Origin of the sequence: Pseudanabaena minima str. Chao 2107 (assembly GCF_051131155.1) — a bacterium.
GTDB classification, from domain to species: Bacteria; Cyanobacteriota; Cyanobacteriia; order Pseudanabaenales; family Pseudanabaenaceae; genus Pseudanabaena; species Pseudanabaena minima.
The window spans coordinates 4,151,751-4,209,421 of the sequence record NZ_CP159508.1; the positions used below are offsets into that span (position 1 = coordinate 4,151,751).

The window sequence follows — 57,671 nt, forward strand, 5'->3', positions numbered from 1 at the left end:
TAAGGCGATCGCTATATATATTTGTGACAAGAATGGTGTAATCGGATGATTGGTCAATTACTTGATGGACGCTACCGCATCGCTAGCAAGTTGGGTGAGGGTGGATTTGGTCATACTTATTTAGCCCATGATACGCGCATACCAAATGAGCCACTTTGTGTGGTCAAACATCTCAAACCTGCTAGTAGAGATCTCGAATATTTAAAGGTGGCGAGTCGATTATTTACTAGTGAAGCACAAACCCTTGCTCAGTTAGGCAGTCACGATCGCATTCCCCGTTTGCTGGCTTATTTTGAGCAGGCTGGGGAATTTTATTTAGTAGAAGAGTTTATTGAGGGGAGATCGCTAGAAATAGAGTTAGTACGCGGCCATCGGCTCAGTGAAACCCTAGTTATGCAGATCCTTGATGACTTATTAAGCATTTTGGAATATACCCATAGTCATGGCGTAATTCATCGTGATATTAAGCCAGATAACATTATTCGCCGTAAATCCGATGGCAAATTAGTATTGATTGATTTTGGGGCGATCAAACAGGTTCAAAATCAGCTAAATCAAGAGGGAGCAACGATCGCCACCGTAGCGATCGGGACTTTGGGATATATGCCTAGTGAGCAAGCTCAGGGTAAACCCCGCCATAACAGTGATTTGTATGCACTTGGAATGATCGGCATTCAAGCCCTGACAGGTTTGCCACCGCGTGAATTGCAAGAAGATTACCAAACAGGAGAATTAATCTGGCAACATCTTGTGCCAAATAAGTCGGGCTTAGTCGATGTATTAGCCAAGATGACCCGCTATCACTACAAAGATCGCTATGAATCAGCTTCAGAAATTCGTAAGGTTTTGGCAAACTTAGACGATCGCCACTTGCCAACGCAACCAGTAAGTAACTCCGCTAATGGGCTTCAGTCCACGATTGTGGGTCTCAATAACAATCAAAACAACAATCAAAACAGCAATCATAATTTGCATACGGAAGTCTTACCCCAAGTAACTCCCACAGTCCCACCGACAGAAGCATATACGCCAGCGATCGCGCCGCCACTGATTCCACAACCACCAATCCAACCATTACCACCAGCTACTCAAACACCTACACCCATAAATCGCGCTCCATCTCATGAACCATTGCCTCAGCAGACTGTACAGGTTTACGCCCCAATTCAAGCTGATCATAATGGTGGTAACGGTAATAATAAAGGTTTATGGATTGCTGTATGGGGCGGAGCCTTTGCCATTGCGATCGCGATCGGCGCTTTGATGGCGACACGTTCATCCAATATCACCACAAATACCGCCAATAACTCCACTCCTACTAATAAAGCTGCCGTTACCCAAAGTCCTAGCAAAACTCCCGTAGCTAGTCCTAGTCCATCCGCGTCTATCGAACCTACAGTTATCGCAACTTCTGCACCCACGGTAGCCCCTATTCCGACCCCAACTAATTCTCCCCAAGTTCCGATTGAGCCTTTGTCTGAGACTGATGCTGTAGACATCGTAAATAATTTGGTAGCTAGCAAAAATCAAATGTTTGCCCCACCCTTTAACCGCAAATTGCTAGCCGAGCTAACGACAGGGGAAGCCTATGAAAAACGCAAAGGAGCGATCGACTGGTTAGAGCAGAATAATGCTTTTTATCGCTATGGTGAATTTACGGTGAGTCGAGTTGGCTCATTTGGTATTCAGGATAATCAAGCCAATGTGACCGTAGAGATTTTTGAAAGTCCAACCCTATATGTCAATGGCAAAATCGATCGCACTCAGTCTCAGCCATCAAGGGGGCGCTATGTTTGCACCCTGAGTTTTGAAAATGGCAAATGGAAAATCGCCAATCTGACAAAAGTAGATTAAAAAAGATGGGGCGGCGAAGCCGCCCCATCTTTTTTAATCTACGGCGAAGCACCATAAATTAATTTCAGGGCAAATTGTGGGCATAGTAAGAATAGGGTATTAAGGCAAGTCGGCTTTCTGATATTTCTATTTAAATGATTGGGGCTTTGCTATGTTGTACAAATCAAACGTTTTAATGACAGTAAAAAGCAATCAAGAAAGTGGCTTTCTGGGGGCGCTTGAGCAGTCTACTCTACCACTGCAAAATACCGTTGGTGTGAGCTTACTTTTAGTTTTACTATGGGGAGCGATCGGCGCAACTATCTACAATTATTGGCAATTGCAAAAAAATCGCCAACAATTAAAGATCGAGAAACTGAAAACTAGTGAAACCGCGAAAAAGCTCAAACTAGCTCTGAATATGATTGATGAGCATGAACGCAATCCTGATTTGATTCATTCCCGTGAGTTTAATCTAGATTATTTGAGCATGAGAATGGAGGAACCCAATTTTTGTGAAATTATCTTGGCACAAATGAAGGTTAACCTCCGCCAAAAAGTCGCCCCTGCACTAATGCCCACCGAAGAAGATAGCGGCACGGTTCGCAAGGTCGATGTGATTTTTGATGTGTCCTATCAGCCTGAGCATCATGATGATTCACAAATTCGTACCCTCTTTCGTATCCATGTCAAGCTAGCAAAAATCCCAGCTCATGGCTCGCAGAGCATTCTCAAAGATTTGGCGACTGGGTTAGAAAATTTTGTGGTTGCCTCAGATGCAAATCGCAATTGGCAACCTACGATTCAGGGACGACTGGCGATAATTAGTTGGGATCAAACGGCAAAACCCACACCTCTATTAGTGATTGAGCAAACTAATGAAGGCAAAAATGTACTGATGAAAAACAAGCGTCTTGCACATTCTAAGATCTAAAAAATGGTCGTTAAGCACACTCTTTTAACGTGAGTTCAAGCCATTTGCGGCGTGCTTTACACGCCGCAAATGGCGAAAAAGGGTAAGAACCGCTTAGCGATTCTTATCCTTTTTCGCTTTCGTCGAACTAACTTTCTTTTAGTTAAGCAATAGAATAACTACCAAGAATTTTCAGATTTTCGGTCACAGATTGCAGTTCTTGTAAGGCTTCACTGAAGTTAGGATCATCAATGGGGGCTTCAATGTCGATGAAGAATATATATTCACCCAGCGATCGCTTGGTGGGGCGTGACTCAATCCGACTCAAGTTAATCTGGCGATCAGCGAATACTAACAAAGGTTTGACTAAGGCTCCCGGCATATTGCGTTTCAGGCTAAAGGCAAGGGATGAATGCGTGCCTTTAGTGGTGGGCGCAGTACGTCCTAAAACTAAAAAGCGCGTGCAGTTATCAGGTTGATCGTTGATCGGAAATTTCAAGATCGGTAAGTTATATATCGCAGCAGCCCGTTCTGAAGCGATCGCCGCTATTGTGGCATCCTCAGCAACACTATGTAATCGATCAGTGTTGGAGTCAGTAGCAATTTGTTGCACGTTGGGTAAATAGAGATCAAGCCATTGTTGGCACTGGGCTAAGCTTTGGGGGTGGGAATAGACAACTTTAATATCGTCAAGATTTGAGGCGCGAGTAATCAAGGCATGAGCGATCGGCAAAACGATCGCCTGTTGAATTTGCAATGACTCTGATTGCCACAGGCTATCGAGGGTCATGGTTACGCCACCTTGAATTGAGTTTTCTACAGGAACAACGGCTACATCCACATTGCCATGCTCAGCAGCATTAATCGCTTGGGGAATCGTGGGATAGGGACACAGCCGCGAAGGATCATGCTCTAAGTCTGGATGGCAAAGCTGTAAATATTGCAAAGCTGCCACTTCTGAATATGTACCTGCGGGACCAAGGTAAGCAACCGTTGTCATGATTAGGGTTTCGCGATTGAATAAGGAACCAGATTTTTAGTGGCGAAGCTTCGCCACTAAAATCTGGTTCCTTATTTTACTGTCCCTTAGCGACGATAATCCCCTATACCGAAGAGGAAAGGCTTTGCGACACCTCTTTGTCTAGTTCATCTAATTTCAACACTTGTGATGCAGTCGAAAGAGACTTACGCTCAAGCAACATATAAGTATCCATCTCACCTCTGCCTTTGACAAATATTTTGCCACGATGCCAGAAGGAATATTTATCTTTGAGTAGCTCATAGGTGGCTTGCGTCACCTGAATACCTCCCGCTAAACCGTGGGATTCCATCCGACTAGCGACGTTAACAGCATCGCCCCAAAGATCATAGATAAACTTGCGAATACCGATCACCCCCGCCACAACTGCACCTGTATTAATCCCAATTCGCAAACGGAAGCTAGTATCGTCGCCTCGTTTAAACTTAGAGATAGATTTTTGCATGGCTAGAGCCATCTCCGCGATCGCTTCAGCATGGTCTGGACGTGCCGTAGGCAATCCACCAACCACCATATAGGCATCACCAATGGTTTTGATTTTTTCTAATCCCAACTGATCGGCAAGCAGATCAAAAGAAGAGAAAATGCCATTGAGCATGGTCACTAAGTCATTAGGTGAAACTTGCGTCGAGAGGGCAGTAAAGTCCACAATATCTGCAAACAATATGGAAACATTCTCAGACCTTGAGGCGATCGCATTATTGTTAATCTTCAGTTGATTGACGATCTCTTTTGGCAAGATATTCAGCAACAAATTTTCCGACTTTTCTTGCTCCGCTTTGAGAGCCTGTTCAGCAAGTTTTCGTTCCGTAATATCTTGAACCAGCCCCTCATAGGAAATAAAGTTACCTTCATGATCATAGTTAGCTCTGGCATTAATCAAAATCCAGATGATACTGCGATCGCTCTTGTAGACTAAAGCTTCAAAACTAGCCACTGAGCCGTCAGTAGCAATTTGATGCAAGAATTCTTGATAACGTTTTGGTTCTGTAAATAGACGATATGGATCTACCGCAACGGCAGTAAGTAATTCCGTAGGACTTTCATACCCATAAATGTTGGCAAGTGCAGGATTAGCATTGATATAACATCCATCCGTTTGGGCTTGAAAAATACCTTCGATCGCATGTTCAAAAATACTGCGATACTTCTCTTCCGCTTGGCGCAAAGATTCTTCAATTTGCTTTTGATGACTAATATCAATAATCACACCATCCCAAACCGTATCACCTTTGTTATTGCGATGGGGCTGAGAGATAATTCGTACCCACTTAACTTTCTCAAATAGACTAGAGACCCGATATTCATGCTCAAAGGTCATCAGTTCTTCAGCAGATATCCGCACCATCTCATTAAGTGCCGCACGGTCTTCAGGATGAGCCATATCAAAAACCCATTCCAAATGCTCGGTGAACTCTTCGACAGATATGCCAAAAATTTCTTGAGTACGGGGGCTGATATAAGGCATGGAGACTGCGCCATCAGGATGTAACACGGCACGATAGACTACCCCAGGGACATTATCAGCGATCGCTGAAAATCTCTGCTGACTTTCCCGTAATAGTATTTCTGCTTGCTGACGATCCGCCGCTTCATTTTGTAAACGTCTAATCGTTTTCTGTAATTGCAGCGTGCGTTGTTCAATCCGCTGCTCTAATAACTCATTGGCATCCCGCAAAGCCCCTTCCACATTTAACAAATCCGCCTGTGTCTTAAGCAATCTCTGATTTGCTTTAAACATCTTCGACATCACGGCGCGAGTAATCTCAGGAGCAAGTTGGTTACGCCCCTTGCCATGCCCTCGACCTAATAGCTCAGCGATCGTAGCCTCCAAGTCCTGAGCATCTTTTTCTAGTTGCCAACTTTGCTGAATGCCTTGCGTAATATCGGCAAGAATCTCAATAACTACAGTTGATGTATCTGGATCTAATTCTTCTACCCCCAACCAAGGCATCGGTTTAATCGGATCGACGGTATAGAGGATTTCAAAAGTACCTGTTGTAGTAATTTCCGCAACCCGACAAGCTGTCCAAATGTGATGGTTGCGATCGCGGACAATTCTGCCCGCAGGCGAAATAAAACTTTGATCATAGGCCGCCTGACGCACTGGAAGCACTTCAAAGGTTTGAGCAGCTTCAACGGCTTGTTTCCACAAGAACACTTGAGTATACGCCGCTTGCATCACGACATTGACTGTTGGTGTTTGCGATCGATCTTCACCAAACCAAGTTGCAGCTTTACGCAAAAAATCTTGATTTGGAGCCGTATCTAGACTTTGGAAATAGTTAGAGCTAGCTAGATGTCCAGCGATCGCCGCAGGATGCTCCAGACTTTCCCAGAGATACTTCAGTTCTAGATCAGTTAAGCGCAATGATAGAACTGGAATATCTTCAGCCTTAATTCCAGCTTCAGCATACTGTTGTAAAAAAGCAACGGAGTTCTGTAGAGATAAGGTGCTAATTACCGCAGCAGGCGCAATATGCTTAATTTTGGCAATGCTTTCATTATAGGTAGAGATGTCACGGGGAACATAGTCTTCACATAGTAACAAGCCATTTTGCTGCTTAATTTGAGCGCGAATAATCTTATTAACTGTGCGTGAGTAAATGCCATCTGTACCAATTAAATAGATGCGATCGCCTTTGTTTTGCAACAACCAATTAATCGCTGGTTGGATAACTTGATTAGGACATGCACCTGTATAAAATATATTTTTTGAGCATTCTAGTCCCTCGTAATAATAGGGATACCAAAGTTGAGCTTGATGCTTTTCAAGGATGGGAATTACCTGTTTACGAACTGAAGATAAACCACAACCAAATAAATTTTTAATATCCAATTCATTCAACAAAGACCCCACTTGCGAAGCAATACTGTGATCATTAGCCACAATATCCATAACGATTGGATCAATATTTTTTCCTAAAATACCTCCTGATTGATTAATTTCTGCGATCGCCATCAAGGTTGCATCTTTAACCAAGGTCTCACTATTGAACAGACCAACACTCGGAAATTGCATCACTCCAACTTGCATGACTTCAGTCCTACTAACTGCAATATTTAAGGACTTAGCCTCTCGATTCATTGGTCGATACTCCCTCTACCTTAAAATTGTCATCTCTAGCAAGATGTAGCGCCTTTTACTTACCGATTTTGATGTTCTCTAAAAAAGTTGGCAATATACCTATTATGATTTGGGAGTGTTCAGCCTGAAGGGGTGAACACTCCCAAATCATTTAGGATTGCTATATTTGCTATGTCTATATATTTAAACAACTATTTTTAAACAATTATTCAACAAATTACCGAAAACTAAATAATACCTACTAAATCTAGCTTGATCGCTCTCCAAATATGTTCGGCGAAATGGCTCAAAATCTAGATATAGCAATGTAAGTTTCGCTTAAGCCACTATACGCAAATAAATGAAGGCGGCGCTAAGCGCCGCCTTCATTTATTTGCGTATAGTCACCTGCATCATGACAGAATCAAAACCCAAATAGTGTGAGGCGTTACTTCGCGCCAGCTCACACTATTTGGGTTTTATGCCCTAACAAAAATGGCGGTAGCTATATTTGTGAGAGTAAATCCACTATTTAAGAAATTAGTAAACATGATTGCTAGTTGCGGCATTCGCAAAAGAGTTCGGCACAACGTAACATACAGCATTTGTAATTGACTGATGCAAAGCCAATAAAACTTCAGCTCTAGTTGTGTCTAAATTGTCTAAATCTAAACTCAGGCAATCATGCAAACTCAGATTTGCAAATCGCTTTTGGAGCCAATTAATTTCGGCGATCGCAGACTTAGTAATGATCAATATTGGCAAGCTTGATAGCAGCTCTAACTGACTAATATCTTCTAAACACTCTAACAAAACCTGATTATCACCATTCAGCAGAAATAAATCTGGCTGCCAAATTTTGGATAACACATCTGCTTGAGACAAGTCTTCCGCTTCTAGTAAGCTATGACCAAGATCGTGGAGTAATTCAATTACCCCCTCTTCCAGATTTTGATTTAAGTATAAAAACTTGAGGGATTTTGGACTAGCTACATAGTTAGGGAGAAATACACTCAATTCAGCAGCTTTGATCGGCTTGAGCAATACTCCGTCAGCTTGATGCGAATTAATCGTGGGTTCATCAGCACGTTTTGTCATCACCACGCGAATATGTTGGGTCACCGAATCTCCCTTGAGCAGCGCTAAAACATCCCAACCCGATAACATCGGCACATCTGGACTTAATAGAATTAAACAAGGTTGCAAACGCCTTGCTTTTTCTAGAGCCTCAGTTCCCGATCGCGCAATTACTACTTGATAATTAAAATCCGCCAGAGTACTTCTCAGCCAGTCTAAAGCCTCCGTAGAAGTCTCTACCACCAATACTAAGCGACCATGACTGATATCTACCTGTCGCTCAAGTTGCTCAAACTGGACATGATCATGATTGAAGCTCGTCTCAGGTGGCAACAAAATTGTAAACTGACTGCCCACATCTACTTGTGAAACAAAGGTAATATCGCCACCATGCAAACGCGCTAGATGTCTAGTTAAGAGCAAGCTTGCACCAGTACCTTCAAAGCGTCGAGTGAGGACATTTTCAACCTGTTGAAATTTTTGGAATACTAAACTTTGTTTATCTTCAGGTATGCCAATTCCCTGATCCCAGACTGTAATAGCAAGCCAGCCTTCCCACCAGCGCACCGTCACTCCTATTTGCGGAGAAACAGATGGTAAATCATCAACTAATTCCGATGGCAAAAAACTAAATTTAAAAGCATTAGAAAGCAGATTAACAAGCATTTGCTGCAACCTAGTTTCATCAGCATAAATTGTCTGAATCGTTGGATCGATATCTAGATGAATATCCAGTTCCCAACCTTCCTCAAAGTTATAATTGCGAAAAATCGTGGAATCTTGTTGAACTAACTTCTTCGCTTGCTGAATGCTTTTTTGACAAATCTCTCTAACAGAAACAGTCTCAGCATATAGTTCTAGTTGCCCCGACTCAGCTTTAGCAAGGTCAAAAATATTGTCAATAATCGAAACTAGTTGCCGACCACTTTGATGAATCATCTTTACATAGCGGCTCTGACGTTCATTCAGTTCACCAAAGGTGTTGTTGCCCAATAAACTCGCTATCCCAATTACTGAGGTTAATGGCGTTTTTAATTCGTGATTAATACAGGTCAAAAATTCATCTTTGACCCGACTTAGCCCCGATAGCTCTTGGGCTAGATTTTTTTGGGCGGTAATATCGTAGGCGATCGCCAAATCTAGTCCTTGTAAACTCCCTTGCAAAGCCACACTAATCACTTGCCATGTAAAAGATGCACCATCAGTAGTGCAGAACTGGTGAGTTACTGGTAGCTTTGGCTCTAGTACTTGGGGACGATGATTAGCCTGACTATTTGTAGATGTAGTAGATATATTTGATATATTGCCACCAGTCTCAACTACTGGGTATGTCTCGGTCACAGCATTACTAGAGACACTTTCGTATAAACTATTGCGCCATGCAGCATTCATACCCACGATCACACCATTGCGATCGCTAACCATTACGGGCAGCGGCAACTGATAGATCAAGGGTAATAACAACGATGTGACTGACGGGCTTTGCTTTTTATCTTCTTGTACTAGCAATCTCAATAAGCTTGAGACCTCCAAGAGCGCAGCAAATCTGCCATTACTATCCACCAAAGCCCAAGTTTCTGCCGAATGCCGATATTGTGAGATTCTTTGCAGAAAATCGGCGATCGTCATGGTGATCAAAATCGAAGGCAAAGGCTCAAGATCGATATCTTCTAAAGCGATCGATGGTGCAGAAAATGTATAACCATCTACTTTAGATTGCCAATTTAGTAAACATCGCGCATTAAACACACCCTGTGGCAGATCATTTTGATCCAACACCACCACATTAGACCATCCTTTTTGAAGAAGGGCTAGTGCTTCAGCAGTATCAGTGGGTAGTCGACAAATTGCTACAATCGACTGTCCATATATCTCTAAAGACTGATTTAAGATGAGGGAGTCCATATGCTGAAACCCTTACGGATTATGTTTAATAATTGGTGTTTGTCACTAACAGCCTATAAATTTTTATATATAGTACAATCATCAATCTCACATGATTTCGCTATTTAAGTGCGAAAATAAAGCTTAAGATAAAATTCAAGTCATTATCAACCACCAATAGCCCGTGCCTGTTCTGTCCAATCTACAAGTATGCTGTTTGGTGGCTGAAGCTAATGTCAGCCAAACCAAATCTACTCTCGCAAAGTATTTGCCAGAGGATCGATACAATATTACGATTGTTTCCGAATTAGAAGCACTTGTAAGTTTATTAACAAAAACTCAAAATGCCCAAGATTGTCTAGTTATATTTAAAAATGAGATCCGCGATGTCGAGGTTGTTATCGATCATCTTGGTATGTTGAACATTTTCATACCCACCATACTAGTTCTAGAAGATCTTTATGAACAAAGCGACCCTCTCTATGAACAAAGCGAATCAAAGGACTTTTATCGCGCCAGTATCAGTATCAATTTTGATCAAATTCAAGATCTGCCCACAATTATTGATCAGGCGATCGATACTTTTATCAAGATCTCTCCACAAGTTAGACATCAAGTCTATGTCAATATGCCGCACAGTGCGGCTTCTGAATCCTTAAGTGTCCAACAACAGAGACTAGCTAGAAAGCTTAATGAAAGATTGGGGTATTTGGGGGTGTATTACAAACGCGATTCACGATTATTTCTCCGTAACCTATCACCTGAAGATAGGAAAGAGTATCTTGAGCGCTTAAAAAACATTTATCGGTCAATTATTCTGGAGTACTTTCTCGAAAAAAATGACGAGCTAAATCAAAAGATTGATGAATTCGTTAATCTTTCTTTTTTTGCAGATATTTCCGTATCACAGGTTCTAGAAATTCATATGGAACTGATGGACGAGTTCGCAAAACAGCTAAGACTAGAGGGTCGAAATGATGAAATTTTACTAGATTATCGAATTACGCTAATTGATATGATTGCCCATCTATGTGAGCTATATCGTCGATCTATTCCACGCTCTTAACAGGAACTTAAAAATATTTTTAGATCTCATTAAGCTTTTTTACATAAATATTCACAAGATTAAATCTGCTTGGTCTATTTTAAATCTTGAAACTCTGCCTATATTGTGCCTAAACTTTAGTTTGTGTCCCATCTATCGCTCATAGTAAATGCAAAGATTTATTTTCTAGAAGTTTAAGAGATACGTTATAAATAGCCGAAGCAACCCAAACTAATGAAATGATTCGTAAAACCTACGTCCTAAAACTCTATGTCGCAGGCAACACGCCAAATTCGGTGAGAGCACTGAAAATGCTCAACGATATCCTTGAGAAAGAGTTTCAAGGAGTTTATACATTGAAGGTCATTGATGTGCTTAAAAACCCACAACTAGCTGAAGAAGATAAGATACTCGCTACTCCTACCTTAGCGAAGGTTTTACCACCACCAGTTAGAAAAATTATTGGCGATCTGTCTGATCGAGAGAAAGTATTAATCGGACTAGATTTACTATATGAGGAATTAATTGGCAATGACTAGCCCATCAATCGATAAAAATAACGACAGCAACGATACAAAAAGACAAGAGCTAGGTGTCCAAAAGTTACGCACCATGATTGAAGGGTTGGATGATATCACTCATGGGGGGTTACCAAAAGGGCGATCGACTCTTGTTAGTGGTACATCTGGTACTGGCAAAACTTTATTAGCAATGCAGTTTCTTTATAACGGCATTACAGGGCTAGACGAGCATGGCGTATTTGTTACCTTTGAAGAGTCACCATCGGACATTATCAAAAATGCTCATAGTTTTAATTGGGATCTCCAAGAATTAATCGATCAAGGTAGATTATTTATCCTCGACGCTTCTCCTGATCCTGAAGGTCAAGAAGTAGTTGGCGATTTCGATTTATCAGCTCTAATTGAACGCATTCAATATGCAATTATCAAATACAAGGCAAAGCGAATCTCCATTGATTCAATGACTGCTATTTTTCAACAATACGACTCTCTTGGCTTAGTTCGCCGCGAAATCTTTCGGATTGTGGCGCGTCTTAAGTCTCTCGGGGTAACCACAGTCATGACCACTGAGCGCGAATTAGAATATGGACCTGTAGCAAGATTTGGGGTAGAAGAATTTGTTTCTGATAATGTCATTATTTTAAGAAATGTTCTTGATGGAGAACGTCGCCATCGTACTGCCGAAATTCTCAAACTGCGTGGCACAACCCACATGAAGGGTGAATTTCCATTTACCATGACCACAAAAGGAATCAACATCTTTCCTTTGGGTGCGATGCGACTTACCCAAAAATCTTCCAACACCAGAGTTTCGTCGGGTATTATCACTCTTGATGAAATGTGCGGCGGTGGCTATTTCAAAGATTCGATCATTCTTACCACTGGGGCGACTGGTACTGGCAAGACCCTAATGGTCAGCAAATTTATTGAAAACGGTTGCGAAAATGGTGAACGGGCGATTTTGTTTGCCTATGAAGAGTCTCGCCAACAGCTTACGCGCAATGCTTCATCTTGGGGAACTGATTTCGACAAATGGGAAAGTTCTGGTCTATTAAAAATTATTTGTGTTTACCCTGAGTCGTCTGGACTAGAAGATCACCTACAAGTGATTAAGTCAGAAATTGAGACGTTTAAGCCATCTCGTATTGCGATCGACTCCCTCTCAGCTTTAGCTAGAGGTGTCAGTAACAATACCTTCCGTCAATTTGTGATTGGCTTAACAGGCTATGTCAAGCAAGAAGAAATTACTGGCTTATTTACGAATACAACTGATCAATTCATGGGTTCGCATTCAATTACCGAGTCACATATTTCAACGATTACAGACACAATTATTCTGTTGCAATATGTAGAAATCCGTGGACAAATGTCGCGAGCAGTCAATGTGTTTAAGATGCGGGGATCGCGCCATGACAGCCGTATTCGTGAGTATGTCATTACTGATGAAGGCGCACAAATCAAGGATTCATTCCAAGGATTTGAGCGAATTTTAAGTGGTTCACCAACGAGGGTATCTGTTGATGAAAAGTCAGAACTATCACGGATCATTCGGGGTGTATCCGTCGAAACTTTAGAATAACAAAAGGAGCGCGACGCGCTCCTTTTTTTTTAGCAGCCTAGAGATTCGCGAGTATCAACTCCTGTTTTCGAGTTTGTGCCAGAGGCGTTAATACAAAGCTTCTTTAATTGCTGCACATCTAGCAGTGCGTTGGTGAAGTCAGCACCAGTGACATCCACATTGTCAAAGGTCGATCGCAACATATTGGTATCAGCTAAGATTGCGTCACTCAGATCGACATTCTTAAATCTAGTGACGTAAGCTATTCCTGAACTAAAATCACTCCCATGCAGATTTGCTCCATCTAATAAAACGCCGTTAAAAAGTGCGCCGCGTAAATCAGCATTAGTAAAATTCGCATTTTTTAAAGTCACACTCGTAAATTCTGCCCTAATTAGGTTTTTGCCAGAGAAATCCTCACCTTCAGCTTTGTTGAGAATTGATCCAGTCACACTGGAGGAGCTAGCGGCTTGTACTGGCAAAGGGCTTAAAAATAAAACAGTTGCTAGGATGACGCTGGTGATAAATCGCCAATATTTCATGATTTATTGAGAATAAGTTAGGATAGTTTGTCTTTTGTTAATAACTATTAAATCTTAATTATAGTCAGCCTTGTTAACTGTTCCTGCACAAAACCCCAAAGGCAACGCTTTGCGTCGTCTTTGGGGTTTGAGCGCAAAGCGCTGTAATTTGAGCTTTGCTTTAGCAATGTAAGTTTTAGGACATAAAACCAAAAAGATGAGTGGCGGCGCGAAGCGCCGCCACTCATCTTTTTGGTTTTGATTTTTCTAAGCTATCTCTTGCGTTGCTATATAAATTAAAAAGGCTTCCAGTCGGGCGATCGCAGCATCTTGAAATGTTCGAGACGATAGTGGAAGTAACTGTCATCTAGTTTGCTGTGATTATGCACAATCGCCGACTTGACACTGATTGCCCATGACCAGATCTGCGCAACTTGCATTAAGGGTTGCATACATTTCAACTCAATGTCCTCAAGGGGCTGGGCTGATTGATAACCATGTAAAAAAGCTTTGCGGACGCTCGGGCTGATACCTGCTTGCAAAGTGACTTGTAAAAATTTGGCAATATCAAACGATCGCCAGCCATAACCACATTGATCGAAATCAAACAGGGTAATATCATTGGTCTCCGTAAAATGTACATTCCCACTATGCGGATCACCCCAGCAGACACTCCAAATGGGAAATTCTTTGGGTAAATGATGGATTTGTTCTTTGATTTGGGCGATCGCATCATTCATATAGGATCTGGCAGAACCACGCAAAAACGGTGACAGATCTCGTAATGAGTCATCTAGTAAATATTCGATCGTCAAATGGGGACGATCAACATGACAGTGAAAATTTTGGGCTGTGCTGTGCAGTTTTGCTAAGGTTTCCCCTAATCTTTGAGCCTGTACTTTATTTAGATCCCCAACAGCAACTTGACCTGTAGCATAGGTAAATAATGAAGCATAGCGTTTCCCCTCAAGCGCAGGAATTTCGATCGCTAGCTGTCCATCATTAGTAGTTAGAGGATAAGCTACAGGAATATAATTTTTGTGCAAAAATGCTAATAATTCTAGTTCAAATTCGATTTCAGCTTTAGATCGCCAATGGGCATGGGAAACCCGCAATACATAACGGCTGTCTCCCGCTTCCACTAAATAGATATCACTCAGCCCCCGCATCCAAAATACACAACTAGTAATTTCACCCACAGCATAACGAGATAAGATGCGATCTACCAAGGCTTGTGGTGCAAGAGTGGAATAGGTAATGGGGAAAATATGATGGTCAGACATACTAGGGAAATGCTTTAGAGACCAATCCGCGACGGGCATAGCGATCGATAAGTTGGTGAATTTTTAGCGCTATTCCAGATATATCGCAGAGATGGGATCAAAAGTGTTTACCAAAAACCAAAAGTCGTTTTTTGTCGGTTGATTTAGCATGATTGAAGACATGGCGCAAAGCACCACATCTTCGATCTGAGGTATCCTTAAATACTATGCAAAACTCCTCAACTCCCCAACCCAAAACATCCCCAACCGAAATCATTGTCAATGTTAGCAATGAAAATGTTTCGCGACGGGCACGTGTGCGTGAACATGTTAATCCATTAGCTAAGAAATACAGCGTGGCGATCGCACCACCAGTCTGGACAGAAGTTTATGCCAATTGGTCAAAGCCGTTAAGTCTGGATATTGGCTCTGCGCGGGGACGTTATATTTTGCAAATGGCACAACTTAAGCCCGATTGGAATTTTTTGGGTTTAGAAATTCGGGAGCCACTAGTCAATCGCTGTAATGAAGTGCGCGACGAACTAGACTTAAAAAATCTGCATTACATTTTTTGCAATGCCAATGTGTCGCTAGCAGGACTATTAACTAAAGGCTCATTGCATGAGGTCACGATTCAATTTCCCGATCCTTGGTTCAAGCGTCGCCAACAAAAACGCCGAGCTGTTCAACCTGAGCTAGTTGCAACTTTAGCGGAGTTACTTGTATCTAATGCTGATGTGTTTTTGCAGTCTGATGTGTTGGAGGTAGCCGAGGATATGCGCCAACATTTCGATGCAAATGATAATTTTATTAATCTTGCGGGGGCTGGGAATTTTGCCGATGATTCGATTTTTCCTGAGCATATTCCCACTGAGCGGGAAAGTTCAGTAATTTCGCAAGGTTTACCCGTTTATCGCGCTTATTTAAAGCGTAGGTAAGTACTGATTTGCTAAATCCAGAAATAACTTTGCTCTTTCTATTTGTTCGGTTGCTTCAAGTTCGCTAGTGTTGAGACTAGCATCATAATCTGATCTGATTCGTGATTGTTCTGCTTCAATCAAATAGCGATGAAACTGAGGAGAAACTCGGTTTGTTCTGGCAAAGTATTCGCCAAATTTACCAATCACTGCTGAATGTTTAGAAAAAGATAAACCCTCACTAATTAAAAATGCTTCTGCGATATAAAACATAGCGTAATAAGCACGAGATACCGAGAAATCATATAGACCTTCATCAGCTAATAATTGAGCAGCTTTGATGCTGTTTTTAGATTTAGTAATTAACTGTTGCTGCTCAGTTGTCATAGAGCTATGCCCTCACTCTTTATATTTCGCAAAAGGGATGTGCTTTGTTCGGTAAATTGTTGGGCAGAGACAAATATATTACTGATAAGAATACTATTTTCTAAACACAATTGAGCAATAAACTCTCCTGTGCGCTTGATTTCCGTCCACGAATCAACATCATCTTTTAGCACAACTAAAACATCAATATCAGAGTCTAAATCAGCGTCACCTCTAGCTTGAGAACCAAATAAAATTAAGCTATGCAATCTTTCTGCGTAAATTTCCTGCATATATAAATTTAGCTTTTGTAAGATTTCTAATAATTGCTGATTCATTATAAAAATATTTGTAGTTATACTTAATTAAATTGAAATCCACTGCAAATTTCAGAATAGACAACGCCAAGATTTATTAAAAAAAGATGACAGGAATCACATCTTCAAATTAGTTATTGCCTTTGTGTGAACAGATAATCTCTAGCAACTTTTTTCAATAATTCGGACGTTCCCACCTAGTTAAACAGAACCCAGTTAACAAGATATAAATCGCCACACCAATAATGATAGAATCTAAATTTAAGCGATAAAATCCCATTATGAAAATCGATGACAAACCAATTGTTGAAGCTAACACCCATCGGATTTTCTGTTCAAAACTCTGATAAATGCACAAGCATTGCATACAGCCGATTGGAAGAGTAGCAGAAATCATATTAACAACAATATTGCTAGTAATATAAAAAAAATGCCAACCCATAATTGCCCCTCCAACAGATGCTGGTATCCACCATCCTACTCGAGCAAAAAGTTTTCTTAGCATTAACCACTGAGCAAACGGAATAATTGAGACTACGATGAAATAAGCAATAAAAATAGTGGAAGCAATAAATGAAGAAAGATCAGGACGACCCAAAAGTATCAAGCTTATTCCATACATACTGCCTATTCCTAATGGCACAAGTATTATTAGCAAGACAAATGCAAATAAATTAGCTCGTATCCATAATATTAATATATTTCGTTTAGAATTTGACATTATTTTGGTGGGTAAATAAGTTTTTTGATGGTTTCTAAACGCTATATTTAGACTTGATTTACAATGCTTGCCAATGTGTTTTGGCAAACTTACAATGGCGGTAGATAACCCATTGCCTCTTTGACAGCATTTAGGGTTTTAAAAGCGGTTTCAGAGGCTTTTTCGCGACCTTCTTTTAATACGCGATCAAGATATCCTGACTCTTTGACTACTTCATCATACTTAGTTTGAATTGGATCGAGATGCGCGATCGCTGCATCAGTTAACACAGTCTTAAAATCACCCCAACCGCGCCATGTTGCCGCCTCAGCTTGTACCTGTTCCTTAGTTTTATTCGCAAAAATTGCGTATAGCCCAAGGAGATTATTTGCTTCAGGGCGATCGCTATCATCAAAAGCTAACTCGCGCACTGCATCGGTTTTACACTTTTTGATTTTCTTGGCAATCTCATCAGGCTTATCTAGGATATGAATCCGACTCATTTCCGAAGGATCAGACTTCGACATTTTCTTGGTGCCATCGGTGAGGCTCATCACCCGCGCCCCTTCTTTGCGAATTAGAGGATTCGGCACTTTCAAAACTGGCGCAAACTGATCGTTAAATCTTCCTGCAATATCTCGCGTCAATTCTAAATGCTGCTTCTGATCCTCGCCGACAGGAACTAGATCCGCTTGATATAACAAAATATCCGCCGCCATTAGCACAGGATAGTCCAGCAGCCCCACGCCCACATTTTCTCCTTGCTTGATCGCCTTCTCTTTAAATTGGATCATCCGCTCCAACCAGTTAAGCGGCGTGATGCAATTGAGTAGCCATGTGAGTTCAGCATGTGCCGAAACATGGGATTGCACAAAAATCGTAGAAATACTTGGATCAATGCCACATGCGATATATAGCGCCGCAATGTCACGAGTATTGCTAGCTAAGGTTTTGGGATCGTGAGGGACAGTAATCGCGTGCAGATCGACAACACAAAAGAAGTTTTCGTAATCAGCCTGAGTCTCTACCCAGTTGCGAATTGCCCCCAAATAATTGCCAATGTGCAGATTGCCAGTCGGTTGTACGCCAGATAGAACTCTTTTTTGCATGGGATTTTTCAGATCATACAGAGAACGCTTTGCGCTCTATATATTTTTAAATTACAAGTTTAAATTACAGCTTGATAATGTATAACACCATAGAATGCACGCTTCGCGCACATTCTATGTATTGGGGTTACAGGTTGATAATGTATTTACAGGAACAGGCGAGGGAAAAACGATCGCTCGACAAAAAGGCAAGCTAACTTTCCCCAAATCCTGCTCAAAAGCTTTTGGTATTGTACCAATTAGCGTTTCGACTATACTTTTACGCGGATCAGATGGCGCGACTTGGTAGAGAACACTCAGTACATCATCAGGAAACCAAGCTCGCACAAGGGTTAATAGTTCTGATGCAGTTAATGGGCGATCGCGATTATCAGGAGTTAATCTAATCCCCACCAAGCGATCATGCTCAAAATAAATATTTGCCGTAAAGCCTCTGACATAAACCAGCTTGCGATCAGGCAAGGCATACAAGCCTTCGCCCCCTGGTTGCAACTTATGAACAGTATATTCATCACGATGAATCGTCGCGATCGCTGCCCAATTATTATCCTGAGCATATTTAAGAAACTGCGTCTCTAACATGCCTATATGTAAAGTATCAGGCTGTAATGGTGGACGCGCTCTTGTTTGAAGACTGGGCAAAGTTCTTACATTGCCTATCTTTTCATTTGCATTAACCGCAGCAGTATAGGCGATCGCACTGAAAAATGTTGTCGCGATCGCCATACCAATACATACATAAGAGTTAACTCTTCTCGCCATACACTTACCTATACGGCATTACTGACAAGGCTTTAATTTTGCTGCTTCTACCTTAGCAAAAATTCTTGTTTATTGTGACTAAAAACGCCAAAATGAATTATATAGCAACGCACGAGATAGCTAGGACAGATCAAAACCAAAAAGATGAGTGGCGGCGCTTCGCGCCGCCACTCATCTTTTTGGTTTTATGTCCTAAGCAAAACTTACATTGCTATAGCAGTCCTGTATCATTTGTGGATTTTTTTTGTTTGTGGAAGGACACCCCGAAGGGGTGTCCTTCCACAAACCATTTAGGATTGCTATATAGCTATAGCCAATCAAGTCAGGGGCTTAAAACCCAAGAGAGAGTTACGACGCTTCACGCCATAACTCTCTCTTGGGTTTTAGTTCAGGCTGTGTAGCGGTTTCATGCTATAGGTAGTAACTAATAGTTTCTTGGCAATTTTGTTAGCTTATGTCCCTTAAACCAGAGTCAGAGTCAGATCGTGGGAAAAATAAAGCTTCCTCTAAAAGTTTTGAGGCAATGCGAAAGTTTTCCGAAAAATACGCAAAAAATACAGGCACATTTTTTTGTGTTGATCCTAGTGTTACTAATGCCGTTATTGAAGGCTTAGCTAAACACAAAGAAGAGTTAGGATCTCCCCTCTGTCCCTGTCGCTACTATGAAGACAAGGAAGCAGAAGTCAAAGATACCTACTGGAACTGTCCTTGCGTACCGATGCGTGAGCGAAAAGAGTGCCACTGTATGTTGTTTTTGACTGAAGACAATCCCTTTGTTGGCACAAAACAAGAACTAGAAGTAGTTGAAATTGTCTACGATGCCTAAACAATATGCTTAAACAATAAAGGTGGTGCAAAGCACCACCTTTATTGTTTAAGTGCATTATGCGGCGATCGCTCCCAACAAACTTTGCCAGATTTCGCAAGCTCCAGAGATTTTGAGACGACTTCACGGAGATTTTGCCATTTTACTGGTCGCTCAAGCAGTAACTTGCTAACTTTAGCCAGAGATTGTTCTCTCTCATGACGAATTTTAGAGAACATCAAGGGATCGATTTTTTGATAACTAGCATTACGAACTTCTAACATCGACTCATGCACCATAATCGCAACTTCTGAACCAATATTCATTTGAGCGTAATGTCGCAAATGAGCAAGCCCTTTTGCAGAGGTAGCGTACAGTGGTGGCAACCGATTTAAAGTTTTTGCCAACACATCTTCGAGACGGATGAAACGCAGATCAGATTTGGGAAAACTTTGCGCTCGGTTTTGCGCCATTCTAATGATCAGTCGCTCCAGAGAATGAATGAGATATCTAGATTCGAGGAGATAAATTTCATATTCTTTTTGCTTAGATTCATGGGCAACACTATATTTTGGCGTAGACTTCCCTAGATACATTTGAGAGTTAACTGAGCTTCTGCCTAAAGCTCCGTATTTACTAATACGCGGCGATAAGTTGCCAGAATTAAATTTAGCGATCGCACTTTCTAGATTTTCTTCTAAAGCCTTGGGCAAATCACACCACATCAGACTTTTCCAACCGAGGTTATCTTGAGCTTCTAACAAAGCATAGGGCGCATTAGCTAACTCTATATCTTCTAGTGGTTGAGGCTCTCGTAATGGATCGCGACGCACCCCTAACAATGCTTGACGAGTTACCTTAGTAATATCAGATTGGAGCGCCATGCATTCTTGTCTCTTTAGCTGCAACCCGACATCTGTAGAGGCAAACATTGGTGGTAACCGATTTAATGCGTAGGCAATGACCTCATCAATATTATATTTATGCCTAATCCCACTACCTAAACCCTGAATTTGGGAATTGGCTTCTCTATAAACAAATTCAAGTAGGACGTTGCGACAAGATTCCATGGGATTGACTGAATATTTATATATCAGTGCGTTCGATGTAGTATTTCCAAATCATTTCTCATTTCTAAGTTTGTAGCAGAGTAGCCCTTCAGGTTGCACTTCCACAAACCATTTAAGAATGTAAAATTGTTGACCGCATAATACTTTCAGCTTTTAGCAGGTAAAAAAGCTCTTCTCTTTCATTAATATAACCTTTGAAATATGGTCTAAGTGTTGCTGGTACTGAGTTAATATTCTGCTCAATTTGATCACTAGCAATATTTACAACCCCAAAAATTTTAGGCACAACCAAGGCAATGGAAAGTTCCTGCGCTGATATCAAGATTACTTCATAAAGTCTAATATTTTGATCTAATGGTTGCAATCCCAAGAGCATTGCTAAGTCGATCGCCCAATAAACACGGCGACGACAGCTTAATATACCTAAGATACAAGACGGTTTATTTGGGACAGGAATAATGTGAGTTGCCTTAATCGTTAAAACTTCTTGAGTGAATTCACTCTCAAGTAAGCCGATGGTTTGTGGATCGATCACGAATTTCAGACAGGTATTTACGTCTGAATCTGACTTTGCGCCTATCTTTGAGTCTTGAAAACGATCGACACTCTCAAAAAGTGTTTGCATGGACATATGTCAACTTTAGTAAACATTAATACCAACTCACAAATGTGTGATCACACTTCTGTGAATTAAAAATCAAACCCAGTAAAAACCCAGTAAGAGTTTGCAAAGAACAAAATAACTACGCTATTTTGTTCTTTGGTATAAGTATGTATAGCGAGCATTGAGACCGTTTGTATACAGCATTATGGCTGCTTACGTCCCCATTTTTCGATCGCAGTTTGAATTTGCTCGACTTTAAATGGTTTGGAAATGAAATCATTCATCCCCGCTGCCAAACATTTTTCGCGATCTTCCTGCATTGCATTAGCAGTAATTGCAATAATTTGAATGGATTTAGCCAGATTAGATAATTCAGTTTGCTCACTTTGCTCTAAAGCGCGAATTTGTCGAGTAGCCTCTAATCCATCCATTTCTGGCATCTGCACATCCATAAAGATAAAGTCATAGGATTGTTTTTGGATCGCTTCCAATACTTCAATTCCGTTTGCCGCAATATCAATACCATAGCCCATTTTCTCAAAAAGACGATTTGCTAGTTTCTGATTGATAGGATTATCTTCAGCTAACAAAATCTTGAGAGGTATTTGTTCAGCCAGTTGGGGAATCTTACTAAACAAGGCTTTGTTTTCGGAAATCTTAACTGGCTCTAAAACCAGGTCTAAGACATGATCAACAATTTCTATACTAGGAGATCTTTTCGCTTCAACAGGGTGATAGGGAATCGTAAACAGAAAGGTTGTACCTTGCTCAAAAACACTCTCAACCCAAATGTCACCCCCCATTAAGTTGATCAGCTTTTTACAAATAGCTAAACCTAAACCTGTACCACCAAACTTACGAGTTGTGGAAGAATCTATTTGCGAAAATGGTTGAAATAATTTGTCTAATTTATGCGATGGAATGCCGATACCAGTATCTGTTACAGCAAAAAGAAGTTGATTGTCTTGATACTTACTGACATCTATGGAGACTTTGCCCACAGAGGTAAATTTAATTGCATTACCCACTAAATTGACTAAAATCTGCTGTAAATAGTGGATATCTCCTGCAATCATCGGAGAAACTTGAGGATCAATCAAGTATTGTACTTTCAAAGATTTTTCCTTAGTCATAAAGGAAACTAAACTAAGAACAGTTTCAATACATTCTCTTATTTCAAAAGGTTCTACTTCTAAATCCACTTTTTCTGATTCAATTTTGGAAAAATCTAAAATGTCATTAATCAGCATTAATAGAGCCGTACCACTGGTATTGATTGTTTCCACATATTCGCGTTGCTCTGACTCTAGATCAGTATTTAGCAACAAATTAGTCATACCAATTACACCATTCATCGGGGTACGCAGTTCATGACTCATTGTGGCTAAAAACTCAGATTTAGTTCGAGCGATCGCTTCTGATATTTCCTTTTGTTGTTGCAGCTCTAATCTTAAGATATTCGTCTTAATCAAGTCCTGAATACTGAGGAAGCCAACTTTGACCACCATATAGACAAACAAAGATCCAAAAAAGAAGATAACTCCTGTGAGAATGAGAATGAGCCATTGGATTCTCAAAGAGAATAATATCAATACCCCCAAATAGCCGAAGAGAAAGAAAATCATCAGCGATCGCAATATATTCCAACTCTTGCGATATTTATTGTCTTGAAGTAAGGACAAGATCCTTTGTGTTTCTTTAATCGAAAGAAACATCACGAATCCACCAAGGACGATCAAGACAATAGTAAATAGATCACTCATGCTCTTACAAACTTAAGCAAACATAAGTATATAGCAAGGCAAGTTTTGCTTAGAATGTAAAATCCAAAAGAGTAATAGCAGAGCTAAGTACTGTAATCCAATTGGAAAATCTTGAATGGCGATCGTTATACTAGATATCTATACCGAGTTAATCTTTGCTCTGAAATATTTAGCTAACGCACAGAAAAACATATGAATCTGAATCGCCGTAAGTTACTTTCTTGGTTTGGTTTAGGATGGCTAGCTAGCCTTCTGCCATCGTCATTAGTTGGATGTAGTGAAGCTGCTCCTCCCACAGCATCAGCACCGCCATCAGCACCTGAAAGTGTTGCTGCTGCACCTAGCGGTAATTTTAAAGCGATCGGTACAGTTGCTCAACTGAACAAAGATGGTAGTTTGCTATCCTCAGACAAAAAAATTGCTGTGGTACGTGATCCAAAGGATGCAAACAAACTATTGGCAGTTAATCCGACCTGTACTCACAAAGGCTGTACTGTGAAATGGGAACAGTCGAATAAGGAATTTGTTTGTCCTTGCCATGATGCCAAATTTGCGGCTGACGGTGCTGTTCGCCAAGGTCCCGCCGACAAACCACTTCCACGTTATGCGGCTAAGATTGAGAAAGATCAGGTATTAGTTAGTACATAATTTTTGTAAGGGTTTGTAAAGTGAGTCTTTAGCAAATAGTTTGAGGCGGCGCTTCGCGCCGCCTCAAACTATTTGGATTTTGATTTGTCCTGATAAAGATGGTAGCTATAGTTGCATATCCAAGTAATATATCTTACATAAATCATAAAAGTTATAGTTAGAACACACTTAATATGCATAATAACTACTTTAAGTCTGGACTTTTGATGACTGCGGCGATCGCTTTACTATCAGCATGTAATACCACTCCTGCCACTCAACCAACTCCAGTTGCTACGACTACTCCTACTGCACCGACAGCAACTGCAACTACACCAACAGCAACTCCCACCCCTTCAGCAACAACCCCTCCAACAACCACATTTTCTGGAGAGAAAGAAAAAGCGATCGAGTCATCAGGCAGACTTTACTTGGGTTCGCTGTCGAGAGCGCAACAAGCCTTCTTTATTGAAAAAGGTAAGTTTAGTAGCACTATTGATGATCTTGCTTTAGGAATCAAGGCTGAAGACAATAATTATTTATTGCAAATCACTGACACTCAGCCAAAGTCAGTCACCATGACCGCAACTGCAAAACAAGATAATGTGAAAAGCTTTGCTGCCTCAGTATTTGTCGTTGGCAATACTGGTAGCGAGACAACCCTTTTTATCGTCTGTGGCACGGATAAACCATCCAAAACCCCTCCTACAGGGATCACTGCACCTAAATCTGAGACCGATAAACCAACTTGTCCCACAGGTTCTTCTCCAGCTAAATAACTGGCGATCGCAATAATCGCATAAATGGCTCACAATACTTTGCGCTCTAACCCCAACCCAGAGATTTTTTGAAAGTGTTGCTTCGCAACACTTTCAAAAAATCTCTTGTGGTTCGTTTAATCGGTAATTGCTGTAGGATTGCTATATATTGGTTAATATGGCGATCGCAGAATAAAAGCATTATTGAAGGATAACTATGTCAGGACATATCCTGCTTGTGGATGATGAACCAGGTCTAAGAGAGGCAGTACAAGCCTATCTTGAGGACAGTGGCTTTGCGGTGCAAGTTGCCAACAATGCAAGGGATGCATGGCAACTGCTAGAGCAGACCACGCCCGATCTAGTGATTTCGGACATCATGATGCCACAGGTGAGTGGGTATGAATTTCTGAAGCAAATGCGCGAAGATGTGCGGTTTTTAAATTTGCCTGTGGTGTTTTTGACGGCAAAGGGCATGACCAAGGATCGCATCGAAGGCTATAACGCGGGTTGTGATGCCTATTTGTCCAAGCCTTTTGATCCTGATGAGTTAGTGGCGATCGCCGAAAATTTGATTGCCCGTCGAGCAATCCAAGCGGTTACAGCAAATAGCAATACCTCAGAAATCACCGATCTAGCAGGACAACTTGCCGAAATCAAGGCGTTGCTGAAACAAAAACCAGCGATCAATGTAACACCACCGCCAATCAAGCTTGAATTTACACCAAGGGAGCAGAGCGTGTTGGAGCTTGTGGTAGAAGGGCTGATGAATAAAGAAATTGCTAAGCGGCTTGGCACAACCATTCGGAATGTAGAGAAATATGTCAGTCGGCTATTTAGTAAAACTGGCACAAGCAGTCGTACTGAATTGGTAAGGTATGCGCTGCAACATGGCTTAATTGATGCTTATTCATCATAGTTGTGAGATTTATTTATCTTAGGACTTATGCAAAAGAACGAAACGTAAAGGCAATTCATTCATGAATTGCCTTTACGTTGAGATGCGGTTTTTCAGTCAGTAAAAGAAGGAATTATAGCAATCCTAAATGGTTTGTGGAAGGACACCCCGATGGGGTGTCCTTCCACAAACCAAAAAAATCCACAAATGATATAGGACTGCTATAGATATCTGATATTTATTGCTGATTGATATATTTTTTATGCGTATGTTTTAATTGACATCTATACCAATTCACGAAAGTGTGCAAACACTTTTGTGAATCGAAAATCACACCCAGTAGGGATTGTTAAAACTAAAAATGGCTATGCCATTGTTAGTTTTGGTATTACTCAAGTTTGGCGGTTAGTTCAGTTTTAAGCTAATGCAAAAATTTACACCCAAAAAGTCTAAATCATCATTACATGTGCTATGGCAAGCATCTTGTCCTCTACTCTTAAAACTAGGATTAGCCACAGTAATTTCTTGTCAATTTATCCAATCTTCTCAAGCCCAAACCCTCTCTTCGTCAAAGTTCCTGCTATCACAATCAGGCAATGATGCTTCTATTGGGAATGAAAATGATAGTGATAGTTTTAAGTTTGAGCGATATCGACAAGATTTTGAAGAATATGACAGAGCATCTCGACTTCAGCCTAATGATCCTGCTAATTGGAAAAAACGTGGTGATGCTCTCCGTAATTTAGGACGTTATTTAGAGGCATCTAACTCCTATCATCAGGCAATTTTACTTAATCACTATAGGTCTAGTTATTGGGAAAATCTAGGGCTATCAATGTATAGAAGAGGTTTCTATCAGGATGCAGTAGATGCTTACAAAAAGGCAGTTAAGCTTAATTCTGATGATGGAGATTACTTCAATTGGTTAGGTAATTCTTTACGGGAGTTAGGTAATTATCAAACGGAACAAAGGCGTGATCAAGATGCTCTAAATCGATATCAGGAGGCAATTGATGCTTATAACACAGCGCTTCGATTACCAAGACAGTTTGGAAATTCTGAGTATTTATATAACCTAAGTTTGGCACTTCGACAACAGGGAATGGTACTTGATAGATTAGGAAAACTAGAAGATGCCAAAAAGATTTATCAAGAAGCTCTTAATGCCCTTGATAAATCCATTCTTCTTAAGCCAAATCCCTTGCGTTTGTATCATAGAGCTAGATTTCTAATTGACCTTGAAAGGTATGAAGAAGTTCTACTCATTCTTGAAAAAATTCTAAAACAAAGTGGTGATATTAATCTAAGGATTAATCCTTTTGATTTGAGTGAGGCAGAGATTTCAAGAGTTAGAATCTCTAGAGTTTGGCATCTTAAGGGTGTAACTCTTTTTAGGGATAAGAAATTTTTAGAAGCCGCAGAGTCATTTAAACAAGCTATAAAGTTAGATTCTTATTCTTTGATGACTAAGGTTGATAATGATTGGGTAAAAATCGACAAAGATCTGGATGTGTATAATTCATGGTTCGGTTTAGGATTGACATTAGCAAGGCTAAACAGAAATAAAGAATCTCTTGAGGCAGTTAACAAGGCGATTGAGCTAAATCCAGAATATCCTGAAGCTATCAAACTCCGCGATAAGTTATTGAGTGAGCAAAAAGAGTAAAATGCTGAATAGGTAAAGATAGGCGGCGCGAAGCGCCGCCTATCTTTACCCCTACTACCTAAAAATCTATCTGCTACCTGTAGTTAAGCCATCAGAATCATTTTGAGTTGAAGAAGATGGGTTAACAGGTGGGTTAGTTGTGATTGGTGGATTAGCTGTGACAGATGGCTCTGGTTTTACAAACTGCTCTACTTTAACAGATGGTTCTGCTGTGTTTACTGTACTAGTATTTGTAAAAGTAGAAACACCCGAATTTTCGGCAGTTATTTCTGCTTTTGCTTGATTTGCAATATCCGTAGCCTTAATTCTTAAAAACGATAATTTCACTTTATTGGATTCTACGATCGCATCATTCCATCGCCCTTGAGATAAAGCTGTTTTTGCCAATTCTAAAGCTTTATTCTCTTTTTCAAATTGCATCTGCCATTCATTTGTAAGTACAGTGATTTTTTTCCCTGTAGGCGTATCGAGAGGAATTTCCTGTAGTAATGCGATCGCCTCTTTTAACTTACCTTCATCTTGATATTTTTTCGTAGCAATATCTAAAAGTCGTTGTGACCATTGCTCAATTAATTTCTGAGAATCTGGATACACAGAACTACTGGGATTAATTTTGGTAGCGATCGCCAGAGCTTCTTTAAACTTGCTGTCCTTTGCCAAATTCTGAGCCTGTAGTAATTGTGATTTTCCCTCAATCTCACTTAATCCGTTGAGGCATTCTTTCTGGATTCCTTGTATAGTCACAGAATCATTCGCGCTGGGAGCGATCGCCTTGGTGAGATCAATACATTCCTTATATTTACCTTCTGCCTTGAACCTCCGAATTTCTTCTATATTTGCTGCAAGGCGCTTAGCTTCAGATTGTTGCCAAAATAAATAACTTAAGATTGAGGCGATCGACATTATAACAACCAACCCAATTGCAACATAAGGATACTTTTTACGTTGTTGTGATGAATTAATTGGTTCTACTAGATATGTCGCAATATCATCTTCCTCTTTTTCGGTTGGTAATAATACTGTTGAAGGCAGATCTGTAGATTGTATAGATGTAGGTACTGACGGCGAGATCGTCTCTAGATCTGCGCTAACTATAGTTGAGTTTGATGCATCGATAGATGGGCTCGCTGACTCAGACGATTTGGCGGGAATAATGGTTGAGTCAAAAGCACTTGGTCTTTGTAGATTTTGTAAAGCCGCTAAAGCCTCAGTTCCATTTTGAAAACGCTGTGAAAAATGAGGACGAGTCATCTTATCCAAAAAGTCAGCAAGTTCAGAATTAATATTAGGAACAAGATCGCGCCAAATAATCTCCCCTGTTTTTTGATCTTCGGGCATTTGGCTAGGTGTTACCCCCGTGAGGGCATGAATACACATCATTCCTGTTGCATAGATATCACTAGCAAACTTAGGTCTTCCATTAGCTTGCTCATCGGGCATATATCCAGGAGAGCCAATTGTGAGCGTAAAGCTTGTATATCCTTGATGACTAATTGTGTGTATGCTAGTTTCCTTGACTGCCCCAAAGTCAATCAGGACAACTTTTCCATCGGAAGCACGTTTAATCAGATTAGAAGGCTTAATGTCACGATGGATTACATTTTGTTGATGTACAAATTCTAAAGTTTGCAGTACTTCTTCTAATAGCCAAAAAGTGAAGGATTCACTTAATTTTTTGCCAGGGGTTATTTCCTGACTGAGTACAACTCCTTCAATCATTTCTTGTGCTAAATAAAATTCATTTTCTTCCTCAAAATGAGCTAAGAGTGCAGGAATTTGACTATGTTTGCCTAGTTTGTAAAGAGTCTGAGCTTCACGATCAAATAGCTTTCGGGCAGATTCTAAAACAAACGAACGAGTATCCTTAGGCTTGAGTTGCTTGATCACACATTTAGGATGACCAGGTAGATGTATATCCTCAGCAATAAAAGTTTGCCCAAAGCCACCACGCCCTAATTCTTCACAAATTTTGTAACGACTTACAAGAATTTTTCCTAGCATAGTTTTCATGCATAGCTTAATCTGAGGACACATTAGGTTATACAAACATAGCAGATACGAGTCTAGTAAAGCTAGAGCAAGACATACATTTAGTAAGTATTCGGTATATTTAGTTCCATATAGCAAGAGGAATTAGCGGTACAACTTAGATTATTTAACGCTTTGCTTCCTCAGGTTATAAAGATTTTTATATGCAATGGTTTAAGTTTAATTGGCTGAGTATCAAATCGAAACTGATTGTCATGTTACTGACGGTTAGCAGTAGCTCAATCCTCGTCACCGCTTATCTGGGCTATCGCAGTGGTCAGGCTAATTTGACCGATCGCGTATTTAATCAGTTAACTAGTGTCCGTGCTTCCAAAGCTTATCAAATTGAATCCTATTTCAAAATGATTCGCAATCATGTACAGACCCTGAGTAACGATCTGTCAACAGCATCAGCGATCGTCGAATTTACCAATGCGTACCGACAGCTTGAGAATGTACCATTACCTGCGGATACTTCTGCCAAAATTAATGCTTATTATCAGAATGAATTTCTGCCAAAGTTAGCAGAAACAGAGCAAGGTTCCCCCGTTCTCAATTCATTTTTACCAGAATCGATCGCTAGCAATTATCTGCAATATCATTACATTGCCAATAATTCTAATGCTATTGGCAAAAAACATCTCTTAGATAAAGCCAAAGATAATAGCGAATATAGCCGTCTTCATGAGCGTTATCATCCGATCTTTCGGAACATCATTGAGAAGTTTGGCTATTATGATTTGTTTCTCATCGATCCAGATGGTCGCATAGTTTATACAGTTTACAAAGAGACAGATTTTGCGACTAGCCTCGTTGTTGGCGCATACAACGAGAGCAATCTTGCACGACTCTTCTCCTCGGTAAGACGTTCCAAAGAAAAAAATTATGCAAGAATTATCGATCTAGAATCTTATGCTCCTTCCTATGGCGCACCTGCGGCTTTTATCGCTGCACCTATTTATAGTCAAGATAAATTTATTGGTGTACTAGCGATTCAAGTCCCTGTCGATGAAATCAACAATGTGATGACGGGTAATCGCAAATGGGAAAGTGATGGTCTAGGCAAAAGTGGTGAAACCTATTTAGTCGGTCAAGATTATTTAATGCGATCGGTTTCCCGATTTTTGATCGAAACTCCCGAAGAATACATCAAGACTCTAATTAATTTGGGCGTAAACAAAGAAACGATTGATCGCATACGTCAATACAAGACTTCGATTTTGGCACAGATTGTGCGAACTCCTGCGGTTGAAGAATCACTGATGGGAAAACAGGGACTGAAGCTCATTCGTGATTATCGAGATATTCCTGTCTTAAGTTCCTATGCGCCTTTACAAATAGAAGGATTAAAATGGGCGATTTTATCGGAAATTGATTTAGCAGAAGCCTATGCACCGATTTATGACTTTGAGCGTCAGTTATTAATTTCAGCAACGCTATTGATGTTATTGGTAATCATCCTTGCGATGGTGATGGCTTCTTTATTTGTGAAACCGATTAATCAATTAATTGAGAGCGCTCGTAAAGTGGCGGCTGGGCAACTGGATGCGATCGCCATTTTAGAGACTCAAGATGAATTTGGCGAACTCGCTCAGTCTTTTAATGTGATGGTGACAAGTTTGCATGATCAGACAAATTTAGTCGAAGAGAAAAATCGCGAGAACGAGCAACTGTTGTTGAGCATCTTTCCTGCGGCGATCGCTAAACGCTTGAAACAGGGTGAAAAGAATATTGCCGAAAGTGCTTCTAATGTGACGGTACTATTTTCAGATTTAACTGGCTTCTCCAAATTGTCAGATTCGCTTACTGCCTACGAAATTGTGAGCATTCTCAATGATCTGGTCACCAGTTTTGATGAAACTGCCGATCGCTATGGGATGGAAAAAATCAAGACCATTGGTGACAGCTATATGGCAGTTTGTGGTTTGTCAGTTCCCTATCTCGACCATGATAAACGGGCGATCGATTTTGCTCTAGAAATGCAAGCGATCGTGCGTCGCTTTAGTCAAGAGCGTGGTTTCCAATTAAACATTAGTTTGGGAATTAACTCAGGTGACATCGTGGCAGGTATCGTCGGCAGAAATAAATTTATCTACGATGTTTGGGGTGACACGATCAATATTGCTAGTGCCTTAAAGTCCGCCTGTCCCGAAGGCTCTATCTTAGTTTCTAACGAAATTTACCATCGCCTCTGCGATCTCTATGAGTTTGCACCACTAGGAACCAAAGTGGAAGATGGGACAAACTTATTACAAGCATGGCAACTCAAAAGCACGATCAAAATTAAACCGAGTTAAAAACATGTCTTCGCCATGTTTTTAACTTATTAGGAAATCACAATATGCTGCAACCTAGTGCCAATTATTTATTTATTTGGGCGATCGCTTTAATTGTCGGACTAGCTCTGTCGGTAATTATTCTCGGCGAAGTGATTTATCGCTTACAACATCGCCGCCGCCCCCTCGCCGCCACATTGCAAGTTGTGCGAAACTTGGTACTGCCAATGCTCGCCTTCATGTTGTTTATCCAGTACGTGTTACAGCGTCCAGCCAGTGATGACATCGTGAAGAGTGTGCAGACTCTCTTTTGGATTTGCGTACTCCATGCAGCGCTCTCTTTGCTAAATGCCGTGATTTTTGAGCAAGCCAAAGCTGATACTTGGCGGGCGCGAGTTCCTAAACTCTTGATTGATTTGTTTCGCTTGTTTTTAGTCCTCCTAGGCACTGCGATCGTCTTAGCTACAGTCTGGAATGCTGATCTGGCAGGATTGGTCACAGCTCTAGGAGTTAGCTCGATTGTGATTGGTTTAGCGTTGCAAGATACGCTCGGCAGTGTCATGTCAGGGATAGCCCTACTATTTGAGCGCCCCTTTTCGGTGGGGGATTGGCTAACAGTGGGCGAAGTGACTGGTCAGGTGATTGATATCAATTGGCGAGCTGTGCGTTTGCAAACCTTTGAACGCGAAATGGTAATTATTCCCCACAAGCTCATCGGTAATGAAATTATTCGCAACTTTAGCCGCCCGATCGCCATTCATGCAGAAAGGATTCGCCACGGATTTTCCTATAATGACCCGCCCAACTTAGCCAAGCACGTCCTGTTGACCACGGCTTTAGAGACTGAAGGAATCTTAAAAGACCCTGAGCCAGAAATTTTTACGATTTCCTATGATGATTTTGCGATTACCTATGAAGTGAAATTTTTTATCAGTGATTACAGTGACATTGAAAGCATTCGCGATCGCTTTATGAGTCGGATCTGGTACGCCGCTCAACGCAATAGTTTGACGATTCCTTTCCCCATTCGCACGCTTTACCATTTTCATGGACCAACCTCACAGGCGCAAGGCACATCCAAAAAATTTACCGAAAGCCTCCAATCCTTGCCTTCCTTTGTGCCACTCCAAAATCCTGATTCTGCCGCTGATGGCATTGATTTACAACATTACGGTACAGGCGAGAAAGTGATCTGGCAAGGAACTAGTAATAACGCTCTTTACATTGTGATTGCAGGTAAAGCGATGATGACCGTAGGCGATCGCGATCATGTCGAACATGAATTGTTAACGATCAAAACTGGCGAATTTTTTGGTGAGATGACCCTTTTTTCTGGTGACCCCAGTCCGATATCAATAACCGCGATCGACGATCTAGAAGTAATGATGCTTTCAGCAAGTGCTGTTAATCAAATGATTGATCGCCAGCCTAGTTTTGCCCGTGAGATTAGTCAGATCTTAGAAACTCGCCGCCGCCTTGTAAATACAATCCAAAAAGCATGAAGCCCAATTCTTAGCTAGCGGCGCTTTACGCTGCTAGCCAAGAATTGGGCTTGAGCGCTTTGCACCGCCAACTTGACTACCTCTTTGTATAGGTACAGCCAAATAGTCATCCATACCTTTAGCTAGATTCACATCTCGAAATACTTTGTTATATTTCTTTACATAAGGAACTCAAACAGAGGAAAAAGCAATGTCTAACAGCTATAGAGTCGATGACCGCGGTGTACTTAACAACTTTGCAATTGAACCCAAGATGTATGTTGAAGAAACTACAAAGGCTGGCTTTACTCCTTATGCTGAATTGCTAAACGGTAGACTTGCCATGATTGGTTTTGTCTCTCTCCTTATTACAGAAGCTGCTACGGGGCATGGATTGATTTGGTTGCTGGGGAATCTATAAATTTTGATTGTTACTCATCAGAGTATTTGAGACAAATAAAAAAAGAATTTAAACAGAGGAAAAAACAATGACTAATAGCTACAGAGTCGATGAACGCGGTGTACTTAACAACTTCGCAATTGAACCAAAGATGTATGTTGATGACACTGAGAAAGCTGGTTTTACACCTTACGCGGAATTACTAAACGGTAGACTTGCCATGATTGGTTTCGTCTCTCTTCTAATTACCGAAGCCGCTACAGGGCATGGATTGATTTGGTTATTGGGGAATCTATAAATCTTGACCGTTCCCAATCAAAATGTTTGAGACAAAGTAAAAACGATTCTTTAACCCTACCCAAAAGGTAGGGTTTTTTATTACAACCCAAGAATTGAGTAGCAGCGCGGAGCGCCGTCACTCAATTCTTGGGTTTGATATTTAATTGTGCCAAGTTACTTAACAAGCGATCGCATATTTGCTGTAAAGTTCTCGCCTCATCCTCTGAGATATGACTAGCAAAATAATCAGAAATGCCCTCAGAGTAAACTATCCACATTTTTTGCTGCATCGCCAGACCTGCTTCAGTTAAGACTGCATAAGTCCCGCGCCGATCGCTAGGACAGGATTTTCGATAGAGCAAATCGGCTTTTTCGAGGCGATCAACTAAACGAGTTAGGTTACTACGGCTTAATAGAACTTTTTCTGCTAGCTCGCTCAATCGTAAGCTGTAATCTGGAGCTTCCTTGAGTGTGAGCAGCACATCGTACCACTCTAAAGGTGGCAGATCGGCTTGAGTCAGTTTTTCGGCAATGCGATCAAGCAGTCTTATATGGACGGTCAAAAGCGATCGCCAAACAGAACTTCGTAAAGGGTCTAAGGCTGAATTTGTTGACATACTTTCAGTATCCAAAAAAATCGTTGCAATCGCAATTATCAAAATAGGCTTTATGGAAGAATTGCGAAGCGATTTCCCCATATTTAGTTGCAATTGCAACTAAATATGCTAAATTAATTTTAGTTGCAATTGCAATTAGTGTAAATGCAACTATATCCAAACATTAGCCACATTTACAAATTGCCATGTTGCCTAAACTCAAGCTAATCAGCCATACCCTTTGTCCCTACGTACAACGATCGCTGATCACTGTGCTTGAAAAGCAAATTCCTTGCGATCGCGAATATATTGACCTTGCCAACAAACCCGACTGGTTTCTCAAAATTTCGCCATTGGGTAAAGTTCCGCTTCTAATCGTTGATGATGAAGTCTTATTTGAATCCGCCGTAATTTGTGAATATCTCGATGAAATTACCCCAGACTCGCTACATCCACCAGATGCCTTAACCAAAGCCAAACATCGCTCTTGGATTGAGTTTGGTTCCAATCTACTAGCCAAAATTGCGGGTTTCTATGCGGCTAAGGATCAAGAAACCTTTGAAGCAAAACGTTTAGATTTAATTGCAAATTTAGAACTGTTGGAAGCACAACTGAATGCAGCACCATACTTTGCTGGTGAAAAGTTTTCGCTAATTGATGCGGTCTATGCACCGATCTTTCGCTATTTCGTCGCCTTTGATCGCTATCAAAATTTTGGCTTTAGCGATCGCACTCCTAGGGTTAATGCATGGCGCAAATCTCTATTACAAAGACTATCAGTTCAGCAAGCTGTTGCTGAAAATTACTACGAATTACTGGATGAGTTTCTCAGAAAGCGAAATAGCTTTTTAGCAGAATTGATTAAATAAATGATGTTACGTGGAACGCAGATTATAAATCTCTTGCTGCTAGGGAAGCAGGGCAACCACGGAGGGATTGCCCCTACCTAAATAATTTAGATTTTGTAGGGGCTGTGCCCCCGTGCCAACCCTAGACTTCCGACATGACAGAAATTCCTTCCACGCAACATCAGTAAATAATAGTCGGGCGCAAAGCGCCCATCACTATCAACTAGATCTTTTGCCAAAGCTGGATTTCATAGCACAGATGCTTATGGAAAAGGGATGATGCTTGGAGCCCTTCAGTAATCAATTTCTTGATTGACTTACCAAAAAAGTAGCGCAGAACTTTATAAATCGGTGGCACGGCGATCGCGATTAAATTGCCGATATACTTCATCGTGGAAACTCCAAAGGTTTGGAAACTTTGCACACAAATATCTAGAGTCGGGGCGATATGTGCAGAAATATCATCAGTCTTGACCAACTTAAAACCAGCCTTCTCCATTGATCTATGCAAATCAGCATTAATCAGACAGTTGGAAAACATCCCTTCTTTATATTCAGGATCTTTCCGCAACATATCTGCTAACAGTACATAACTACCAGATTTCGTCACCGCCGCCGAACCTTCGGCAATCATTTCTGGCGACATATATTGAGTGCTTTCACTAAATAGAATGAGGTCATAGGTAAGCTGTGAAGAGTACTTCGCAGGATCTTGTACAAATTCTTGGAAGGTATCGACATGGAATAAAGCTTTGCCTTTGGTGCGTTCTAAGAAATTTGCTTGTTGCAGTGGGTCGGGAGCTAGACCTTCAACTTGCAAACCCTTCTCAATCATCGCCACAGCATTATCGCCATTGCCACAACCGACATCTAAAACGGTATGAATATCGGTTGGGAGAAAAGATAGAAGATGTGTTGCATAGGCTTCTTGAGCGACACGCAGCTTAGTGACAGTCAACTCATCAGTAGGTGAAGGAATTGGTTCCCAATAGCCATAGTGAAGATAGGAAGAACCTGTCAGATCTCGGTAGTACTGAAGTGCAGCGTTTTGGTAGCGAATTACATTGTTCATAGATTAGTTAATATAGCAGTTTTCATATTATGAATCTGGAGCTTAATACTTAATAAAGAACGCATTTTTTGTAAAAGCTGCTTAGCTGCCCTCACAAAAAGCGGTTCTTTAATTCCTGATGTTACGTGGAACTCAGATGATGAATTTCTTGCTGCTAGCGTAACAGCGCTGGCACGGGGGGCTTGCACCTACTACAATAATTTATATTCTGTAGTGGCAATCCCCCGTGCCAGCCCTAGACTTATATGATCTCAGGAATTCTATCCACGGAACACCAGCAATTACAGCTTTTTGCGCTCATTTAATATGGGTTTCTAGGCAAGGTTGAAACTCTTCCCAACGGCGGCTGACTTGCTCGTAACAGTCAGGGGGGAATATTTTCAGGTTTTGGAAGAGATTAATTTCGAGATGCTGCTCCATTTTCATCAGTAGAACCACCTCTTTGTCTGGAGCATAATTCCCAACCGCTTGCACAAGCACAGTAATTAATTCTTGATCGAGAGAAAAAGTTTGAATTGAAGAGATTAATTCTTGTTCAGCAATAAATTGGGATTGGAATTGGGTGACTTCTAAACCTGTGTTACTGGGCGCGATCGCACTGCGATCAATATCACAAACTACGACTCCGCGACCATGTTGCAAAAATCCTTGCCATGCCGCATAGCCAATCATCATTAGGTTTGCGTGAATAAAGCTTTTTTGCCAATAGCCAAAATTGCCTTGCCAGTCGCTATCTTTTAACTTCATCTATTACCTCGTAGATGTAGATTTATGGATTTGAAATGAGCTTCGGTGGGCGTTCTGACTTTTTCTGTTGCTGAACAGAAAATCACAGTTGCGGGACAGCGTTGGACTTACACCAATCTTTCCCCATTACTTTTAGTGACTGCTCCTCACTAAAACCGAAAGCTGAAGTCAAAGTATAACATCTATGGCGAAACGAGAGGCTTCGGCTTCGCTCAGCCAGCGATCAACGCTGGCTGAGCGAAGCGATGCACTGAGCTTGCCGAAGTGTCGAAGCCTATGATTTAGGACTGCCATAGACAGGTTACATCCGCTATATTAGGATAGGCAGCACTTGATATGGCTCATCCTAAAATCCGACTATGGATCTTGAACTTTCGCGATTTTATAAGGCTTGCAATCCCACGCATCCCCTCGACTCTAGTAACGAAGAGGATCGCAGCTATTATGTTGACCTCTCAACGGTGCGGGGTGAAAAGTTAATTGAAAGTCTGTCCCGTAAGATTGTGCGAATTTCGCCCGATGAGTCCACCTGTCAGCTATTTACAGGACATATTGGCTGTGGCAAATCGACGGAGCTTTTGCGGCTGAAGCATGAGTTGACCGAGAAAAAATTTCATGTAGCTTATTTTGAATGCGATCGCCAGTTGGAACTAAGTGATGTTGATGCCAGTGATATTTTGTTAGCGATCGCAGGTCAACTCAGCAAAGGGTTGGAACAGGAGGGCATTAATATCATCCCCGAATATTTCAAAAAATTATTTGGCGAACTGAAGGATATTTTGCAAACGAAGCTCGATTTGAGCGCAAACTTTAGGCTGTCAGTGGGGATTGCTGAGATTACAGCCCAAGCCAAGAACAGCCCGTCATTGCGCCGGCAAATGCGCGAACGGTTGGAATCCCGCACTAATAGCATTATTACTTCCATTAATAAGGAGTTACTAGCGCCTGCTAAGGAGAGACTGCAAGCTGCTGGCAAGAAAGGCTTAGTCGTGATTGTGGATAACCTCGATCGCATTGAAAATCGCATCGATCTTAAAGAGCAGTCCAAGGCAGGATATTTGTTTGTTGAACGGGGCGATCAGTTGCGAGGGTTGGATTGCCATGTGGTTTATACAGTGCCGTTGTTGTTAACTTTTTCCAATGATGCAGCGATCGTGACCAGTCGATTTGGAACGGATATTAAGACTTTGCCGATGGTTCCTGCGCGATTGGCAGATGGCAGTGAGTGTGAGGCAGGAATGGCGCTACTCAGACAGATTGTAATGGCGAGAGCATTTCCAAAGGTTAATTCTGTACAACGCATTAGTGATGAGTTTGTAAACAAAGTATTCGATAGTCCCAAAACTCTCGATCGCCTATGTCAAGCTAGTGGTGGTCATGTTCGCAATTTATTTCGATTGCTGTATGGTTGCCTAGAGCAGGATGATCCGCCGATTACCGCCAAATTAGTGGAGAGCATCATCGCTAAGGAACGGAATAAAATGGTAAAGACAATCACTGATGATGAATGGGATTTGATTAAGAAGGTACAACAGGATAAACGGGTGCGTGGTGAGGCGGAATATCAAACCCTAATCAAGAGTCAGTTTGTGTTTGAGTATGAGTATCAAGGTAATAGTTGGTTTGACCGAAATCCGATTTTGGATGATTAGAGGCAAATTCTATGAGCGATCGCACCGAAATAATTGCAGAGAATAATCGCGATGCCTTGCGTCGATTGACGAGAATTGTGACGCGATCGCAAGGGTTTTCATTGTCGATCGCTTTGTGTAATTATCGGGTTTTGCAAAAGCGGGTTTTGCAGGACTTGCGATCGCAACTTGGTGAGAATGGTTTACCTGAAACTGCAATCGCGATACTTGAACTGAAACCTGACGCGAAGACTTTACTTGCGCCGATTCAGGAATTGATGGGAGAAGTGCATCAATTGCCCATTGAGCAGAAGCCCAAGGTATTAATGGTTTTGGGGTTGTATGCGGTTACGGAAATCGAAGCGGTTTTGAAGTCGGCAAATCGAGTACGAGAAGAATTTGCGAATTGTTTGGAATTTCCGATGGTGCTGTGGCTGAATGATCGCACTCAGGATATTTTGACCCGTGAGGCGAGTGATTTGGCGAACTGGACTACGGCAGGGGCGATCGAGTTTCAGCTTGAGGCGATGGAATTAAAGGAACTGGTGCAAGATTCAATCAGAGCTACGTTCGATCGTTATTTGCAATCTCAAGGTTTGGGCGATTGGGATGCAAGTTTGCAACAGTTTGAACTAATTACGGCGATCGCAGATTTAGAGGCTCAAGCCATTGAGATTAGTGACGAAATTAGCGCAGGTTTAGATTTTGCTTTTGGCTGTATGGCGATGACTGAGGGAGAAATTGGGAAGGCAAAAGCCTTATTTGAGAGGAGTTTAGCCTTTTGGCGACAATCGGGGGATCAGCTTAAACAGGCAGTATGTCTATTGCAATTGGGATTAGGCGATCGCAGTTTGGCGATGCGTGAGCGCTATCAGAAACAGCCTTTTTATGCAACTTCTCAGCAGTATTTAGCTGAAAGTATGGATATTTTGCGGAACCTGCAACGAGGGGAATTGATGGCTTTGTATATCAATTTCTTGACTGCAACATGGGAGGAGTTATTAGCCCTCACCCCTAGCCCCTCTCCCATGGGGAGAGGGGAACAAGAAACTAATTTGATTTCTCCTCTCCCAGAGGAACAGGGAACTCAAGCTTTATCTCTGCCCCCCTCTCTCTCTGGGAGAGGGTTTGGGGGTGAGGACTTAGAATCTCTCGTCAATGAAGCCTTATCTCTCCATCAAATCTATCCCAATCTCCTCCGTGAATCCCACGATCGCGGGATTCTTGCGTCGGTGAAGTTGATGCAACGGGACTATCGGGCGGCGAAGGAAGCGGCGGAAGCGGCACTGGCGCTATATGCCCAAGGGGAAATGCTGCAACTGGCTAACCTTGCACCTTCGCGGCGCTATGGCTATGCTAAATATGAGCTTTGGTTGGCGAGGGCTTTGGAGGGATTAGGCGATCGCCAAGGTGCGATCACGAGACTAGAGGGTGTGCGCGATCGCTGGCTGAATGAGCAACATCCCTATGACGCGCAGATCTATGTATCGGTTTTGGAGGAGTTGCGATCGCTTTACACTGAGTCGGGTTTATATTTGGAAGCCTTTGAGACTAAGCAACATCAGCGATCAGTGGAGCAGCAGTATGGGCTAAGGGCTTTCATCGGTGCGGGGACTTTGAATCCGAAGCGGGAAAGGAATAATTTCGATATGTATGCGACTGTTGCGGAACAGTCGGACAAGATCGCACAGGAGATTGAAGCTTCGGGGCGGATGTTGGATGTGGAGAAGTTGGTCGATCGCATTGGTCAGGCGCGATATCCTTTGACTGTAATTCATGGCGATTCGGGTGCGGGCAAAAGCTCGATTTTGATTGGTGGATTGGTTCCTGCCTTACGCGCAAAGGGAACGATTGACGGGCGCAAGGTGTTAGTTTTTGCGATCAAAAATTACAAAGATTGGAGTGCAGAAGTTAAACATAAGTTACAAAAATATTTTGGCGATCGCCGTCCCGAACTCGACCCAATTCAGCATTTCAAACGGAATATTGATGAGAATTATTTGACGGTATTGATATTCGATCAGTTTGAGGATTTCTTTTTTAAGAAGGAAGATTTTCGCGATCGCTTGCCGTTTTATAAGTTCCTGAAGGCTTGCTTGCATACGGATTTTGTGCGGGTGGTGTTGTCGTTGCGGGAGGACTATTTGCATTATTTGTTGGAATGCGATCGGGCGGTGGATTTGGAAAAGGTGGAGAATGATATTCTCGGTAAGCAGGTGCGCTACTATTTGGGAGATTTTACGCAGGCTCAGGCGCGACGGGTGATCGAGGAGTTGACTAGGCGATCGCAGTTACGTTTAGAGCCTGAGTTGATTGAGCGTCTTGTGACGGATTTGAGTGGTGAGCAGTTGCGGATTTTGCCGATTGAGTTGCAGGTGGTGGGGGCGCAGTTGGAGTCAGAGGTTCCGCCGATCGCGAATCTGCGTGAGTATTTGGCGTTGACGGGGGATACGCATCGGAAGCCGAGTGAGGTTTTGGTGGAGCGGTGGTTGGAGAATGTGGTGCGGGATTGTGGAGTGGGGAATCAGGTGTTGGCGGAGAGGGTGTTGTATGCGTTGACGGGGAATGAGGAGAAGCGTCCGCAAAAGACGCAAGCGGAGCTTTCGGCGGAGTTGTTGGGGGTGGGATCTGATGATGGTTTGGGGGTTAGATCCCCCCTACCCCCCTTGCAAAGGGGGGCTTTGGATTCTAGTAATAGTTTAGAGGTTAGATCCTCCCTATCCCCCTTGCAAAGGGGGGCTTTGGATGATTTAGGCAGTGTAGATAACTCAGTCCCCCTTTCTAAGGGGGATGCCGAAGGCAGGGGGATCGAGCATCTGGATTCTAGTGATGGTTTAGAGATTAGATCCCCCCTACCCCCCTTACAAAGGGGGGCTTTAGATGCTTTAGGAAGTATAGATAACTCAGTCCCCCTTTCTAAGGGGGATGCCGAAGGCAGGGGGATTGAACCTCTCAACGAAGCAGAAAACCTCTCGCTGGTACTAGCGGTTCTCGTTGGCTCTGGGCTTGCTTTTCGGGTGAGTAGTTCGCCTGATGATCGTTTTCAGTTGATTCATGATTATTTGGTTAGCTTTATTCGCAATAAGTACAAGATAGATTTGATGGCAGAGTTGCGGGAAGAACGGAAGAAGAGGGAGTTGGCGGAAAAAGAGAGAGAAATCTATGCAGTGGCAAATCGGAAGGCGAAACAACGGATTTGGATCGCTTCAATTTTTCTGGGAATTGCTTCGGTGGCGGCTATTGGCATTAGTATCTATGCGGGGAAGACCTTTCTTGAACAACAGGAAGCCGTTGCTGGGACAAGGCTAGAACGGGAGGGATCGTTATTATTGAAGCAATTTGAATTTCAAGAGTTAAAAACTTTATTAGTTGTCGTGAAGGCTAGCAAAGAATTAAAAAGTATTGCCAAAGATCGACCCTTGGAGCTATATCCCGCCGTCAGTCCGATTTTATCTCTCCAAAATTCCCTTACTAAAATTCGCGAGAAGACGATAATTAAAGCAGATATATCTTCACCTTTTTATCTGCTAGATAATCAATCAATCGCTTTTTCACCTGATGGCAAAAGGTTAGCGACCCGTGGCAGTGACGGAACCGCCCGAATTTGGGATCTAGAAGGGAAAGAGCTTGCGAAACTGCAAGGTCATCAAGGGGATGTTTGGAGCGTGGTATTTTCACCTGATGGCAAAAGGTTAGCGACCAGTGGCAGGGACGGAACCGCCCGAATTTGGGATCTAGAAGGGAAAGAGCTTGCGAAACTGCAAGGTCATCAAGGGGATGTTTTGAGCGTGGTATTTTCACCTGATGGCAAAAGGTTAGCGACCCGTGGCAGGGACGGAACCGCCCGAATTTGGGATCTAGAAGGGAAAGAGCTTGCGAAACTGCAAGGTCATCAAGGGGATGTTTGGAGCGTGGTATTTTCACCTGATGGCAAAAGGTTAGCGACCAGTGGCAGGGACGGAACCGCCCGAATTTGGGATCTAGAAGGGAAAGAGCTTGCGAAACTGCAAGGTCATCAAGGGGATGTTTGGAGCGTGGTATTTTCACCTGATGGCAAAAGGTTAGCGACCCGTGGCAGTGACGGAACCGCCCGAATTTGGGATCTAGAAGGGAAAGAGCTTGCGAAACTGCAAGGTCATCAAGGGGATGTTTTGAGCGTGGTATTTTCACCTGATGGCAAAAGGTTAGCGACCAGTGGCAGGGACGGAACCGCCCGAATTTGGGATCTAGAAGGGAAAGAGCTTGCGAAACTGCAAGGTCATCAAGGGGATGTTTTGAGCGTGGTATTTTCACCTGATGGCAAAAGGTTAGCGACCAGTGGCAGGGACGGAACCGCCCGAATTTGGGATCTAGAAGGGAAAGAGCTTGCGAAACTGCAAGGTCATCAAGGGGATGTTTGGAGCGTGGTATTTTCACCTGATGGCAAAAGGTTAGCGACCAGTGGCAGGGACGGAACCGCCCGAATTTGGGATCTAGAAGGGAAAGAGCTTGCGAAACTGCAAGGTCATCAAGGGGATGTTTTGAGCGTGGTATTTTCACCTGATGGCAAAAGGTTAGCGACCAGTGGCAGTGACGGAACCGCCCGAATTTGGGATCTAGAAGGGAAAGAGCTTGCGAAACTGCAAGGTCATCAAGGGGATGTTTTGAGCGTGGTATTTTCACCTGATGGCAAAAGGTTAGCGACCCGTGGCAGGGACGGAACCGCCCGAATTTGGGATCTAGAAGGGAAAGAGCTTGCGAAACTGCAAGGTCATCAAGGGGATGTTTGGAGCGTGGTATTTTCACCTGATGGCAAAAGGTTAGCGACCCGTGGCAGTGACGGAACCGCCCAAATTTGGGAAGAAGGGAAAGAGCTTGCGAAACTGCAAGGTCATCAAGGGGATGTTTTGAGCGTGGTATTTTCACCTGATGGCAAAAGGTTAGCGACCCGTGGCAGTGACGGAACCGCCCGAATTTGGGATCTAGAAGGGAAAGAGCTTGCGAAACTGCAAGGTCATCAAGGGGATGTTTGGAGCGTGGTATTTTCACCTGATGGCAAAAGGTTAGCGACCCGTGGCAGTGACGGAACCGCCCGAATTTGGGATCTAGAAGGGAAAGAGCTTGCGAAACTGCAAGGTCATCAAGGGGATGTTTTGAGCGTGGTATTTTCACCTGATGGCAAAAGGTTAGCGACCAGTGGCAGGGACGGAACCGCCCGAATTTGGGATCTAGAAGGGAAAGAGCTTGCGAAACTGCAAGGTCATCAAGGGGATGTTTTGAGCGTGGTATTTTCACCTGATGGCAAAAGGTTAGCGACCAGTGGCAGGGACGGAACCGCCCGAATTTGGGATCTACAGGGCAGACAGATTGCTGAATATGAAGGTTACGGAATTATTCGCGAAGACTTCCAATTTATCGCCACAGTTCCCAAAGATAATCAATCTATAGTCAAACTCTGGCGCATCCAAACCCTAGACGAAATGCTCGATAGCGCCTGTGCGCGGTTACGCCCCTACCTCACCACCAATCCCGATGTTTCTGAAAGCGATAGGAAGCTTTGTGACAAGTAAAAAGTAGAAAGGAAAAAGGAAAAAATTTGATTTTGGTTAAATTGTGAGGGGAGAGATCTCCGACTTTTTCTATATAATTACAGATCGCCTTTCTCCACCACCAAAAAAGTCGGAGATCTGTATCCTTCTCAGGCAAACTTAATCCGCAAATACTACCCCCTCTCCGCTTTCAGCGATCGCTTGTCCCTACGTTGCAAGTTTCTGGGCAAAGCATTCCCAAAACAAAGCGATCTTAAAAATCAACAGATTACTGCGGGAATGCATTGCCCCTACCATTCTTTCTATTTGAGATTACATCCTACATTCAGCCCTCTGGGTTCGCTCATTTTAAATGCGATCGGTTATACTAAATACCTGACTTGACAATCAAATTCAAGGAGGGGCTAAATGCTTGCTGATAAAAATTTTCGGATTTCCCCTGAGATAGTCAGTGGTAAAAAACTAAATGAATTGGGATTAAGTGCCGCAAATACCTACCGTGTTTTTAAGAACGATGCAGGTCAAATTTTATTAGATCCTGTCACCCCCACTGAAGCATTTCAAAACCAATTAAAAAATTATGCTGATTGGGAAAAGTCCTCTAAGTCTACTTTAGCCCTTCAATTTCTAGAAAAAAGGAGACAAAGACTTACTCAAATGACTGAAGCCGAGACGCAAGAAGCGGAAATATTTTTTGAACGATTTAAAGAAAGCATTAATAGCGATCGCCCTGAGGATGCAAAACTCTATCTATGATTGTATTTCTAGATTCGGGTGTAATCGGGCTATTGTCCAATCCTAAGTCGTTATGTGGTGGTAGCAACAACGAATGTGCGGCATTTATCTCGCTTTACAGAAGCTTTCGAGTGGGAGTCAATTCAGTTATAAGAATTGCAGTACAGGGGCACATAAAACTCAACCCATAAATGCTACGCCTTCTCCACCTTCAGCGATCGCTTGTCCCTACGTTGCAAGTTGCTGGGCAAAGCATTCCCAAAATAAAGCAATTTTCAAAATTGATAGATTACTGCGGGAATGCTTTGCCCCTACATGACAATCTGTAATTATCTGCTTTATTAACGGTCAGGATATAATTGTCAATAAACCTCTAAACACCGAAGATAAAAAATGTCCGATACTAGTTCCTAACGCCCATCACAATCTTAAAAGACAATGAAAGCACTGAAATCAATGGCAACCATCAACGAGCAAGGACAATTAACCCTAGATCATCCTCTCATAAACGATAAAAATAGCCGAGTAGAAGTTATCGTTCTCATTCCCGAACAGATAGACCTAGAAGATCAATCACAAGCAGAAGTCTTAGCAGATTTTCGTCGAGCTTGGCATGAAGCCATGACAGGAAAAACCATCCCATCATCTCAACTGTGGGAAGGAATTGAAGATGACTGATCAACCATTAGTTCAAGTTGAAGCCTCTCCCACTTTTCAAAAAAATCTACGCACACTTGCCAAAAAATATCGCAGTATTCGCAAAGATATCCAACCAGTCATCGCCCAACTTGAGCAAGGAGAAATATTAGGCGATCAAATATCTGGGATTGGTTACGCAGTCTTCAAACTGAGAGTCCGTAATAGCGACAATCAAAAAGGAAAAAGTGGCGGCTATCGTCTGATTTACTACGTCAAAACCGCAACAGGAATTATTTTGCTAACCATTTACCCAAAATCAGAACAAGTTGATATCGCCGCAGAAGATATTCAGAGCATCATTGCCGCATATGAAACAGGCGATCGCATAGAGTAAACGCACAAATAACAAACCATAGCCCTGAAATATATCTGTCTCCCTTATAATTTCAAATAAACCGATCGCCATAAACTCAGGGACACAACAAGATTCATGGACGTAAAAGCCGCAGTCGCCTTCGCCGCAGGACAACCACTCAAAATTGAGACAGTCCAACTAGATCACCCCAGAGCAGGAGAAGTCCTCGTCGAGATCAAAGCCACAGGAGTCTGTCACACCGACGCATTCACCCTCTCAGGTGATGACCCCGAAGGACTATTTCCCGCCATCCTCGGACATGAAGGCGCAGGTGTCGTCGTCGAAGTCGGCGCAGGTGTTACCTCTCTTAAAGCAGGCGATCGCGTCATTCCTCTCTACACCCCCGAATGTCGCAACTGCTCCTATTGCCTCAGTGGTAAGACCAACCTCTGCCAAGCGATCCGCGTCACCCAAGGTCAAGGCTTAATGCCCGATGGAACCAGTCGCTTCTCCATTAATGGCGAAAAAATCCATCATTATATGGGAACCTCCACCTTTGCCAACTACACAGTTCTCCCAGAAATCGCCCTAGCCAAAATCCGCGATGATGCCCCCTTCGAGAAGGTCTGCTACATCGGCTGTGGCGTAACTACAGGCATCGGCGCAGTAATTAACACGGCAAAAGTTGAAGTTGGTTCTAATGTCGTGATCTTTGGCTTAGGTGGCATCGGTTTAAACGTGATCCAAGCATGTCGGATGGTCGGCGCAAACATGATCGTCGGCGTAGACATTAATCCCAAAAAACGCGCCCTTGCTGAAAAAATGGGCATGACCCATTTTGTGAATCCTTTAGAAGTAGAAGGCGATCTCGTTCCTTATCTGGTTGACCTGACTAAAGGCGGCGCAGACTATAGCTTTGAATGCATCGGCAGAACCCAAACCATGCGTCAAGCTCTGGAATGCTGTCATAAAGGTTGGGGAGTCAGCGTAATTGTCGGTGTCGCAGGAGCAGGACAAGAAATCAGCACCCGTCCATTCCAATTAGTTACAGGTCGTGCCTGGAAAGGCACAGCCTTTGGTGGCGCGAAGGGGCGTACTGACGTTCCCAAAATTGTTGATTGGTATATGGAAGGCAAAATCGATATCGATAGTTTGATTACTAACGTGATGCCAATTGAGCAGATCAATGAGGCTTTCGATATGATGCACAGAGGCGATGCAATTCGCACAGTACTGACGTTCTAAAAGCTTTGCCGCAAAGTAGCAGTTGTCAAATGAGTATGTACTCATTTGACAACTGCTACCTACAAATTCTCGTACAAGTCAGCAATGACGATATTAGAAAATAACCAACCATCGGGAGGAACCAACATAATACGGATATCCTCTGACTGTTCTACAAACCTGACCCAATCCTTCCCTCGATAGCGCTCAAGAATCTGCATAGCGAGATCGCATAGATCTTGACCATAGATTTCTTGCAAAGCCTTCAAACTCAAACCTTCTGCTAGTCGTAAACCCTGCATCAGCGTATCCATTAACTCTTCCGCAGCATCGATAATCGGAGCCGTAAAGCCAATTCCTGAACTTTGCCAAAGTGCGATCGCCTCAAGATATTCGCGCATTTTTCGAGGACGATCAATTCTTTGACGATTAATGTAACTGGTTGCACCCATACCCATTCCATAAAAGGGTTGATTATGCCAATAGGTCAAATTATGTTTTGCTTGATAACCAGATTGAGCATAATTCGAGATTTCATAATGGGCATAACCTGCGGATGGAAGTAACTCATGGGCTGTCCTATACATCTCGACCGTATGGGATTCCGTTGGTAATGGATTATCCCCTGCCTGATAGCGCTTACCAAAGGCAGTTCCCTCTTCGATAGTGAGATCATAGATCGATAGATGGGTGGGTTGTAAAGAGATCGCTTCCTTTAACGAAAAATCCCAATCTGCCATCGATTGATAGGGAAGCCCTGAAATTAAATCCAAACTGAAGTTCTCAAAACCAGCATTTTTAATCGCATCCACGGCTTCATATATTTCCGCCACGCTGTGACCTCGCCCGCAGACATCTAGTAATTCTTGCTGAAAAGCCTGTGCGCCGAGACTAATGCGATTAATCCCTAAACTGCGATAACCTTGCAAACTCTCCAGACTCACTGTGCCTGCATTTGCTTCAAGAGATATTTCCGCATTAGAGGCGATCGCAAAGTATTTGGCGATCGCTTCGAGGATTTGCTCAACTTGCTTTACTGAGAGTAAAGATGGCGTACCACCACCAAAAAATATGGTTTGCAAAGTCTCGACAGGCGGAATCTCAGCGACAGTGAGCGCAATTTCTTGACAGAGAACATCGACATATTGCTGTTTAAGATTCTCGCCCCCTGTCGTAATTGCGAAGTCACAATAGAAACAGCGTCTTTTGCAAAAGGGAATATGCAGATATAGGGATTTGGGAAATGTTTGGCTCAAGGTAGCAAGGCGGTAATTAATCGCAAGTTTGTCCGAATGGCAAACTTGCGATGATTGGATTAAAAGATTATATAACTCACGTTACGCCGAACAAAGATCTGCCCTCATCCCCCAGCCCCTTCTCCCTCTCTGGGAGAAGGGGAGCAAGAGGTTTTATGGTTCCCCTCTCCCTCTCTAGAAGCTACCGTGTATACCCGCAATTCTCTCTGTCTACGTTTGAGGGTTTAGATCCCCCCCAGCCCCCCTTAAAAAGGGGGGAGAATTTTCTTCTTCCCCCTTTTTAAGGGGGATTGAGGGGGATCATTAGGAACTCACGCTATAGCTGATAACTTGTGTGTACACCGTAGCTTTTGGGAGAGTGCTAGGGAGAAACTTCTACGTAACATGAGTTATATAATTAGATTTAGCTGCTTGGCGATCGCGAATTTACCAATCCCAAATACCGATCCAAAACTATGACCAACACAATCTCTAAATTAGAAATTATCTATCCTAGTAGCGATGGGCAACCTATGGCTGAGAGTACCGAACATTATCAATGGATTGTGACGATCGCAGGTGGATTAGAAGATCTGTTTAAAGATGATGATCATGTCTTTGTCGCAGGGGATTTGCTCTGGTATCCCGTTGAAGGACAATCAGACATTCGTCGCGCCCCCGATGCGATGGTGGTATTTGGCAGACCAAAGGGCGCAAGAGGTTCCTACATTCAACACCTCGAAGCAGGAATTGCTCCTCAAGTTGTATTTGAGGTTTTATCTAGGGGAAATCGAATTTCGGAGATGGCGCGGAAGTTTGAGTTCTATCAAACCTATGGCGTGGAAGAATATTATGTTTATGATCACCTTGCTAATGATCTAGTCGGTTGGGTAAGAAACCCCGAAGATCATCACCTAGAGCCAATTACCGACATTCAAAACTGGTCAAGCCCCCGTTTAGGAATCCGTTTTGAACTTACCGATGAAACCCTTAAAATTTTTAAGCCTGATGGGACAAAGTTTTTAACCTATCTTGAACAGGCTGAACAAGCTCAACTAGAACGCGATCGCACTGAGTCTGAAAGAGTTGCTAAAGAACAAGCTCTAGATACGATCGCCAAATTTGCAGCGAAACTCCGTGAAATGGGTGTTGATCCAGAAAACCTTTAACCTCAAAAACAAAGATATTCCTTCCCACCCAAGGATTAGCGGCGCTTCGCGCCGCTAATCCTTGGGTGGGAAGGGAGTACCAAAATAAATATGGCGCAAAGCACCATATTTATTTTTGAGTAATTCTACTCATTGAAAATCCCACAAAATAACTGCAAAGAGTTGCCTTGAATCGGTTTTAATTAAAGGAGCGATCGCAAAAAAACAAAGGAATTCACGGCAGAAATATGGGGATTGCACGGCGACAATTCTTGCAGGCAGGTCTGACCAGTCTGATCGGATGGCAATTTCTCACCCGCGATCGAGTGGCTCTTGCCGCAGAGCAGTATGTACGACAAACGACAGCATCAACTCAGCACAAACGCGCACTCTTGATTGGGATTAATCAATATGATGCTAAAGAGGAAACCCAAAACTTTGCCACCACAACAACCAATGGATGGCTGCCTTTGCATGGTTGTGTTAACGATGTGGAGTTACAAAAGGAACTACTAATTCATCGATTTGGTTTTGCACCCCAAGATATTGTGACACTGACCGATCGCGAAGCGACTCGCAGTAATATTGCCGATGCGATCGCCACCCATTTAGTTGCCCAGACCTTGCCCAATGACTTGGTAATCGTTCACTTTAGCGGACATGGTTCACGACTGGGTAATTACAATACACTCGTACCTGTAGATAGTGGCTTACCTCAAAGTTTAGAAAATCTACGGGATATTACGGAACAGGAATGGCAAGGTTGGCTACAAGAGATCGCCACGGATCGGATTTTGAATATTGTCGATGCAGGTTTTTATTATCCAAATGTATCGGCGCTCGGGAATTTCCGTTTGAGGTCACGGGTTGGACTAAAAAACTGGCAACCAACATCAGAATCCAGCGATAATCAACCCGAAACCACTCCCATCAGCACAAATCTACGCGCCGCCTCAGGCGATATGCTCTGTGCCGATGCTCAATGGTCAGGCTTTAGTAGTGGTGCGTTTACCTACTCCCTAGTGCAGCAATTATGGCAGATCACTCCTGCGACCACGATCCATGTGGTGATGAGTAATTTGGCAACCACCCTCGATCGCTGCGCTCTGCACAATGACAATCTCACCATTGAGAAACAAGTTGCGAGTATGTGGGAAGTTGAGACAACCAAACAAAAGGGGATCGCCACCAGCACCTTTGCTGAGATGTTATCAATTCCTGACTTTGGTTCCGATGGTGTGATTATGAACAGTACTGGCGATCGCCACACCGCAGATGTCCATCTAGCAGGATTACCGATCGCCGTTTTAAGTAATTATGCGGCTGGGGCAATTTTGAAGGTAATGGCAGCAAGTACTTCGGAAATAGCTAATGCATCAGAAACCCAGTCTGTTCTCAAATCAATTCCCGCGAATCCCCAAGCCATCGTGCAGTTGAAATCAAGAAATGGATTTAATGGCAAAGTTGAAGTTTTAAATGAGCACAGCATCAATCCCAAATTAGAAACAGGACAATTACTTCAGGAAGTAATGCGCGCCATTTCGCACAATGTCAAATTAGCGATCGCCCTTGATGTGGGCTTGAGCAAGATTGAGCGGGTTGATGCGACTAGTGCCTTCTCGACTTTGCCAAATATGTTCGGCGTAAATGCCAATGAACAATGCGCCGATTGTTTATTTGGAGTACAGTCAGCAAGCTATGGCTTATTCACAGTTGGACATACACCGATTCTTGGCTCCTTTGGCTCCGTTGGTGAGTCGGTGGGTGTGGCAATTAAACGCTTACAACCTTTTCTGGAAAGTCTCCTCGCCGCCAAACTAATCCGCACTACCGCAAATCAAGCGGCAACCCATCTCGATGTGCGGGTCACCCTCAAGGCGATGATCGGTGTCGATGAGCGATCAGTCACCTTAGCCAGTCAATCTGCGGCAAGGGCTTCTCTAATTCCTGCCAATAATGCCAGCAATACCGTGCGGACTAAACCGATTAATATCGGCGATCGCCTCGAATGTCAGATTGAAAACTTTAGCGATCAACCTCTATATATGCGAATCTTTTGCCTCGATCCACGCAGTAAGATTCTCACACCTAACTTCATCGCCACTCCCTACGCCAATGATGGCATCATTCCCCCATCGGAAACTCTGACGATTCCCTATCCCAAAGCGCCGATGAATTGGGCAGTCTCTGCGCCTAAAGGTATGGTCGATGTTTACATTGTGATTAGCCGATCACCACTTTTACAGGTTGCCAAAATCCTTGAAGCTTCACAACGTCAAGCATCATCTTTAAATGGATTAATTTCTATTCCCAATCCATTACAAGTCGCCCAATCTCTTCTAGCCGATCTTGATCGGGCAGGTAAGCCTTCAGATTTTGGGAATGCCGCTAATGTCAATGATGCATGGATGCTAGACATGCATCAATGGGCAACCTTCAATTTCAATTATCAAGTTGCATAAGTGCTTAGCCGTTCAAATTTAGCGCGGCGAAGCCGCGCTAAATTTGCTTTCTTTTCACGAATTATAGCTATCGCCATTCTTACCCAGATAGTGTGAGGCGGCGCGAAGCGCCGCCTCACATGTCCTGATACAGATGGCGATCGCTATAAGAAGCAAACCCAGTAAGGGTTTTAAAAACACAAAATGACATAGCCATCCGAAATAGTGTGAGGCGGCGCTTCGCGCCGCCTCACATGTCCTGATACAGATGGCGAGCTATAAGAAGCAAACCCAGTAAGGGTTTTAAAAACACAAAATGACATAGCCATTTTGTGTTTTGGTATACGAAATGATACAAAATCTACAAATGGTTTCATAATGAAAATAACTGTTTATAACTAACAGAGAGCCATGCCAACCAAACGAATTTTGATTGTTGACGATGAAGAAAGCATTCAAACTGTGGTGCAGTTTGGCATTCAGATGGTTGCCGATTGGGATGTGTTGATTGCTAGTTCTGGTCCCCAAGGGATTAAAACCGCTTGCGACGAAAGCCCTGATGCCATATTGCTCGATGTGATGATGCCAGATATGGATGGTATTGCCACATTTAAAGCACTTCAGGCTGATCCACAAACAGCCCAAATTCCTGTAATCTTTTTGACAGCTAAAGCTCAAACTTCTGAAAGAAGGCAGTTTAATGATTTAGGGGTAAGTGGAGTGATTACCAAACCTTTTAATTCCCTTGATCTCCCTGATCAAATTGTCAAAATGCTGGATTGGTAAAAGTTATGAAGATACTGCTCGTAGAAGATGATGACGTATTAATTGCGGTCTTAACTAAGCATCTGACTGACAATCACTATATTGTCGATGTGGTCAAAGATGGCGAAATGGGGTGGACCTATGGCTCAACATTCGAGTATGACTTGATCGTACTTGATATTGTTTTGCCAAAGTTAGATGGCATCCGTCTATGTCAACGCTTTCGAGCAGAAGGTTATAACACACCAATTCTTTTACTCACTGCACAAAATGCTAGTACGGCAAAGGTGAGTGGGCTAGATGCTGGTGCTGATGATTATGTAGTTAAGCCTTTTGATTTCCCCGAATTAATTGCACGAATTCGAGCATTATTGCGGCGGAGTAATGCTAGTTCCTTTCCTTTGCTAGTTTGGGGAGATTTACTACTCAATCCGAGTACCTGTGAAGTTTCTTACAATAATCATCCCCTCACGCTTACCAATAAAGAATATGAGTTATTAGAGCTTTTATTGCGTGATAGTCAGCATTTACTGAGTGCTGATGAAATCCTCGATCGCCTTTGGTCTTCCGATGAATTCCCATCCGAGGCAACAGTGCGATCGCATATTCGACGCTTGCGGCATAAGTTAGTAGAGGCTGGCGCTCCATCAGATTTTATTGCGACTGTGCATGGGCGCGGCTATTACCTCAAAGCACCAGACAAAGCCCCTGAGATGGAAATACCGCAGCAAATTGAGTCAGTTACTACAAGTTCGCTGAAGTTACCCAATGCCAACTCTCAAGCGACTCAACAAAAGCAGTATTTAGAATTTTTAAATCAGCTTTGGATCAGCAATAAACCCAAAAGTCTGGAGCAGTTAGAAGTATTATTTCAAGCGGTCAGCAAATTACAATCTGGAGAACTCGATCCACAATTGCAAGCTCAGGCACAGCAAACATCTCACAAATTAGCTGGAACTCTAGGAACGTTTGGGTTAATGATCGCCATGCAATTAGCGAGTCAGCTCGAAAATTTACTCCAAAGCCAACCATTGCTCAAAAAACAACAGTTAGAAGTTTTGGAAGCCTTGGTAACTTCTTTGCAAGAGTCAATTGAGAATACCCATGTGATCGAAAGCGCTCCAATGGCGACAAATACGACCATATCATCATCAGGATTGCATCTAGAACATGCTCAAATCGAGACAAAGGTGATGATCGTCGATGATGATGTGGATTGTTTGCGATCGCTTCCTAAACTGCTCAAACCTTGGGGCTTTAAAGTGACGACCTTGGCAGATCCACAGGACTTTTGGACGGTGTTACAGTCAGTTTTGCCTGATGTTTTGGTGTTAGATATCAATATGCCTCAAATCAATGGCTTTGAAATCTGTCAGGCTCTGAGAAACAATCTTGACTGGCAGCGTTTACCCATATTATTTCTCAGTGTGATGACAGATGCAAATACCCAGAACCTCGCTTTTAGTGTCGGCGCAGATGACTATTTATGCAAGCCAATCGTGGGTATCGATCTAGCCAATCGGATTCATAATCGCCTGCAACGGGTGAGAGCTTACCAATACAAGTAAAAGGTGCGCTTCGCGCACCTTTTACTCAAGAATTGATAGGCGACAGCCATAAATTGCACGTATTTTGCACAATAAATCAGTCATGGTCAAAGCATAAAAACTTTTTTAAAATTCACATACATTGAGATAAAATCGCATGACTCAAGCCCTACAAGCGTCGCTGCGAGAGCAACAATATCCTCTAATTCGGAACCTAGCCAACTGTATCGAATCTGTATGGCGAGAGAATTTAGATTTGTCTCCCTATCAAGTTCCAGAAGATCTAGGCTATGTGGAAGGCGCTTTAGAAGGTGAGCGTCTCGTCATTGAGAATCATTGCTATAGCACACCACAATTTCGGAAGCTGCATTTGGAACTTGCTAGAGTTGGCAGTGGCTTAGATATTCTGCATTGTGTGATGTTTCCTAATCCTGAATATGGCATTCCCATTTTTGGAGCCGACTTAGTGGGTGGAAGAGGAAGTATTAGCGCTGCGATCGCTGATCTTTCGCCTGTACATCCAGAACGCGCTTTACCTCGCAGTTACCACAATGCTTTGTCGAGTTTGCCTGCGATCGAGTTTGAGCAACCTCGTGAGTTGCCACAATGGGGCGATATCTTTTCAGATTTTTGTTTGTTTGTGCGTCCAATAGGCGATCGCGAGGAGGCGGCTTTTTTACAAAGAGTGCGTGACTATTTGACGTTACATTGTCAGCTTGCGGTGGCAACTGAGCCATTAACAACTTCTGTGGAGATCGATCAGATTTTGGCGGGTCAGCGCTATTACTGCGAGAAGCAACAGCAAAATGATAAAACTCGCCGTGTTCTCGAAAAGTCTTTTGGCACAGAATGGACTGAGCGTTATATGACCACGATGCTCTTTGATTTCGTCGCCTAAATCTAGCGCTTAGCTGAAATTTGGGTTTGGAGACCAAACCCCTACCTATACAAATACCGTAGGGGCTTGGTCTCCAAGCCCTCTTTCAATATGACATTAAAACATTAGGACTATCCTTGTTCTATGTAACATCCATTTTAAAACAGAGATTAAGATCTCCGACTTTTTTTGTGCAATTACAGATCACTTTTGCTAGTCATACAAAAAGTCGGAGATCTGGGCAGTTTATAGTTTTCTTTTGCCGATCTACTTGTTCATTCGCAGATATGTATGTTGATCTTTCCCCGTTGCCTAGATGCTTAGCTTAAAAGGAACTGGAAGAAAAACGAATTTTAATTTACAAGCAACCTTAAATCCTCTAGGATCTGGCTACTGCAATTACAAAATCTCATGACTGGATTAGAACCATTTGTCGCGCCTCTAGTTAGCATCGCGCTCGAAGTACTCAAAGACAGTGGCAAAAAGGAAAGCGAAGGTTTTATTGCCAGATTGATAAATCGAGATGTGGGTAAGGATTGGGAGGATGTCGTCTTTAAGGCGGCGGGTAAGTATATCGAGAGTTACACTAAACGACATGGCAAACTCAAAGTATTGGGAATGAAAGATCCTGTCGAGTTAGATGAGATATTTACGACAGTTCAGTTATTGGGAGAGGATGAGGTTCAGCAGTTTGCAACTATTGATGATTTGGAGAAACTTTACCGTGAAGCAGGTCAAAGATTGCTGCGGTATCGCGCCAAGGAAAGGCAAGATGGGATTACTGTCGCTAGTCAAAAACAATTTCTGATGGTTTTGGGTGCTCCAGGGGCAGGAAAATCTACTTTTCTTCGCAAAATTGGTTTGGAATCTTTTAAAGGCAAAAATGGCAACTTTAAGCATCAAGCCATTCCAGTTTTGCTAGAACTTAAGAAATTCACCGAGAACAAAATCGATCTCAAGGCGTTAATCGAGGCGGAGTTTACTACCTGTGGATTTCCTAAGCCTAAACAATTTACAGAAAGTGCTTTAGATCAGGGTAAGTTGCTGATTTTGCTGGATGGTCTGGATGAAGTACCTTCTGCAAATGTCAACTCTGTCATTGATACGATTCAAGATTTTGTAGATCGCTACGACAAAAATCGCTACATTGCCTCCTGTCGTACCGCTCTCTATCGCTACAATTTCAAGCGCTTTAGTGATGTGATTTTATCGGAGTTTGATGATGAGCAGATTCAGCAGTTTATCAATAACTGGTTTCGCTCTGAAGAAGACAAACAGGCGGGAACAGCAGCGCGTTGTTGGGAATTGCTAGAACGCCACGAGAACAAGCCTGCAAAGGAACTTGCCCATACTCCACTCTTGCTAACTTTCCTCTGCCTAAAATACAACAAGTCACAAACCTTTGCGATGAATCGTAGCACTCTATATAAAAGTGCTTTACGGATTTTATTGGAGGAATGGGCTGCCGAAAAGCGAATTATGGGACAGAAGATCTATGATGGTTTGAGTGTAGAGCTAGAGGAGGTGCTGCTTTCAGAACTTGCCTGTAAGGGTTTCGCGGAAGATCGCTTATTTATTCCTCAGTCTCAATTGGTTGAGCAAATCAAGAAATTTCTATCAAGTAATCTGAATGCGCCTAAACAATTGAGTGGGGAACAGGTTTTAAATGCCATTGCTATTCAACAAGGTATTTTAGTAGAAAGGGTAGAGGATGTGTATTCTTTCTCACATTTGACTTTGCAGGAATATCTGACGGCAAGATACATCTATGCTCATGGTCAAATTTCACAGATGGTAGAGAAATATTTGACTGATGAGCGATGGAGAGAAGTATTTTTATTGACTTCAGGTTTGATGGTGGATAGAGGATCTGATGAACTTCTAATAGAGATGCACAAAGCAGCTAAACAGTATGCACGTCATCCCAAGGTAAAAGCATTACTGCAATGGGCAGATCAAGTTACAGCAGTGTCATCAGGTGCTTTTAAACCTGCGGCTAAACGTGCGGTTGCGATTGGCATCAACAGAGCTAAAGTTTACTTTATTGCCAAGGATCTCCACACCAGCATAGTTAGCTCCATAGGCTTTACCATAGCCAGTTTTATCAACTTCGATATAATAAGTATAGACAACTTCATTAATAGAGAGAATGATAGAGACAGTTACATCGATATCAACATCAGCATTATCGACTACATCCATATCGACATCATCAACGATATTATCAACAATATCGATGTCAACATTGTCAGTAGGCTCAACTTAGACAGCATCATCAATACTAGATTAGAAAAATCAGGCATTTTTACAGAGCTAAAATTGTCCAAACTTACAAATCAATTGCAAGATTTTCAATCTGCTCTATGTGAAGAATCAGACATCACTCGAATTAAAAAAGTATCTGAACTATTTATATGTTCTTATATCGAAGCATTTCACCTGTCGGAAGAACTCATTACGTACAACAGCGAAGAATCCCTAGCTTTAGACAAATATTTATACAGCATTGACCTACTCCTAAAATGCAAGCAAGAAGCAGCTAGACTCTCCCCTGCAACGTGGGATGCGATTGAAGCAGAACTCTTGTTACCACCAGATGATTAAAAATCAAGAGTTTTTTATTGGGAGCAATTTAGTCCATATGTGTTACAGATTCCACGTTTAGGAGTAAACGCCTTTAAGTTAGCTTCTCCTCACTTTAACGGGAGTTCGACAAACGTAATTAGCAGGCAGTCAA

General features: G+C 42.4%; 46 protein-coding genes and 1 riboswitch. Of the genes, 28 read left to right on the plus strand and 18 right to left on the minus strand.

All coding sequences use genetic code 11. From position 1 onward, the window contains the following. Nucleotides 1–45: 45 nt before the first annotated feature. Nucleotides 46–1,854, plus strand: a complete 1,809-nt coding sequence (locus ABM313_RS18890) for a protein kinase domain-containing protein (protein ID WP_434684684.1) — start codon at nt 46–48, stop codon at nt 1,852–1,854. A gap of 175 nt (nt 1,855–2,029) precedes the next feature. Then, the gene (locus ABM313_RS18895; protein WP_434684685.1) at nt 2,030–2,767 is read left to right on the plus strand and encodes a hypothetical protein; all 738 of its coding nucleotides are present in this window, start codon (nt 2,030–2,032) and stop codon (nt 2,765–2,767) included. A gap of 142 nt (nt 2,768–2,909) precedes the next feature. On the opposite strand, the gene pheA is transcribed toward ABM313_RS18895, so the two are convergent. From pheA to ABM313_RS18910, 3 genes are all read right to left on the minus strand, one after another. Continuing rightward, on the minus strand, nt 2,910–3,746 hold the full coding sequence (gene pheA, locus ABM313_RS18900) for a prephenate dehydratase (protein WP_434684686.1): 837 nt from the start codon (nt 3,744–3,746) through the stop codon (nt 2,910–2,912). A gap of 103 nt (nt 3,747–3,849) precedes the next feature. Beyond that, on the minus strand, nt 3,850–6,873 hold the full coding sequence (locus ABM313_RS18905) for a transporter substrate-binding protein (protein ID WP_434684687.1): 3,024 nt from the start codon (nt 6,871–6,873) through the stop codon (nt 3,850–3,852). 519 nt (nt 6,874–7,392) lie between these two features. Further along, nucleotides 7,393–9,834, minus strand: coding sequence for an ATP-binding protein (locus ABM313_RS18910; protein ID WP_434684688.1), 2,442 nt, complete (start codon nt 9,832–9,834; stop codon nt 7,393–7,395). A gap of 163 nt (nt 9,835–9,997) precedes the next feature. Between ABM313_RS18910 and ABM313_RS18915 the strand changes: the two genes are divergently transcribed. The 3 genes from ABM313_RS18915 (at nt 9,998) to kaiC (ending at nt 12,958) form a co-directional block, all read left to right on the plus strand. Then, nucleotides 9,998–10,879 carry a circadian clock protein KaiA gene (locus tag ABM313_RS18915; RefSeq protein ID WP_434684689.1) on the plus strand — a complete coding sequence of 294 codons (882 nt, stop codon included), beginning with the start codon at nt 9,998–10,000 and terminating at the stop codon, nt 10,877–10,879. 218 nt (nt 10,880–11,097) lie between these two features. Further along, complete coding sequence (gene kaiB / locus ABM313_RS18920) at nt 11,098–11,397, plus strand: circadian clock protein KaiB (RefSeq protein WP_009626105.1); 300 nt, start codon at nt 11,098–11,100, stop codon at nt 11,395–11,397. Then, entirely contained in the window at nt 11,390–12,958 is a 1,569-nt protein-coding gene (gene kaiC / locus ABM313_RS18925) for a circadian clock protein KaiC (RefSeq protein WP_434684690.1), read from the plus strand. The genes kaiB and kaiC overlap by 8 nt, the downstream gene beginning before the upstream one ends. Nucleotides 12,959–12,987: 29 nt before the next feature. Here the strand turns inward: kaiC and ABM313_RS18930 are convergent, their stop codons facing one another. Both ABM313_RS18930 and ABM313_RS18935 read right to left on the minus strand, forming a co-directional pair. Next, complete coding sequence (locus tag ABM313_RS18930; RefSeq protein WP_434684691.1) at nt 12,988–13,479, minus strand: pentapeptide repeat-containing protein; 492 nt, start codon at nt 13,477–13,479, stop codon at nt 12,988–12,990. Between the two features lie 275 nt (nt 13,480–13,754). Next, nucleotides 13,755–14,780: a phosphotransferase gene (locus ABM313_RS18935; protein ID WP_434684692.1), complete on the minus strand. Its 1,026-nt coding sequence runs from the start codon at nt 14,778–14,780 to the stop codon at nt 13,755–13,757. Between the two features lie 167 nt (nt 14,781–14,947). On the opposite strand from ABM313_RS18935, the gene trmB reads away from it, so the two are divergent. Next, a complete protein-coding gene (trmB, locus tag ABM313_RS18940; RefSeq protein WP_434684693.1) occupies nt 14,948–15,658 on the plus strand; it encodes a tRNA (guanosine(46)-N7)-methyltransferase TrmB in 711 nt (236 codons plus the stop codon). Here the strand turns inward: trmB and ABM313_RS18945 are convergent. The 5 genes from ABM313_RS18945 to ABM313_RS18965 form a co-directional block, all read right to left on the minus strand. Continuing rightward, nucleotides 15,644–16,024, minus strand: coding sequence for a HEPN domain-containing protein (locus ABM313_RS18945; protein WP_434684694.1), 381 nt, complete (start codon nt 16,022–16,024; stop codon nt 15,644–15,646). The two genes, trmB and ABM313_RS18945, sit on opposite strands and share 15 nt — an antisense overlap. Then, the gene (locus tag ABM313_RS18950; protein WP_434684695.1) at nt 16,021–16,341 is read right to left on the minus strand and encodes a nucleotidyltransferase domain-containing protein; all 321 of its coding nucleotides are present in this window, start codon (nt 16,339–16,341) and stop codon (nt 16,021–16,023) included. Before ABM313_RS18950 ends, ABM313_RS18945 begins: the two co-directional genes overlap by 4 nt. Nucleotides 16,342–16,495: 154 nt before the next feature. After that, entirely contained in the window at nt 16,496–17,041 is a 546-nt protein-coding gene (locus ABM313_RS18955; RefSeq protein ID WP_434684696.1) for a hypothetical protein, read from the minus strand. Nucleotides 17,042–17,130: 89 nt separating this feature from the next. Continuing rightward, nucleotides 17,131–18,129 carry a tryptophan--tRNA ligase gene (gene trpS / locus ABM313_RS18960; RefSeq protein WP_434684697.1) on the minus strand — a complete coding sequence of 333 codons (999 nt, stop codon included), beginning with the start codon at nt 18,127–18,129 and terminating at the stop codon, nt 17,131–17,133. A gap of 114 nt (nt 18,130–18,243) precedes the next feature. Further along, nucleotides 18,244–18,891: a hypothetical protein gene (locus tag ABM313_RS18965; protein WP_434684698.1), complete on the minus strand. Its 648-nt coding sequence runs from the start codon at nt 18,889–18,891 to the stop codon at nt 18,244–18,246. Between the two features lie 454 nt (nt 18,892–19,345). Here ABM313_RS18965 and ABM313_RS18970 point away from each other — a divergent pair, with 454 nt between their 5' ends. Beyond that, nucleotides 19,346–19,717 carry a ferredoxin-thioredoxin reductase catalytic domain-containing protein gene (locus ABM313_RS18970; RefSeq protein WP_434684699.1) on the plus strand — a complete coding sequence of 124 codons (372 nt, stop codon included), beginning with the start codon at nt 19,346–19,348 and terminating at the stop codon, nt 19,715–19,717. A 41-nt stretch (nt 19,718–19,758) separates the two neighbouring features. Here the strand turns inward: ABM313_RS18970 and ABM313_RS18975 are convergent, their stop codons facing one another. The 3 genes from ABM313_RS18975 to ABM313_RS18985 form a co-directional block, all read right to left on the minus strand. After that, the gene (locus ABM313_RS18975; RefSeq protein ID WP_434684700.1) at nt 19,759–20,766 is read right to left on the minus strand and encodes a late competence development ComFB family protein; all 1,008 of its coding nucleotides are present in this window, start codon (nt 20,764–20,766) and stop codon (nt 19,759–19,761) included. Nucleotides 20,767–20,878: 112 nt separating this feature from the next. Next, on the minus strand, nt 20,879–21,397 hold the full coding sequence (locus ABM313_RS18980; RefSeq protein ID WP_434684701.1) for a chemotaxis protein CheW: 519 nt from the start codon (nt 21,395–21,397) through the stop codon (nt 20,879–20,881). A gap of 176 nt (nt 21,398–21,573) precedes the next feature. Beyond that, the gene (locus ABM313_RS18985) at nt 21,574–23,133 is read right to left on the minus strand and encodes an ATP-binding protein (protein WP_434684702.1); all 1,560 of its coding nucleotides are present in this window, start codon (nt 23,131–23,133) and stop codon (nt 21,574–21,576) included. A gap of 192 nt (nt 23,134–23,325) precedes the next feature. Here ABM313_RS18985 and ABM313_RS18990 point away from each other — a divergent pair, with 192 nt between their 5' ends. The 4 genes from ABM313_RS18990 (at nt 23,326) to ABM313_RS19005 (ending at nt 27,082) form a co-directional block, all read left to right on the plus strand. Then, nucleotides 23,326–23,781, plus strand: coding sequence for a ubiquinol-cytochrome c reductase iron-sulfur subunit (locus ABM313_RS18990; RefSeq protein ID WP_434684703.1), 456 nt, complete (start codon nt 23,326–23,328; stop codon nt 23,779–23,781). A 173-nt stretch (nt 23,782–23,954) separates the two neighbouring features. Continuing rightward, the gene (locus tag ABM313_RS18995) at nt 23,955–24,539 is read left to right on the plus strand and encodes a type IV pilin-like G/H family protein (RefSeq protein ID WP_434684704.1); all 585 of its coding nucleotides are present in this window, start codon (nt 23,955–23,957) and stop codon (nt 24,537–24,539) included. A gap of 196 nt (nt 24,540–24,735) precedes the next feature. Beyond that, a complete protein-coding gene (locus ABM313_RS19000) occupies nt 24,736–25,437 on the plus strand; it encodes a response regulator transcription factor (RefSeq protein ID WP_434684705.1) in 702 nt (233 codons plus the stop codon). 403 nt (nt 25,438–25,840) lie between these two features. Continuing rightward, nucleotides 25,841–27,082: a tetratricopeptide repeat protein gene (locus tag ABM313_RS19005; protein ID WP_434684706.1), complete on the plus strand. Its 1,242-nt coding sequence runs from the start codon at nt 25,841–25,843 to the stop codon at nt 27,080–27,082. Nucleotides 27,083–27,148: 66 nt separating this feature from the next. Here the strand turns inward: ABM313_RS19005 and ABM313_RS19010 are convergent, their stop codons facing one another. Next, nucleotides 27,149–29,083, minus strand: coding sequence for a protein kinase domain-containing protein (locus ABM313_RS19010; protein WP_434684707.1), 1,935 nt, complete (start codon nt 29,081–29,083; stop codon nt 27,149–27,151). A 191-nt stretch (nt 29,084–29,274) separates the two neighbouring features. Between ABM313_RS19010 and ABM313_RS19015 the strand changes: the two genes are divergently transcribed. The 4 genes from ABM313_RS19015 (at nt 29,275) to ABM313_RS19030 (ending at nt 33,565) form a co-directional block, all read left to right on the plus strand. Then, nucleotides 29,275–31,407 carry an adenylate/guanylate cyclase domain-containing protein gene (locus ABM313_RS19015; protein ID WP_434684708.1) on the plus strand — a complete coding sequence of 711 codons (2,133 nt, stop codon included), beginning with the start codon at nt 29,275–29,277 and terminating at the stop codon, nt 31,405–31,407. A 44-nt stretch (nt 31,408–31,451) separates the two neighbouring features. Further along, complete coding sequence (locus tag ABM313_RS19020) at nt 31,452–32,888, plus strand: mechanosensitive ion channel domain-containing protein (RefSeq protein WP_434684709.1); 1,437 nt, start codon at nt 31,452–31,454, stop codon at nt 32,886–32,888. Nucleotides 32,889–33,078: 190 nt separating this feature from the next. Further along, nucleotides 33,079–33,288, plus strand: a complete 210-nt coding sequence (locus ABM313_RS19025) for a chlorophyll a/b-binding protein (RefSeq protein ID WP_190578452.1) — start codon at nt 33,079–33,081, stop codon at nt 33,286–33,288. 67 nt (nt 33,289–33,355) lie between these two features. Then, nucleotides 33,356–33,565 (plus strand): chlorophyll a/b-binding protein, encoded by a 210-nt coding sequence (locus ABM313_RS19030; protein ID WP_094534572.1) that lies wholly within the window; start codon nt 33,356–33,358, stop codon nt 33,563–33,565. Between the two features lie 121 nt (nt 33,566–33,686). Here the strand turns inward: ABM313_RS19030 and ABM313_RS19035 are convergent, their stop codons facing one another. Beyond that, nucleotides 33,687–34,163, minus strand: coding sequence for a MarR family winged helix-turn-helix transcriptional regulator (locus ABM313_RS19035; protein ID WP_434684711.1), 477 nt, complete (start codon nt 34,161–34,163; stop codon nt 33,687–33,689). 185 nt (nt 34,164–34,348) lie between these two features. Here ABM313_RS19035 and ABM313_RS19040 point away from each other — a divergent pair, with 185 nt between their 5' ends. Beyond that, nucleotides 34,349–35,011 (plus strand): glutathione S-transferase family protein, encoded by a 663-nt coding sequence (locus ABM313_RS19040; RefSeq protein ID WP_434684712.1) that lies wholly within the window; start codon nt 34,349–34,351, stop codon nt 35,009–35,011. A gap of 202 nt (nt 35,012–35,213) precedes the next feature. On the opposite strand, the gene ABM313_RS19045 is transcribed toward ABM313_RS19040, so the two are convergent. Further along, nucleotides 35,214–36,062 carry a class I SAM-dependent methyltransferase gene (locus ABM313_RS19045; protein WP_434684714.1) on the minus strand — a complete coding sequence of 283 codons (849 nt, stop codon included), beginning with the start codon at nt 36,060–36,062 and terminating at the stop codon, nt 35,214–35,216. Nucleotides 36,063–36,359: 297 nt separating this feature from the next. Then, on the minus strand, nt 36,360–36,809 hold the full coding sequence (locus ABM313_RS19050; protein WP_434684716.1) for a hypothetical protein: 450 nt from the start codon (nt 36,807–36,809) through the stop codon (nt 36,360–36,362). Nucleotides 36,810–36,836: 27 nt separating this feature from the next. After that, nucleotides 36,837–36,984: riboswitch (cobalamin riboswitch) on the minus strand. A gap of 184 nt (nt 36,985–37,168) precedes the next feature. On the opposite strand from ABM313_RS19050, the gene ABM313_RS19055 reads away from it, so the two are divergent. The 6 genes from ABM313_RS19055 to ABM313_RS19080 all read left to right on the plus strand — a co-directional run bounded on the left by ABM313_RS19055 (nt 37,169) and on the right by ABM313_RS19080 (nt 46,942). Then, a complete protein-coding gene (locus ABM313_RS19055; protein WP_434684717.1) occupies nt 37,169–38,461 on the plus strand; it encodes a P-loop NTPase fold protein in 1,293 nt (430 codons plus the stop codon). 11 nt (nt 38,462–38,472) lie between these two features. Then, nucleotides 38,473–43,989 (plus strand): WD40 repeat domain-containing protein, encoded by a 5,517-nt coding sequence (locus ABM313_RS19060; RefSeq protein WP_434684718.1) that lies wholly within the window; start codon nt 38,473–38,475, stop codon nt 43,987–43,989. A gap of 387 nt (nt 43,990–44,376) precedes the next feature. Continuing rightward, nucleotides 44,377–44,724, plus strand: a complete 348-nt coding sequence (locus tag ABM313_RS19065) for a hypothetical protein (RefSeq protein ID WP_434684719.1) — start codon at nt 44,377–44,379, stop codon at nt 44,722–44,724. 417 nt (nt 44,725–45,141) lie between these two features. Beyond that, entirely contained in the window at nt 45,142–45,381 is a 240-nt protein-coding gene (locus tag ABM313_RS19070) for a type II toxin-antitoxin system RelN family antitoxin (protein WP_434684720.1), read from the plus strand. Beyond that, nucleotides 45,374–45,736 carry a type II toxin-antitoxin system RelE/ParE family toxin gene (locus ABM313_RS19075; RefSeq protein WP_434684721.1) on the plus strand — a complete coding sequence of 121 codons (363 nt, stop codon included), beginning with the start codon at nt 45,374–45,376 and terminating at the stop codon, nt 45,734–45,736. The genes ABM313_RS19070 and ABM313_RS19075 overlap by 8 nt, the downstream gene beginning before the upstream one ends. Nucleotides 45,737–45,832: 96 nt before the next feature. Then, complete coding sequence (locus tag ABM313_RS19080) at nt 45,833–46,942, plus strand: S-(hydroxymethyl)glutathione dehydrogenase/class III alcohol dehydrogenase (protein ID WP_434684722.1); 1,110 nt, start codon at nt 45,833–45,835, stop codon at nt 46,940–46,942. 59 nt (nt 46,943–47,001) lie between these two features. Here ABM313_RS19080 and hemW read toward each other — a convergent pair whose 3' ends face one another. Then, a complete protein-coding gene (gene hemW / locus ABM313_RS19085) occupies nt 47,002–48,177 on the minus strand; it encodes a radical SAM family heme chaperone HemW (protein WP_434684723.1) in 1,176 nt (391 codons plus the stop codon). 455 nt (nt 48,178–48,632) lie between these two features. Here hemW and ABM313_RS19090 point away from each other — a divergent pair, with 455 nt between their 5' ends. The 6 genes from ABM313_RS19090 to ABM313_RS19115 all read left to right on the plus strand — a co-directional run bounded on the left by ABM313_RS19090 (nt 48,633) and on the right by ABM313_RS19115 (nt 57,538). Next, entirely contained in the window at nt 48,633–49,325 is a 693-nt protein-coding gene (locus tag ABM313_RS19090) for a Uma2 family endonuclease (RefSeq protein ID WP_434684724.1), read from the plus strand. Between the two features lie 227 nt (nt 49,326–49,552). Beyond that, the gene (locus ABM313_RS19095; protein WP_434684725.1) at nt 49,553–51,766 is read left to right on the plus strand and encodes a caspase family protein; all 2,214 of its coding nucleotides are present in this window, start codon (nt 49,553–49,555) and stop codon (nt 51,764–51,766) included. Between the two features lie 390 nt (nt 51,767–52,156). Further along, a complete protein-coding gene (locus tag ABM313_RS19100; protein WP_434684726.1) occupies nt 52,157–52,531 on the plus strand; it encodes a response regulator in 375 nt (124 codons plus the stop codon). A 5-nt stretch (nt 52,532–52,536) separates the two neighbouring features. Next, nucleotides 52,537–54,078 (plus strand): response regulator, encoded by a 1,542-nt coding sequence (locus ABM313_RS19105; RefSeq protein WP_434684727.1) that lies wholly within the window; start codon nt 52,537–52,539, stop codon nt 54,076–54,078. A gap of 136 nt (nt 54,079–54,214) precedes the next feature. Continuing rightward, the gene (locus ABM313_RS19110) at nt 54,215–54,955 is read left to right on the plus strand and encodes a phycocyanobilin:ferredoxin oxidoreductase (RefSeq protein ID WP_434684729.1); all 741 of its coding nucleotides are present in this window, start codon (nt 54,215–54,217) and stop codon (nt 54,953–54,955) included. Nucleotides 54,956–55,345: 390 nt separating this feature from the next. After that, complete coding sequence (locus ABM313_RS19115; protein WP_434684730.1) at nt 55,346–57,538, plus strand: NACHT domain-containing protein; 2,193 nt, start codon at nt 55,346–55,348, stop codon at nt 57,536–57,538. Nucleotides 57,539–57,671: the final 133 nt, after the last annotated feature.

Excerpts from the sequence above, each read along its gene's own strand:
- ABM313_RS18935 (WP_434684692.1), bottom strand. The coding sequence starts at position 14,780 with ATGCCCGTCGCGGATTGGTCTCTAAAGCATTTCCCTAGTATGTCTGAC.
- trmB (WP_434684693.1), top strand. The coding sequence starts at position 14,948 with ATGCAAAACTCCTCAACTCCCCAACCCAAAACATCCCCAACCGAAATC.
- ABM313_RS18985 (WP_434684702.1), bottom strand. The coding sequence starts at position 23,133 with ATGAGTGATCTATTTACTATTGTCTTGATCGTCCTTGGTGGATTCGTG.
- ABM313_RS18890 (WP_434684684.1), top strand. The coding sequence starts at position 46 with ATGATTGGTCAATTACTTGATGGACGCTACCGCATCGCTAGCAAGTTG.
- ABM313_RS19095 (WP_434684725.1), top strand. The coding sequence starts at position 49,553 with ATGGGGATTGCACGGCGACAATTCTTGCAGGCAGGTCTGACCAGTCTG.
- ABM313_RS19015 (WP_434684708.1), top strand. The coding sequence starts at position 29,275 with ATGCAATGGTTTAAGTTTAATTGGCTGAGTATCAAATCGAAACTGATT.
- ABM313_RS19070 (WP_434684720.1), top strand. The coding sequence starts at position 45,142 with ATGAAAGCACTGAAATCAATGGCAACCATCAACGAGCAAGGACAATTA.
- trpS (WP_434684697.1), bottom strand. The coding sequence starts at position 18,129 with ATGCAAAAAAGAGTTCTATCTGGCGTACAACCGACTGGCAATCTGCAC.
- ABM313_RS19075 (WP_434684721.1), top strand. The coding sequence starts at position 45,374 with ATGACTGATCAACCATTAGTTCAAGTTGAAGCCTCTCCCACTTTTCAA.
- ABM313_RS18995 (WP_434684704.1), top strand. The coding sequence starts at position 23,955 with ATGCATAATAACTACTTTAAGTCTGGACTTTTGATGACTGCGGCGATC.
- ABM313_RS19000 (WP_434684705.1), top strand. The coding sequence starts at position 24,736 with ATGTCAGGACATATCCTGCTTGTGGATGATGAACCAGGTCTAAGAGAG.
- ABM313_RS18955 (WP_434684696.1), bottom strand. The coding sequence starts at position 17,041 with ATGTCAAATTCTAAACGAAATATATTAATATTATGGATACGAGCTAAT.
- ABM313_RS19020 (WP_434684709.1), top strand. The coding sequence starts at position 31,452 with ATGCTGCAACCTAGTGCCAATTATTTATTTATTTGGGCGATCGCTTTA.
- ABM313_RS19080 (WP_434684722.1), top strand. The coding sequence starts at position 45,833 with ATGGACGTAAAAGCCGCAGTCGCCTTCGCCGCAGGACAACCACTCAAA.
- ABM313_RS19045 (WP_434684714.1), bottom strand. The coding sequence starts at position 36,062 with ATGAACAATGTAATTCGCTACCAAAACGCTGCACTTCAGTACTACCGA.
- ABM313_RS18965 (WP_434684698.1), bottom strand. The coding sequence starts at position 18,891 with ATGGCGAGAAGAGTTAACTCTTATGTATGTATTGGTATGGCGATCGCG.
- ABM313_RS19005 (WP_434684706.1), top strand. The coding sequence starts at position 25,841 with ATGCAAAAATTTACACCCAAAAAGTCTAAATCATCATTACATGTGCTA.
- ABM313_RS19010 (WP_434684707.1), bottom strand. The coding sequence starts at position 29,083 with ATGCTAGGAAAAATTCTTGTAAGTCGTTACAAAATTTGTGAAGAATTA.
- ABM313_RS19035 (WP_434684711.1), bottom strand. The coding sequence starts at position 34,163 with ATGTCAACAAATTCAGCCTTAGACCCTTTACGAAGTTCTGTTTGGCGA.
- ABM313_RS18910 (WP_434684688.1), bottom strand. The coding sequence starts at position 9,834 with ATGGACTCCCTCATCTTAAATCAGTCTTTAGAGATATATGGACAGTCG.
- kaiB (WP_009626105.1), top strand. The coding sequence starts at position 11,098 with ATGATTCGTAAAACCTACGTCCTAAAACTCTATGTCGCAGGCAACACG.
- ABM313_RS18990 (WP_434684703.1), top strand. The coding sequence starts at position 23,326 with ATGAATCTGAATCGCCGTAAGTTACTTTCTTGGTTTGGTTTAGGATGG.
- kaiC (WP_434684690.1), top strand. The coding sequence starts at position 11,390 with ATGACTAGCCCATCAATCGATAAAAATAACGACAGCAACGATACAAAA.
- ABM313_RS19050 (WP_434684716.1), bottom strand. The coding sequence starts at position 36,809 with ATGAAGTTAAAAGATAGCGACTGGCAAGGCAATTTTGGCTATTGGCAA.
- ABM313_RS19040 (WP_434684712.1), top strand. The coding sequence starts at position 34,349 with ATGTTGCCTAAACTCAAGCTAATCAGCCATACCCTTTGTCCCTACGTA.
- ABM313_RS19030 (WP_094534572.1), top strand. The coding sequence starts at position 33,356 with ATGACTAATAGCTACAGAGTCGATGAACGCGGTGTACTTAACAACTTC.
- ABM313_RS18945 (WP_434684694.1), bottom strand. The coding sequence starts at position 16,024 with ATGACAACTGAGCAGCAACAGTTAATTACTAAATCTAAAAACAGCATC.
- ABM313_RS18895 (WP_434684685.1), top strand. The coding sequence starts at position 2,030 with ATGACAGTAAAAAGCAATCAAGAAAGTGGCTTTCTGGGGGCGCTTGAG.
- ABM313_RS18970 (WP_434684699.1), top strand. The coding sequence starts at position 19,346 with ATGTCCCTTAAACCAGAGTCAGAGTCAGATCGTGGGAAAAATAAAGCT.
- ABM313_RS19060 (WP_434684718.1), top strand. The coding sequence starts at position 38,473 with ATGAGCGATCGCACCGAAATAATTGCAGAGAATAATCGCGATGCCTTG.
- ABM313_RS19055 (WP_434684717.1), top strand. The coding sequence starts at position 37,169 with ATGGATCTTGAACTTTCGCGATTTTATAAGGCTTGCAATCCCACGCAT.
- pheA (WP_434684686.1), bottom strand. The coding sequence starts at position 3,746 with ATGACAACGGTTGCTTACCTTGGTCCCGCAGGTACATATTCAGAAGTG.
- ABM313_RS19090 (WP_434684724.1), top strand. The coding sequence starts at position 48,633 with ATGACCAACACAATCTCTAAATTAGAAATTATCTATCCTAGTAGCGAT.
- ABM313_RS18905 (WP_434684687.1), bottom strand. The coding sequence starts at position 6,873 with ATGAATCGAGAGGCTAAGTCCTTAAATATTGCAGTTAGTAGGACTGAA.
- ABM313_RS19100 (WP_434684726.1), top strand. The coding sequence starts at position 52,157 with ATGCCAACCAAACGAATTTTGATTGTTGACGATGAAGAAAGCATTCAA.
- ABM313_RS18975 (WP_434684700.1), bottom strand. The coding sequence starts at position 20,766 with ATGGAATCTTGTCGCAACGTCCTACTTGAATTTGTTTATAGAGAAGCC.
- ABM313_RS19025 (WP_190578452.1), top strand. The coding sequence starts at position 33,079 with ATGTCTAACAGCTATAGAGTCGATGACCGCGGTGTACTTAACAACTTT.
- ABM313_RS19105 (WP_434684727.1), top strand. The coding sequence starts at position 52,537 with ATGAAGATACTGCTCGTAGAAGATGATGACGTATTAATTGCGGTCTTA.
- ABM313_RS18980 (WP_434684701.1), bottom strand. The coding sequence starts at position 21,397 with ATGTCCATGCAAACACTTTTTGAGAGTGTCGATCGTTTTCAAGACTCA.
- ABM313_RS19110 (WP_434684729.1), top strand. The coding sequence starts at position 54,215 with ATGACTCAAGCCCTACAAGCGTCGCTGCGAGAGCAACAATATCCTCTA.
- ABM313_RS18930 (WP_434684691.1), bottom strand. The coding sequence starts at position 13,479 with ATGAAATATTGGCGATTTATCACCAGCGTCATCCTAGCAACTGTTTTA.
- ABM313_RS19065 (WP_434684719.1), top strand. The coding sequence starts at position 44,377 with ATGCTTGCTGATAAAAATTTTCGGATTTCCCCTGAGATAGTCAGTGGT.
- ABM313_RS19115 (WP_434684730.1), top strand. The coding sequence starts at position 55,346 with ATGACTGGATTAGAACCATTTGTCGCGCCTCTAGTTAGCATCGCGCTC.
- ABM313_RS18950 (WP_434684695.1), bottom strand. The coding sequence starts at position 16,341 with ATGAATCAGCAATTATTAGAAATCTTACAAAAGCTAAATTTATATATG.